Genomic DNA, 57,671 nt, shown 5'->3' on the forward strand with positions numbered 1-57,671 from the left:
GCTGGGAAAGGTGGGGCATGCAGGCTCCGGTCAATTTACTTGCATACATTATATATAAATATATATTATTTCAACACTAGCCAACCCGATGCACCGCCATGCTCTCACCCGCCCAGCTTGAACAGCTGCGTTTATCCGCCGGCCGTGCCAGCACCCTACTCAAGGTGCTCGCCAATCCCGATCGCCTGCTGCTGCTGTGCCAGATGGTGGATGGCGAACGCTGCGTGGCCGATTTTGCAGCGGCCACCGGCATACTGCAGCCTACGCTCTCCCAGCAACTGGGCGTGCTGCGCAACGAGCAACTGGTGGATACGCGGCGCGAAGGCAAGCGCATCTACTACCGGCTGGCCAGCCACGACGTACTGGCGGTACTGCGCGTGCTGTACGACCTTTACTGCACGGCGCCGGCTGCCCCCGCCGTCGTGCAGGGCCACCACAAGGAGCAATGACATGGTTATAGACTGGGCCAGCTTCACGCCATGGTCTGCGCTGGCAGGTGGTGCGCTGATCGGCGCCGCAGCCGGGCTGCTTGCACTGCTGGCCGGGCGTATCGCCGGCATCAGCGGCATCGTGGGCGGGCTGCTGGCGCGCAGCAGCGTGCAGGCCGGCGAGCGCTGGCGCTGGGCATTCATGCTGGGCGTGTTGCTTGCCGCGCCGCTTTACCTGCTGCGGGCGCCGCAACCGATATTCCAGCTGGCAGCCAGCCCGGCCTGGAGCGTCATTGCCGGGCTGCTGGTTGGCGTGGGCTCCCGCTACGCAGGCGGTTGCACCAGCGGCCACGGCGTATGCGGGCTGGCGCGCTGGTCGCCCCGCTCGCTGGTGGCAGTGCTCAGCTTCATGGCTGCGGGCTTCGTCACGGTTTATCTGCTACGCCATGTGCTGGCCACTGGATAAGGACATCACCATGCGCAATCTGATTGCTTTACTGGCAGGGTTGATTTTCGGGCTGGGCCTGATCATCTCCGGCATGGTCAACCCGGCCAAGGTGCAGGGCTTTCTGGACATCACCGGCCAATGGGATCCGAGCCTGGCGCTGGTGATGGCCGCAGCCATTGCGGTGGCTACGCCGCTGTTCTGGCTGGCGCGCCGCCGGCGCAGCACCCTGCTGACGGGGGAAGCCATGGCCTTGCCCAGCGCCACCATCATCGACCGCAAACTGATCCTGGGCAGCCTGGCATTCGGCGCGGGCTGGGGGCTGGCCGGCATCTGCCCCGGCCCGGCGGTGGTTGCCGCTGCGCTGGGGGAGCTGACCGTGTTGCCATTCCTGCTGGCCATGCTGGCCGGCATGGTCATCCATCGCATGCTGCAACGCTGATGGATGCGCCCGTGAACGCCCCGACGCCCTCACCGGATCACCGCATGTTGCTGCAACGCTGGCTGCCCATGCTGCGCTGGCTACCCCGCTACACGCTCAAAACGCTGCTGGCCGATCTGGGCGCCAGTGTGATCGTCGCCATCCTGCTGATCCCGCAAAGCATGGCGTACGCATTGATTGCCGGCCTGCCACCGCAGGCGGGCCTGTACGCCAGCACCCTGCCCCTGCTGGTGTACGCGGTACTGGGCAGCAGCATGACGCAATCGGTAGGGCCGATGGCGCTGACCTCATTGATGACCGCCAGCGCGCTGGCGCCACTGGTGGCGGGTGGCATACCGCCGTTGGCGGCCGCTGCGGCGCTGGCGTTGCTGTCCGGCATGCTGCTGCTGGGCTTCGGTGTGCTGCGGCTGGGTTTTCTCACTTATTTCCTGTCGCAACCGGTGGTATCGGGCTTTACCAGTGGCACTGCGCTGCTGATAGCCGCCGGGCAGCTGCAGCCACTGCTGGCCGATTCCACCGCGTTTGGCTTGTGCGCGCTGGCATTGCTGGCGCTGGCCGGCGAAGGCGTCAGCCGCTGGCTGCGCTCGCCCACGCAAGCACTGCTGGCCGGGCGGATACTGCCCTTGCTGGTGCTGATTGCACTGGCACTGTGGGCTGCGCAGCATGGGCATATCGCTACCCTGGGGCATCTGCCGGCAGACTTTGCCAACTGGCACTGGCCGGCGCTGGATGCTGGCCTGGCACGCACGCTGTTCGTGCCTGCGTTGCTGATCGGCCTGGTGGGCTTTCTGCAGAGCATCACCATTGCACAAACACTGGCACTGCAGCGGCGCGAAACCATCAACCCGGATCAGGAGCTGGTGGCGCTGGGCGCCAGTAACGTGGCGGCGGCCTGCGTGGGCGGGCTGCCGGTCAGCGGGGGGTTCTCCCGCACCGCGGTGAATGCGCAGGCCGGTGCACGAACACCGCTGGCAGGCGTGTTTACCGCCGGCTGGATCGTGCTGGCCACCTTGTGGCTGGGCGACTGGCTGGCGCTGCTGCCCAAGGCCGCGCTGGCGGCCACCATCATCATTGCCGCAGCGCGGTTGATCGACTGGCGCATGCTGCTCAGCACCTGGCGATTTGGCCGCCGCGATGGCATCGCGTTGCTGGCCACGCTGCTGGCCACCGTCACGCTGGGTGCGGTGGAAGGCGTGGCAGTGGGCGTGGTCCTGTCACTGGCGCTGTTCATCTATCGCACCAGCCGTCCGCAGGTGGTGGAAGTGGGCCGGCTACCGGGAACGGAGCACTTCCGCAATGTGGCGCGCTATGCGGTGGAAACGCAGACGGAAATCGTGCTGGTGCGCATCGACGAGCAACTGTACTTTGGCAACACGCGCCATGTGGAATGCGCGCTCAGCGACCTGCTGGCACGCCACGCCGGTGCGCACGAACTGGTACTGGTGCTGTCCGCGGTGAACGATGTCGACTACAGCGGTGCCGACTGGCTGATCCGCCTGCAGCAGACGCTGCGCGAGCGGCATATCCGCATCCATCTGGCGGAAGTGAAGGCACTGGTACGCGAACAACTGGAACGTGGCGGCGTGCTGGCCGCACTCGATGGCGAGCTCTTCCTCAGCGCCAACGATGCCTACAACGCACTTGGTCAGCCGCAGGCGCCCGATTACGTCATCTAGCCGGTTGGGCGGGAGCTGGCTGGTGCCCTGCCCGCCCCCGCAACCCGGTGCCCCTCAGTGCTGTCCATGGGCCTCGCGGGGCACGGCACGCCGCGAGCAGGCTTCCCACGCGGCCACCCCCACCAGCAGCACCGTGGTCAACCCGCCCACCATCAGCCGGTCAGTCAGGTAAGAGAGCGGCACCAGCACCGCCAGTGCAAGCAGCCCGGCCAGATGCGACAGCGGAAAACGGCCATAAACCACTTTCTTGTACAGTGCATTGCCCAGCAGGTAGACCGCCGGCCCGCCAATCAGCGCGGCCAGCTCCGGCGTGGCGATATGCCCGTCCGGGTGCGCGATCACCAGCTCGTTGGCCACTGCAGACACGATCACCCCGCCGATCAGGATCACGTGCACGTAATGGAATGCAGCACCGATGCGGCCGGCATCCTTCGCGTGCACGATGGCCTCGCTGCCGTCCTTGCTGCTGGTATCGAAATACACCCACCACATGGCCAGGCTGCCGATGAACGCCACCAGGAAGGCGATCAGCAGCGGTGCATCCCAATGCGCGTGATGCCCCAGCGTGCTGCCGGTGATCAGGATGGATTCGCCCAGCGCCACGATCACGAACAGCTGGCAACGCTCGGCCAGATGGCCGCCTTCGATGGTCCAGTCTTCGGTGCGCGAGCGCCCGAGGCCGGGCAGCCGGAAACCGGTCATCGGCGACAGGTATTCGCACGCCACGGCCAGTGCCCATAACGCCAGGCGCAACGACATATCGTGCACCAGCCCGCCGGCAATCCAGAACACTGCCGAGATCAGCAACCAGCACAGGATGCGCTGGAAATTTGCGCTGAGCGCATGACCACGTCCCAGGTGCCAAAGCACGAACAGGCTACGCCCCACCTGTATCGCCACGTAGCAGCAGGCAAAGATCAGCCCGCGTTCGGCAAATGCCTGCGGTAGCGCTGCGGCCAGCAGCAGGCCCAGCAACATGATGGCAAACAGCATCACGCGGATCGGCAAGGTATCCGGATCGAACCAGTTGGTTACCCAGCAGGTGTATTGCCAGCCCAGCCACACGGCAAACCACAGCACCAGCGTTTGCAGAGCGCCCGGCAAGGTCAGGTCTGCCAGCAGATGATGCGAGAGCTGGGTGACCGCAAACACGTAGATCAGGTCGAAAAACAGCTCGACAAAGGAAACGCGCGCTTCGTGACCATCACGTGCGCGCAGCAGGCTACCGTTGCGCGATTGCATTGCGCGCCACTCCATGCGGTTGGAATACGCCATTCTGCATGCAAGCGGGCTGCACCGCAGCAGAAGGTGCGTTACGTGCTGGCCGGAAAGGCGATCAGGTGATCCAGCTCCAGCCGGATACCGATGGCTTCGCCGATCTGGTGATCGTGATGGCTGGGCACCAGGGACAACACGCGCGCGCCGGAAGGCAGGCCCAGCGTGTACAAAAACTCCGCACCGCGGAACGCACGGTTGAGCACCGTGGCCTTGAAATCACTGGCATCGTCGTGCTGGATATCGTCCGGGCGGATCAGCACATCGACCTTGCCGCCGCCATTGCAGGCCAGCGGCACCGTGCGGCAGATCTGCCCCAGCTCGAAGTCGATGCACGCCGGGCCAGTCACCGTGCCGGGCAGCAACACGCCTTCGCCAATGAAATCCGCCACGTAGCGATCCGCCGGCTGGTGGTAAAGATCGTACGGCGTGGCCCACTGGCGGATGGCGCCGCTCAGCATCACGCCCACCTTGTCTGCCACCGCGAATGCTTCGCGCTGATCGTGCGTGACCAGCACCGCCGTGGTACCTGCCGCCTTGAGGATGGTGCGCACGTCCTGCGCCAGCCGCTCGCGCAGTTCCACATCCAGGTTGGAGAACGGTTCATCCAGCAACAGCAGGCGCGGTTGCGGCGCCAGCGCGCGTGCCAGCGCCACGCGCTGCTGCTGACCGCCGGACAACTGGTGCGGGTAGCGTTGGCCCTGGCCAGCAAGGCCGACCAGATCGAGCAGCTCGTCCACGCGTTGCGCGGCGTTGGCTGCCTTGCCGAGGCCAAAGCCGATATTGCCGGCCACGGTGAGGTGCGGAAACAGCGCGTAATCCTGGAACACCATACCGATGCGGCGTTGCTCCGGCGGCAGGTGAATGCCGTTGCCGGCAACCGGCGCACCGGCAATCTGCAGGCTGCCGCCTGTCAATGCCTCGAAGCCGGCAATGGCACGCAGCACCGTGGTCTTGCCGCAACCGGAATGGCCGAGCAGGCAGCCGATTTCGCCTTCGGCCAGTTGCAGCGACAGCGCTTCGACCACGGTGTGCGCGCCGTAGCGCAGCGAAATCTGGTCCAGCGCCAGCATGGGGATGGATTCAGGCATGGTTTTCACTCTGGCGGATCAGCAACAGCACCGGCAGCAGGCCGGCCAATACGATAATCAGGCTGGGCAATGCGGCGCGGTCCCACATGCCCTCGGAGGTCATTTCAAATACGCGGATCGCCAGCGTATCCCAGCCAAACGGCCGGGTGAGCAAGGTGATGGGCATTTCCTTCATCACATCGACGAACACCAGCAGCGCGGCCGACAGCAGGCTGCTTTTGAGCAGCGGCAGGTGCAGGCGCCAGATCACCGCCCGCGAGGTCAGCCCCAGCGAGCGCGCCGCTTCTTCCTGGCTGCGGCTGATGCGCTGCAGGCCACTGTCTATCGGCTGGAACGCCACCGCAAAGAAGCGTGCGGCCAGTGCCAGCAGCAGCACCGCCACCGTGCCTTTGAAGATGGCAATGTCGTGGTAACCCAATGGCGCCAGCCAGGCCAGCAACACGTTATCGAGCCAGGCAATCGGGATGAATACGCCTACCGACAGCACGGTACCCGGCACTGCGTAGCCCAGCGTAGCCACGCGTGCCAGCCACTGCGTGCCGGCATCCGGGTAGCGGCGGCGCGTCACGGCCAGCAGCAAACCCAGCGTGGTGACCAGCAGCGCAGCCATGGCGGCCAAGAGCAATGAGCGGCCGATGAAACCGATATAGCGTTCATCGAAATCTGCCGCCCATACGCGAGCGCTCCAGATCACCAGTTGCAGCACCGGCAGCGCGAAAGCCAGCACGAACACCAGCAGGCACAGGCCGCTGGCCAGCCAGCGGCTGCGGCCGCGCAGCACGATGCGCTCGGCATGGCTGCTCTTGACCTGGTACGCGCGCGCCCCGCGCGAGCGCTGCTCCACCGCCACCAGCACCAGCACCAGCAACACCAGCAATGCAGCCAACTGCGATGCAGCGGTCAGGTTGAACAATGAATACCACGCCTTGTAGATGGCGGTGGTGAAGGTATCGAAATTGAAGATGGACACCGCACCGAAGTCGGCCAGGACTTCCATCAGCGCCAGCGACAGCCCGCCGGCGATCCAGGGCCGCGCCATCGGCAGCGCCACTTTCCAGAACGCCTGCCAGCGCGTGTAGCCCAGCGTTTGCGCGGCCTCGATCGCGCGCATGCCCTGCGTGGCGAATGCGTTGCGCGCCAGCAGGTACACATAGGGATAGAAGGCCAGCGACAGCACCAGCACCACGCCCCAGGCGGAGCGGATTTCCGGCACCCAGCGGCTGTCGCCATAGCTGGCACGCAACCAGCTCTGCAACGGGCCGGTAAACTCGAAAATACCCACCTGCACGAACGCCAGCACATACGCGGGTATCGCCAGCGGCAGCATCAGCGCCCAGGCAAACACGCGCCGACCGGGGAAATCGCACACCGCAGTCAGCCAGGCCAGCGATACGCCCAGCAGCAGCACGCCCAGCCCCACGCCCAGCACCAGGATGGCAGTGTTTTTCAGCACGCCGGGCAACACGTATTCGCCCAGGTGCGCCCAGATTTCCGGCTGCGGCGAGAACAAGCCGGCCAGCACCACCATCAGCGGAATCACCGTCAGCAACACCACCGGCAGCGCATACAGCATGCCGCGGCTGAACCATTGCACTGGCCGGCTGCCAGCAGGCGCGCGTGGTGCCGGGTTACTGGCGGTGATACGGATGGGGGCTGGGGGCACTAGCGGTGCTTCATTCATTCAGGGGCGTGGACTGGATTGGGAATTGTTGGAGAAGGAGGTATCCGGGGTTACGCCAGCGGCGCGGGGCAGCGTACGGCCGCTTACTGGCGATCCGGTGGATCAATCGGCCTGCGCGCTGCATCCAGCAAGCCGGCCAGCAGCGCGGTGCCATCGTCCGCCACGCGGTAGTCGGCATAGCGTGCACTGGTAAAACGGCCACGGTCTTCATCCGGCAATGGATATGACCGGCTGGGCAACGCTGCTGTGTCGGACCACCATTTTACCCTGATCGGGATTTCCCCGGCACGCGGTAATACCCCCACCCTGCCCACGCGGCTAAGGTGCGCGACATCATGCTGATCCAGCACCACCATCGCATGCAGCACATCGCCCTCTACTGCCTGCAAGGCATTGCTGTGGCCATAGCCACGCTCGGCTTCAGGAATGCCCATGGCAGCACTGATCTGCGCCTGCAACGGGTAATCGAGCAGCATGACGCTGCCACGCTGCAATGAATCAGCCGCGACTGGCTGCAGCGCCAGCAGTACGCGCCGGCCGTGCGCCAGCGTCTGCTCGGCCCGCCAGACCGGCGCATTGAGCAGCAACAGGGTGGCAAGCGCGGCAACGATGAAAGTGGTTTTTCTGCCAGCCTTCATGCGGGCCGCCTGCGCAGCCATGCCCAGTTGCCCACCAGCAACAAGCCGATGGCCAGCAACAGCAGGCCTTTGTCTGGTAGCGGCACAGGGAAACGACCATAAAAATCGGCAAAGCCGAACACGCCGGCAGCCACGCCCAGCCAGAGCAGCACCTTGCGTCCTTCACCCAACCCCAGCCAGACCAGCAGGCCGGCCAGCGCCACGCCCGGCGCCAGCGCGCAGAAGGGCAGCAGGATGGCCAGCGGCGTCAGCCACCGGTGCAGGCCGGGGTTGCGCCGCACGTCATGCACCACCGCCACCAGCAGCGGCAACAGCCCCAGCAAACGCAATGCCCATATCACCACCGGCTGCTGCCAGCCCATGCCCCAATAGGGGTCTGCGCCGCCGGGCCTGCCGATGAACAAATCCGCCCACCCACCGATAGCCAGCAAGGCCACCACCAGCAGCGCATGCCGTACCGGTAGCCACGGCGAATCAGCACCGACCGGGCGTACCCACAGCCACCACAGTGCCAGGCCATACACCGTATCCCGCGCTGCACCGGCGGCAAAACGCCAGGCCATGCCGCTGGTTGGCGCTGGTACGTCAGTGCTGTATGGCGCAAAAAACGGGCCTGGCGTCAGCCAGTACCACAGCACGGCCAGCAGCGTAACGGCGGCAATGAAACGCAGCAGCACGTTGGGGAACACCGCGAACAGCAGCGCCGCAAAACCGAACATCCAGATCGTGGTGCTGGAACCGGGATCAACACCGGCGATCACCAGCGCAGCGCCGGCAATCACCGTGGGGATGGCAATCTGCGTGAGGAAATAGACCTTGCTGGTTCGCAGCAGCCCACCTGCGCCCAACAGCAGCACCACACCGCAAGCAATGTAGAGCACGTTGCTGCCGCTGATACCGGCGGCCACCACCACGGCAATGGTCAGCAGCGCGGCGGCCACCCATGCCGCCACCGCCTGCAGCACCAGTACCGGCCACGGCATGCTGTCTTCCTGCACTGGCAACACGGCATCGGCCGCGAGTTGCCCGGATGCGCGCAACGCGGCAACGACCTCATCAAAACGCGTCGGGGTTGTCATCGCTGCTCCTGTGTTTCCGGAGTCATCATGGCGGCACCTGCAGTGCTGACGGGATTGGCGGACCAGCGCCGGTTCAGGCGGTTGAGCCACCAGCTGATGGCAGACAGGCCAAACACGGCGAGCACGGCCAGCAGCGACAGGATCAGCTCAAGACGGCCAGCCTTGCACGCCAGCGTGATGCCGACCGCCCAGGCGGCAAACAGCGGTAGCGCCAGCAAGAACAGCTCTTGCCGCCGGTAATAAGCAAACAGGCTTGCCGCAGCCCAGATCAGCCACAGCACGCCAACTGCAACACCGCTGATGAAATGGTCTGTGCCGATTGACGGGGCTTCGAGTATGGCCATGCATAGGCCGAAGGTCAGCATCACCGCCAGCAGCGCACCCAGTAGCCTGGGCAGGATGCGCTGCGCCCATTGTTGTCTGCCGCGCAGCAACCATTCCACCACGCCCTGTGACAGCAGCAGGAAGGCCAGCATGGGCAGGTTGACCCATGCATACGGCTCCACCAGCACGCCACCCGGCATGCGCAGCTGTCCGGGCAGCTCTTTCAGCGCCCAAGCCATCAGCAGGCCCCAGAACACCCACAGCGGCATCCACCTTGCCAGCACGGCCCAAGGCAGCGCCAGCGCGGCCCACAGCAGCAGGAATTGCCAGCCATCCATGCCGGAGGGATAAGCGGTATCCACCACACCCAGCCAGAGGCCCGCCATCACGGCAATGGCAAACAGCCCCCAGCGCGCGGATCGGGATTCGGGCCTGCGCCCCCAGCTCAGCCACGCCACGGCCAGCAGCGCCAGCCAGATGGCTTGTACCAGCCCTAGCACGGCAAGGCGTGGCCAGGCATGCCAGTCGAACGCGGTCAGCAGCGAGATCGCGCCGACAGCCACGCACAGCATCCCGCATACCAGCAGCAACCGTTCGATCTGGCCCCGCCAGCGCGCAAGATCCGGCAAGATGCCCAGCTGCTGCAGCGCCCAACGATAGCCGGCATCGTCCAGGGCGCGCTGGCTACGCCAGGTTTCCAGCACAGCACGTGGGTCCACTGCATGGCCTCCGGTTCAGATCAACGGTGAACCACCTTAGGCGAAACACACCCGGCTGTCATGCTTTGCGCTTGCCAACAAAGCACAGCCGGCCGGCAATGCAACGGGCTTATTTATAGCCGGCGCGGTCCATCAACTGCACCGCCTTGCCCTGCAGCTCGCCCGCCTTGGAGACGTTGATCACGTTCGGGCGGAACGTACCCCAGCCCAGCACCACATCATTGGGCTTGATCTTGGGGTTGGCGGGGAACTCCATATCCTTGTCGGCGTACATCTTCTGCGCCTTGTCCGATGCCAGCCATTCGATCAGCTTGAGTGCGCCCTTCTCGTTCCTGGCATAGCGCGTTACGCCCGCACCGGATACGTTGACATGCGTGCCTTCGGCATTCTGGTTGGCCCAGAACAGCTTGACCGGGAAATCCGGCTTGGCGGCAACCAGGCGGCCAAAATAGTAGCTGTTGGCAACCGCTACGTCGCACTGGCCGGCAGCCAGTGCTTCCAGCATCTTGGTGTCGTCCGGGAACGGGTTGGTGGCGAGGTTGGCCACCCAGCCGCGCACCATTTTCTCGGTTTTGGCTTCGCCGTACTGCGCGATCATCATGCCCACCAGAGATTGGTTGTACACCGACTTGGACGTGCGCAGGCACAGCCGGCCCTTCCACCTGGGGTCTGCCAGATCTTCATAGGTAGAGAGATCAGCCGGCTTTACGCGGGCCGGGCTGTAGAAGATGGTACGGGCACGGACCGACAAGCCATACCAATGGCCCTCCGGATCTCGCAGGTGCACGGGGATATGCTCTTCAATCGCTTTCGATTGCGTGGCCTTGAGGATGCCCAGGCTGGTAGCGCGCCACAGATTGCCGGCGTCGACCGTGATCAGCATGTCGGCAGGGGTATTGGCGCCCTCGGCTTTCAGGCGCTCCAGCAGCGGGCCGTCCTGACCGGTGAGCACGCGGATTTCGACGCCGGTTTCCTTGGTATAGGCATCAAACAGCGGCTTGATCAGTTGTTCGTTGCGCGAGGAATACACGGTGACGGTTTCGGCCTGCGCGGCCAGCGCAGCACACGCAGTCAGAATCGCAGCCAGCACGGCGTTCTTTTTCACAGCAAAGCTCCAGATAGCGTTCATGAGTGTCTGGTCCCATTTTAGCAAAAATGGGAACCGTTCTCATTGGCAAATCTGCAGTTGCAAAGTTCCGTATCTGTAACCCATCCGTCATCAGGCCGGAGGCGTTACACGCGGAAGCGGGCGATTTCCGTATCCAGGCCAGCCACGATATCGCGCAGCTTGCCGGCAGAGCCGGCCGAGTTGAGCGCTTCCTGGCTGTTCTGCCCGGCAAAGTTGGACACCTTCTCCACGTGCAGGCCGATGTGCTGTGCGGCGGACGTCTGCTCGCCCAGCGCTTCGATCAGCACATTGAGCTCGTTGCGGGTATGGGCGGCGCCATCGTGCAGCTGGCGCACCGGCTCCACCAAGCCATGCACCAGCGCCACGCCGGATTTGACCAGCGTTTCACCGTTGAGCAGCTTGCTGGCCGCCAGCCGCGTTTGCTGCTGGATGGCCTCGATGGTGACGGTAATTTCGGCAGTGGAGCGGCCGGTATGCTCGGCCAGCTTGCGCACTTCATCGGCCACCACGGCAAAGCCGCGGCCCTGCTCGCCGGCACGCGCCGCTTCGATCGCGGCGTTCAGCGCCAGCAGGTTGGTCTGATCGGCAATCGCCTTGATCACGCCCACGATGCGGCCAATTTCTTCCGCCTGCCCGGCCAGCTTGGATACATCCGCCACGGATTCCTGGATGGTATCGACCATCTTGCCGATTTCATTGGCAGCCTGCCCCAGTTGGCGATCACTCTGCCCGGCCAGTTGCTCGGCGGTGCGCGCAGTTTCCAGCACCTGTTGCGAGCTGTTGGACAGGCTCTCGATGCTGGTGTACAGCTCTTCGACTGCGGCAGCCATGGCGGAAGTCGATTCGCTCTGCCGGTTGGTGCCATCGGCAATCTGCCGGCTGCTTTGCGCCACGGTGCCCGCCTCGGCCTGCACTTCGCGGCTGCGCTGCGCCACGGTGCGCAAGCTGCTTTGCAGCGTATCGAACAGGCCGTTGAGCAGCCGCGCGGCATTGGAGAGTTCATCACGCCCGGCCACCGGAGCCCGTGTGGACAGATCCAGACTGCGCTGCACGGTTTCGATCGCGCCCACCATGCCCTGGATCTGGCTCATCACCATGCGGATGATCAGCACCGCAGTGGCCGACAGTGCCACCAGCGCAATCAGCGTTGCCGTCGCCAGCCCCCCCTTGACCTTGGTATTGGCGCTGCGGGTATCGGCGGTGATGCGCTCGGCTTCCTTCTGGTTGAAGGCGATCAGCGAGCGCAAGGTGGTTGCGGCGGTTTCAAACAGGCTTTCCGATTGCTGGTACGCCACCTGATAGGTATCGAGCGTAACCATGCCATCGGCAATCTTGTTCTGGTTGTCCGACAGGCCGGCATCGGCATCCTTCCATGCCTTCCACTGGCCTTCGAAGGTTTTCCACAGCGCGGCCTCTTCGTCGGCCTTGTTCAGTTTCTGGTAACGCTGGAAGCTTTCCTCCGCGTGTGCCCATACCTGCTGCTTGATGGCCAGTTGCTTTTTGAGCGCCTCACCCGGGCTTTCCATCCGCGCGATGGCCAGCACGATCAGCTCTTGCGCGCGGATCGCCTGCTGGGCTTCGCCCAATGTTTGCAGGTTCAGTACCGATGGCAATGCTTCATCGGCAATCTGCTCGACTGCGGTCTCGCCGTTGCGCACGCCCAACCAGCCAAAGAAGGCGGTAATCAACAACAGGCCGAGTGCAATACCGGCAAAAAGATAAAGTTTGGTCTGGATACGCATGGGTGCGCCTTCCCTCATTACTGTGCATTACCGTTCTAGCGTAGCTGGCGCGAGCGGCATTGCTGGATAATCAACAAATGCTGATGTTCGTCTAGTACGCGATATCGCGCAAGCAATAACGTAAGTTTAAACCTTACAAACAACAACATAGGCAACCGCAGGGCACCCCGGTAGAATCCTTCGCCCTGCCGTACACTGCTCCAATCAGGAAATCCCCATGCTCTGGTTCCGCAATCTCCAGCTTTACCGCCTTTCCCCCGATCACGCCCTGAAGGCCGAAACCATTGCAGAAGCGCTGGCCAAGCGGCCGTGGCTGCCGTGCGGCACGCACGACCTGTTCAGCCAGGGCTGGGTACCCCCTGCGCGCTTCGCGCCGGACCTGATGGTGTTTGCCAGCCAGGATGCCGTGCTGGTCACGCTCAAGACCGAAGAAAAAATCCTGCCCGGCCCGGTGATCAAGGAAGAAGTGGACGAGCGCATCGCCAGGATCGAGGCCGAAGAAAACCGCCGCGTTGGCCGCAAGGAAGCGAAAGACATCAAGGAGCGCGTCACCGAGGAGCTGATTCCCAAGGCGTTCAGCCGCTCGCGCAGCCAGCGCGCGCTGATCGACCTGCAAGCCGGCCTGGTGCTGGTGGAGAGCGCCAGCTCCGCCAAGGCCGAGCAACTGTTGTCCATCCTGCGCGAAACGCTGGGCAGCCTGCCCACGCGCCTGATCAATACCCAGACCACACCGCAGACCGCCATGACGCTGTGGCTGGAAAACCCGGCCGAAGGCGTGTTCGACCTGGGCCAGGATGCCGAGCTGCGCGAGCCGGGTGATGGCGGCGCCATCGCCCGCCTGACCCGTCAGGCGCTGGATACTCCGGAAGTGCTGCATCATCTGGAGACTGGCAAACTGGTAGCCAAGCTGGCGCTGTCCTGGGAAGACAAACTGGCGTTCCAACTGACCGAAAAACTGGAAATCAAACGCCTGACCATGCTGGACGTGCTGCAGGACCAGCTGAAAGACGCCGATGGCCAGGATCAGCAGGCATTGTTCGAGGGCAGCTTTGCGCTGACCGTGGGCGAATTGCGCCTGTTCGTGCCGGTGCTGATCGAGGCGCTGGGCGGGGAAATGCCTACGGCATAAGTCAGGATTGCAGCGGCTGCCGCTGCAACCGTCAATAAACATCGGGGGCGCTTTTGCGCCCCCGATGTTTATTGATCCCGCTACCGGATAATGCCTGCAGGCAAGCAGTCATCACCTGATCGTACAAGCGCAGCAAACCATCACCCCGGCAAGCCAATCCCCCGCGCCATACAGGCAGCCAGCACCGGAATCAGCGCCAGCAGGTGTACTTCGATCATCACCAGGCGGCGTACCGTCTTCAGTTCCTTGTCTGCAGGAATGAATGCGGGATCAGCGGCAGCGGCTTTTTTCCAGGCCAGGAAACGCGTGGTGGGCCAAGCGGACAGCAGGCCGATCACCACGAACAGGGTCACCTTGGCGTGGAATACCGGGTTGTGCACATAGAATGCCGAGCCCTTGATGCCATAAAACACCCGCAGCAAACCGGTACCCAGCACCAGCACGGCCATCAATGCGTACAGCGCGTCGTAGCGGGCCAAACGGGTGGCGGCCAGTGGCATCCACTCGCGCTTGATCAGTACGGTTTCGATGGCAAGAAAGGTGACCAGCAGCAAAATGGCCAGGTAATGCGCAGCAGCTAGTGCAGCATCGAGCATGGGAACTCCCTGTGGGTGGATCAGCGCCTTGCCAGTGCAGCGGCAGGTGACGCCTGGAATTTGAGGTGGCCCACGTAAACGAGGGGCTGGTGAATCTTGATCGATGGCACGTCGTCTTCGCGCATGTGCAGGATATCGGCCGGGCTGACCCAGCGCGGGTTGACGTCGGTAATCGGCAGGCCGGCCACGCGGTAGGCTTCGATCACGAATTGCGAGCAGAAAAAGCGGTCGTTGTCCGGCGTGCCCAGTTGGATGGTGGCGATGCCACGCATGCAGGCATCGCGCGTGACGGCCGGCATCAGCGGCAAATCGCAGATGCGCCGTTCGATCGAGAATGGCGCGTGCAGCATCACGCCCACATAGTTGTATTGGCGGCCGACCTGCGCCTCGGCAAAGTGGCGGATTTCCGCTGCCTGTGCCACGGTCAGATCGCTGCGGCGGAACGCCACCACCACGGCTTCTTCTTCCAGTACCTGGCTGACAGCGCGCAGCCGCACGCCCTCGCCCACTGCCTCGGCGATCAGGTCATCGCCCACATACAGCGCGGCGTGGCTGACTGGCGCCAGCGTGAACAGGCGGATACCGGCCGAGGTGATGCCATCAGTGGCAGAAAGAATGATGTCGCCGGGCAGCAGCTCGCCCTGCCCGATCAGCTTGCCGCCGTTCTTGGGGCTGAGGCTGCTGTTCTGGAATGCCACGCTGGCGGCTTGCGCGGTTGCGGGGTCGGCTTGCTTCATCTCGGTGGCACAGGCGGCCAGCAGCAAACTGGCCAGCAACAGCAGGATGGAACGACAGGTCAAATCAGCAATTCCGGTAAAGGCGTGGTTGAGCGGTGGCTGGCTGGCGCTCAGGCAGGGTCATGGCAGACCGCTTCGATATTATGGCCATCCGGATCCAGCACGTAGGCGCCGTAGTAATCGGGGTGGTAGTGCGCGCGGATGCCCGGCTTGCCATTGTCGCGGCCGCCTGCAGCCAGCGCGGCCTGATGAAACGCATCCACTTGCGCACGGCTGCCAGCGCGGATTGCCACGTGGATGGGCGGGTTGTTGGGGGTGCCGCGGTGGATCCAGAAATCCGGCTTGGGCGGCTCGCCAAAACCGGCGACATCCACACTGCCGGTAACTGCAGCGGGAAACTCAGCCAGCAATGCGTAGCCCAGTGGTGCCAGCGCCTGGGTATAAAAGGCTTTGCTACGCGCGAAATCGCTGACTGCTACGCCGGTATGGTCGATCATCACTGCGCTCCTGGCTGGGTTTTGGCTGGATGTGCAGCAGAACATACATCAAGCACAGCTGCTCCGTCATCTTCTTGTCAGCCATGGGAGCATGAAAAACCCGGCAGTTGCCGGGCTGGTCGGGATTACAGCGGCTGGATATCCAGTTTGCGGAACAGCGCCTGATCGCGCGTAACATCCGGGTTGCCGGTGGTCAGCAGCTTGTCGCCATAGAAAATGGAATTGGCCCCCGCCATGAAGCACAGAGCCTGCATCGCCTCCGGCATTTGCTGGCGGCCGGCAGACAGGCGCACGAAGGACTTGGGCATGGTGATGCGGGCCACTGCGATGGTGCGCACGAACTCGGTCCAGTCCAGCGGGTCTGCACCGGCCAGCGGCGTGCCTTCTACCGCCACCAGATTGTTGATCGGCACGGATTCGGGCTGTGGGTCCAGGTTGGCCAGCTGGTTGAGCAGGCCAGCGCGCTGCTCGCGCGTTTCGCCCATGCCGACAATGCCACCGGTACACACGTGCAGGCCGGCCTTGCGTACCTTGCCCAGCGTGTCGAGGCGATCATCGTATTCACGGGTGGACACGATATCGCCGTACTTTTCCGGTGCGGTATCGAGGTTGTGGTTGTAGTAGTCGAGGCCGGAATCCTTGAGCTGTTCGGCCATGCCTTCCTTGAGCATGCCGAAGGTGCCACAGGTTTCCAGCCCCAATGCCTTCACGCCGGCAATCATCTTCTTGAGTTCATCCAGATCGCGCTGCTTGGGGCTGCGCCACGCGCCGCCCATGCAGAAGCGGCTGGCGCCGTTTTCCTTGGCGATGCGTGCAACTTCCAGTACGTCGTCCGCCTTCATCAACGGTTCAGCTTCCACGCCGGTATGGTAGCGTGCCGCTTGCGGGCAGTAGCCACAATCCTCGCTGCAGCCGCCGGTTTTCACACTCAGCAACGTGGACAGCTGCACCTTGTTGGCATCGAAGTGTTCACGGTGCGTTTGCTGCGCACGGAACAGCAGATCGTTGAACGGCAGCGCAAACAGCCCGGCTACCGCCTCGACAGTCCAGTTATGCGTTTCAGCATGGGGCTGGCGGCGTTTCAGTTCGATGGTGTGCGGTGCATTCATCCGGCGTGATCTGGTCTAAACAGTAATGAACCGATTGTCCCGACGAGCATGCACAGTTGTCAAATTCAAAAATGAATTTTCTGAACAAGTTACAACACTGGCGCAACGTCGCCACCCGCACGCTGGCATTGCCGGCCAGTTGCCTGCTGTGCGGCTGCCTGTGCAAACGCGGCCTGTGCGCGGGTTGTGATGCCGACCTGCCCAAATTGCCGGCGGCGCTGTGCCCGCGCTGCGCATTGCCTACGCGCGATGGCGGCTTGTGTGGTGGCTGTCTGGCGGCACCGCCGGCATTCGATGCAAGCTTTGCCGCGCTCAGCTATGCCGGCGTTGCCCGGCAACTGATCCCCGCCGCCAAATTTGGCGGGCGCTGGCATGTGTTGCCCTTGCTGGCGGATGTATTGCTGCACCGTTTGCCGGTATCGCCCGCCGTGGACGCCATCGTACCATTGCCATTGCATCCCAACCGGCTGAAAGAGCGCGGCTACAACCAGGCGACCGAGATCGCCGTGCCGCTGGCACGTGCGTTCCACCTGCCATTACGCCACGACTTGCTGCTACGCAACCGCGATACCGAACACCAAGCACGGCTGACGCTGGCGGCGCGGCAAAAGAACCTGCGCGGCGCGTTTACCGCCAGGCCCGATGCCGGCGGCCTGCGCATTGCGCTGGTGGATGATGTAATGACGAGTGGAGCCAGCCTGGATGCAGCGGCACGCGCACTGAAAAAAGCCGGTGCTGCACATGTGGAAGCTTGGGTGCTGGCACGCGCGCTCTAGCTGTACCGGCCAAGCGCCCAGCTGAACGCACGTACTACCGACCGGGCACGTCACGGGCTTGGCGCCCCTAACAAAACCTGGTGGAACGTAGCCGGCAAGTTACGGCCGTTGAGGCGCAAAACGCAAGCAGTACCAAACGCAGAACCAGTGAGGCGCTACCCCCAGCCAGGAGCCCGCAGGTCAGCCCACACACGCCTCCAACTGCAGCGGTAGCAGCGCTTGAGCGCCGCAGCTGTGCGGTATCGCAGGCCCGGTCAACACCCTGCGCATGCTATTGTTTATCACCCCATAGCGAATCGAAGCGCACGGTATAGGTGGCATCCAGCGTGCTTTCATCGGTGCCGAAACGGCTGACCAGTGACCAGCGCTTCGAAAACTGCCACGAGAGTTTGATCGCGTCCTTGAGGCCATTCAGGCTCTTTTCCAGCGACAGGCGCACGGTCTTGGTCAGCCGCTTGCTGACCGAGACCACCTGCGTGCTGGTGCCATCGGCCATCTTGTCGGTGGCCATGCCCACTTCATCAATGCCGAAGTTGCCGAGGATTTCGTCGGCAAAGCCCTGCCCGGGGTCTCCGCCGCTGAGCACGCCACTGAGCAACTGCGCCAGCACCGCAGAATCGCCCTTGTCCATGGTATCGGTACCGTGGCCGAATAGCAGCCACGCCAGCTTTTCGTTATCCGGCACGCTGGGTTCCGAATACAGCGTGACCCGTGGATTCGATGCCGTACCCTTCACCGCCACGCCAGCTTCCACCGACAAACCGCGCCGCATGGCCAGGATATCCAGGCCAGGATTTTCCAGCGGGCCGGAGAAATTGAGCACGCCACGTTCGATATCGAGCTTCTGACCATACGCCTTGTAGGTGCTTTCGCTGTTCTCGGCGATCTTTACCTGGCCAAATGCAGCCAGCGGCTGACTGGGCTTGGCGCGCAGGCTCAGCCTGCCAACCAGATCGGCTTCCAGCCCGTAACCGCGAAAATGGAAGTTGTCGCCCAGGTCCACATCAAACTGCAGCGCAGTCAATGGCAAGCCGCCACCCGTTTTGGGCTCGCGGCCAGCCACCACCACGTCATCCGACAATTTGGGCACATCCACATTGCGGTAATAGATATCGCCCTGATCGGCGCGCATCTGGCCGGTTACGCTCAGGCCGTCCTTGCCATAACCCACATCGCCCTTGCCGGAGACGATCAGCAGCATGTCCGGCTTGTTGATGAGCGTGAGCTTCTGCGCCACGATGGTGGCCTTGGCCACCGGGCTGTCGCTGCCGATTTCCAGCGTACCGCTGGCCGACAGGCTGCCTTGCCCGCCCTTGAACTTCACCGCATCCAGGATCACTTGCTGCGGCTGCAGCCGCACGCGCATGGTGCCATCGGTGAGGTTGATGCCGGTTTCGCTGTCCTTGATCAGCAAGCCGTCGCCTTCCAGCGCGCCAGACAGATTGGCAGCGCCATCGAACGGGCCGCTGCGCTGCACATTGAAATGCAGCTTGCCCGCCAGCTGGATGGTATCGCCGAACAGCGGCGCCAGCTTGGCAAGATCCGGCAGGCTGCCTTCCGCCTTCACGTTGAGCGCCGCGCCATTGGCCGGTTGCCAGCGCGCGGCATCTACCACGGTCTCGCCGGTGATGCTGACGTTGCCGAAGCGGGTGCTGGCAAGATCCCCCACCAGCGCCACACGTGACTGCACGGCGGTGAGCTTGAGGTCGAGCTTGTCCAGGTTGAATGCCTGGCGCTGCCCTTCGCTGTTGCGCCAGCCGGCATCGCCACTGCTGCGTCCCAGCTCAACGATGCCATCCAGCGTACTGCCCTGGGTGATCTGCCAGCGGCCGGATAGCGCCAGATCGGTATCCAGATCCTTGATACCGGCCAGCTTCACCCATTCGGCCACCACCAGCTTGCTCAACGTGCCCGCAGTTTCCAGCTTGCCGGGTTGCCAGTTGACCTTGTCGATATTCAGGCGGCTCTCGCCTGCGGCCAACTGGGCACCGCTCAGCCGCACCGCATTGGCGCCGAATTCCGCATCCAGCGGTGCCAGCAAGCGCAATGGCACCGGGCCTTCGGCTTCCAGCTTGTCCAGCCTGCCACGCCACTGCCAGTCAGCAGATAAACCACCCGCAGCGGCCAGATTGAGGGCAATGGCGGTGCCAGCGTATTTGCCATCGGCAATCATCGTGATGTGATGCACCGCCCGCGTGCCATCGATGCTGAGCTTGAGCGAACCCACCTCGGCGCCGAAGCCCTGTGCACGCTCCAGTGCCAGGTCTACCCTGAGCGGCTTGTTCAGATCCGGGTACAGCTGCGTTTGCAGCCGGCCATGCAGCACCGTCAGGCCAAACGGCGTATTGAGCGCATCGATGGCCAGGTCACCAACGATCAGCGGCGCGCTCAGCTGGCCGGACAATTGCGCATCGCCGCGCACGCGGCCAGCAAAACCATGGCCGATCTGCGCCAGGTTATCCAGCCCCAGCTTCAGCGCCAGCTTGTCACCATCGCGCCCGAGCGCGCCCTTGGCCTCGATGCGGTTGTCGCCCAGGCGCAACCACAGATCGGTATCGGACAAACGCTGGTCCGCCAGCCTGAGCGTGCCCTGCCCGGCCAGTGGCTGGCCGTTGTAGCGGCTGGGAGTGAACAGATAATCCACCTGCGCCTGCCATTGCGGTTTGAGTGCGCCGCTGGCCTTGAGATGACCATTCAGTTCACCGGCTGGCACCGCCAGGAAATCCGCCGGGTTGAAGCGGGCAAACTGCCCTTCTGCCTTGAAATCCTGCTTGTCGAAGCCGAATTCGCCGGCCAGCTTGGCGCTGCTGCCGGCGTGCGCGAGCTCCAGATTGCGTATCGCCAGCCGGCGCTCTTTCTCCGGGTTGATCCAGCCCAGATCGGTCTTCAGTTGTGCCTTGTAAAGCGCATCGGACAGATCGGCCTTCACATCCGGTGCCTGGTAAGGACCGGTGAGCCTGACGGTGCCTGCCAGGCGGGTTTTTGCATCGCTGGGCACCAGCGCGGCAAGATCGATGCCGGTAAGCGTGAACAACGCGTCAAGCTGATCGGCACGAAACTGCCCCTTGCCCTTGATGGCGCCATCGCCCAGCAGACGGGCATTCAGGCTGGTGAGATCAAGCTGCGCGGCCTTGAGATCGAAATCTGCTTCCAGCAACGTGAAGGGCAAGCCATTGCTGTTGGCCGCACGCGGTGTGGCGTTGGTCACTACCAGCGCGCCATGGGCGCTATCGGCACCGCTGGGCGCCAGATCCATGCGGATGCCCAACTCTGCCTGTGGTACGCCCGGCAACACCACAGCCGGGTTCAACCTGTCCATCCGCAACTTGGCCTGCTTGAGGATGTTGTAGGTGTAAGGGGCAAACGCATCGACCCGCAAATCCAGCTCGCCAGCCACGCGCTGGCCGCTGATGCGGCCCTTCAGCAGCAGATCGCGCAAGGTGCCATCCAGCGTGTAGCTGGCTGCCACGTTGTAGTCTTCGATCTTGCCGGAGAAATCGATGGCACCGGCCGTCTTGAATGGCGGCTTGCCTTCCAGTTGCAGCCTCGCGGACGTGCGCCCGTAGGCGGACAGCATCTGCTTGAGCGTCACCTGGTGGAAGTTGCCATTGCTCGATACCTTCAGGTGGATATCGTGCAGATCCACCGGCGTACCGGCCAGCTGCAGCCGGGCAATGCGCACGTCGTCGATATGGATGCCCAGCGGCAACCGGATGGCCGCAGGTGCAGTGGTCGGCTTGGCCGCCTTGGGCGGTTGCGGCTTGCTGTGGATCAGCACCGTGCCGATATCGAGCAAGCTGGCAGAGAAATCCCGCGCAAACAGCGAATAGGGTTCCCACTTCAGATGCACGCGGTCGATCTTGACCGCGACCGCGTCGCTATCCACCGCGATACCGCTGACTGTCACATCGCGCCAGATCGGGCCATCGATGCGCTCCAGCTTCACCACGCCGGAGGCATTGAGCTTGGCAATCAGCCAGCTGCGGCCCGTCGGGCTGTCCACCCAGCGCATGCCCGCGTACAGCGCCACCCCCAGCAACAGCAGCACGGCCAGCGTGCTGTAGATGATCCAGCGCAGCAGGCAGCGCCGTCGCCCGGCCGGCGCCGGCTGGGCACTATCTGCGGGGGTACCCACGGGCGGCGGCACGGTGCTGCTCATCAGAACGCCATCCCCAGACTGAAATAGAAACGCACCTGCTCGCGGTCGAAGCCGTAGGCCAGGTCAGCCCCCACCACGCCCACCGGGCTGGCCCAGCGCGCGCCCACGCCGGCACCGGCCACCGGCTTGAGGTCTGCGAACGTGGCGGCGGCATCCCCATAATCGACGAACACCGCGCCGCGCCAATCCTTGTAGACCGGGTATTGGGCTTCCAGCGTGGCGGTAACGACCGCCTGGCCGGGCAGCACGGTGCCGTCCTCACCGGCGATACCCAGGCTCTGGTAATCGTAGCCACGCACGCTGCCCGAGCCACCGGCACGGAACAGCCAGTCGGTCGGCACCTTGTTGGGATCGTTGGCGATGGTTTGCCCCAGCTCCATGCGGGCAACGAAAATACCCTTGCCGGCAAACGGCAGGTATTGCTGACCGCGCGCATACAACCGCACGAAGGTTTCGTCGGACAACATGCCCTTGGCGGCACCACCGGCCTCCAGCTGCAGCAGGTTGCCGCGATGCGGATCGCGCTGGTTGTCCAGATCACGGCGTATCCAGCGGTAATTGGCCGTCAGTGCGGTCAGTTCGTCGATATCGCCACCGCCCCGGTCGCGCTTCTCGGTCAGGTATTCCAGCGTGATCAGTCGGTCGATGCCGTTGCTGTTGTTGATGCGGGTGATGGAACGGCTCACCCCCAGCTTCTTGCTGCGGGTATCGAGGTTCTCGACGTTCTCGTGCTTGAGCGAGCCATAAATGCGATGCGAATACCCGGTGCTGCGCTGCGGGAAGCTCACGCCGGTTTCAAATTCCTGCGTGTCCCTATCCAGCGTGGATTGCGCATCGAACACCCAGCCGCGGTTGAACAGGTTGTTATAGGTATAGGCGACCGAACCACGCGCGCCGGACGTGGTGCTGTAGCCGGCGCCGACAGACAGGCGTTGCAGCGGCACTTCCTGCACGCGCACCGTCACCGGTGCTACCCATGGCGCACTATCGCTGGGTATGGCCTCGACCGCTGCACCGCCGAAGTACGGCAGGTTTTCGATTTCTGCCTGCAGATCGAGCAGGTCCCGCCGCCGGTAGGTCTGGCCCGGCTTGAAATCGATCAGGTCTTTCACGATGGATGCCGGGTACCGCGACAGCCCTTCCACGGTGATCTCGCCGTAGGTATACGAAGGCCCGCTGTTGGCAATCAGCGTAACATCGGCGCTGTGCGTGGCCGGATCGATCCTGACCTGGCTTTTTTCGATCCGTGCAGCCGGATAGCGCGCGTTCTGCAGCGCCAGCAGCGTGCGGCGCTTGGCGTCATCCCAGCCCGCCTGGGTGAACACATCGCCTTCCTTCAGTTGCCAGTTGTTGCTGATGCGCGTTTGCAGCCGGCCTTCGCGCGCATCGTCATCATCGATACCGCCATTGAGCTGGAAATCGATCTGGCGAAAGCGCGTGAGCTCGCCCGGCACCACGGTGATCAACACCTTGGTGGGTGTGACTGTCGCATCGATCCGCGCCGTGACCTGCGGCGAAAAATAACCGATGGTATTGAGCAGGCCGGCGGCATCTTCCGGTACACGCTCCACCAGCACCGCCAGGCCCTCGTTATCGAACTTGGCATCGTCGCGCCAGCGATAGATATCAAGGTGGCGCGACAGCAACTCTTCCACGTTGCCCGGTGCTTCCAGCGCAACCGTATAGCGCGCGGATGCCGTGGCGGCGCATAGCGCCATGCATACAGGAACAAGAAAATGACGCGGAATGAAAAGCATGCGGTGCGCGACTGGAGCCAAAGCCGACACTTTACCCAACTGGCGCCAGTTATGAAGCAGGAGAAACCCCTTTCTTTTGACACCGGACATGGTTGCGGCAGGCAGCAGGCAAAAAAAAGCCCATGGGATCAATCTTGCGATTGTTCAACCAGGGCCTTGAAGATGGAGGAGTCGATAACTGCCCGAGGGCAGGTGAAGCCAAACCGCTTGCGCGGGGTTTCCGGCGCTTAACGCACCAGAGTCAACTGCCAGCCGTACGACTTGACCAGCAGACGTTGTGCGAGCACAGCGTTCTTGAAAATTTTGCGAAGGGTAAACATTTGCCTTCTCCTTGAGTGGGGACCAAACCTTTTGGGTGGCTCCCGTGGTGTCGGGCGGGTTCGCCTTCGACAAGACAAACTGTACCTAAACTACAAAACACGTGCAAGCGAAAATGTAGAAAAACTACGATATTTTTCACAAAACATGCAAACCAATACTACATAAAAAAGTAACAAAGCCACGTAATCACTCTAAATTACACGTAGCAACATTTTTTAACGTTTTGTACTTCGCGTAACAATACTACTTAATAACCAGTGGTTTCCCCAATATGAAAAAAGGCCATGCGTATGCCGCATGGCCTGATCCCGGGATGTGCTGCGGGTGCCCCGCGTGGCTATTTTCCGCCCAGCATGGCCGCCTTCAGATTGCTTTGCACCGGGTCCTTGCCCAGCCAGATCGACAACATGGCGCTGGCGAAATCATCACCGGCGATCACCGGATAAGCCTTGCCGCGCACACTGACCCGCGTGCCCTGCCCCGGCACGAAATCCAGCGCGATCACATCGCCCTTAGCCACCGATGCGACATCCCTGAACAATTTATCCAGCGCCTCCAGCTGGTTGGCAAAGCGCTTTTCCGCCCCCGGCGTGTTGTCGGTCATGCCTTCAACGAAGGATTCGTGCATCTTGGCCGCTGAAACCTCGCGCAGCATGCGCAGCTCCACGCGGCGCGGCGTGGTGGCCGAGATCACCGCATTGGCATCGCCGGTTTTCGCCGCCGTGTACAGCACCGCCAGGTAGACCTCGAACATCAGCTTCTTGCGTACGCCACCGCCATTGAGCTGCAGCGACTGGCTGGCCAGCTCAGTTTTGTCAGGCACGTTCTGGCCGGCGATCTCCGCGGCCTGTACCGCAGGAACAGCCAGCACCGCAGCCATCAGGCCGGCACACAGGGTTTTGCTCCACATCGCATCTCTCCTTGAAAAAACCCACGGACCAGGCCGTGGGCAAACGCGTTGTCTGATTGACGCTACGGTGTTCCTACAGGCTCTGGATGATGCCTGCCGCGCCCATGCCGGTACCGATGCACATGGTGACCATGCCGTACTGGCCCGGCTTGCCGGCACGGCGCAGGCCATGCACCAGCGTGGCAGTGCGGATGGCGCCGGTGGCGCCCAGCGGGTGGCCCAGCGCAATGGCGCCACCCTGCGGGTTGACGCGGCTCATGTCCAGATTCAGGTCACGGCTGACCGCCAGCGCTTGCGCGGCAAACGCTTCGTTCAGTTCGATCCACGCCAGGTCATCCTGCTGCAAGCCGGCGAGCTTGAGCGCGGCCGGGATCGCCTCTTTCGGGCCGATGCCCATGATTTCCGGCGGTACGCCCTTCACCGCAAACGTGACGAAGCGCGCCAGCGGGGTGAGGTTGAATTGCTTGAGGATTTTTTCCGACACCAGGATCACCGCACCGGCACCATCCGACATCTGTGAGCTGTTGCCCGCGGTGACACTGCCCTTGGCCGCGAACACGGTCTTGAGCCTGGCCAGGCCTTCGGCACTGGTATCACGGCGCGGGCCTTCGTCATCGACCAGCGTTTTCCTGATGTGCTCGACTTCGCCGGTGGCCAGGTTGGGTACGCGGTAAGTCACTTCCAGCGGGGTGATTTCATCGCGGAACAGGCCGGCTTCGGTAGCGGCCAGCGCACGGCGGTGCGATTCCACCGCGAATGCATCCTGGTCTTCGCGGCTGACGTTCCACTGCGTGGCCACTTTTTCTGCGGTCAGGCCCATGCCGTAGGCAATGGCGATGTTTTCGTCCCGGGCGAAGATATCCGCATTCAGCGCCACCTTGTTGCCCATCATCGGCACCATGGACATGCTCTCGGTACCGCTACCGATCATGATGTCCGCTTCACCCAGCCGGATCTTGTCTGCCGCCATCGCCACCGCATTGATGCCGGACGAGCAGAACCGGTTGATCGTCACGCCCCCCACGGTATTGGGCAGGCCGGCCAGCAGCGCGCCGATACGCGCCACGTTCATGCCCTGCTCGCCTTCCGGCATCGCGCAACCCGTGATCACGTCCTCGATCAGTGCGGGGTCGAGATTGGGTACTTGCGCCAGCGCACCGCGCAATACGTGCGCCAGCATGTCGTCCGGCCGCACGTTCTTCATCATGCCGCGCGGCGCCTTGCCTACCGGCGTGCGGGTTGCAGCAACGATGTAGGCTTCCTGAATCTGTTTGCTCATGATGAGCTCCTGAAGTTGCATTTTGCGGCCTTGGCCGCCTTCAATTCCAAACTGCACAGGCGAATACCGCCAGAGCTGCGGGAAGGCCGTGGTGCAGGGCAAGGAATGGGGATGGTGAGGCCGCGGAATGGGCTGATGCCCATGAGCAGCCGAACCAGCCCCGATGACGCCGCCATGCGCCGCGGAGGCCCGCAGATCGGTTAGTTTCGGAGCGGTTTGTTGTTCTCGAGCATGTACATGATGCGTTCCTGCGTCTTGCCCTTCTTGAGCAAGCCCATGAAACGCTCACGCTCCAGCCGCAATATCCATTCCTCGTTCACCAGCGTGCCGGCATCCACATCGCCACCGGTGACCACCTCGGCAATCTGCACGCCGATGTGATAGTCGTACTTGGAGATGAAACCGCCTTCCAGCATGTTGATCAGCTGGCCCTTGATGGTGGCAGCACCGGTACGGCCGGCCACCGGGAATGTCTTGGGCTTGACGGGGGCTCGGTAGCCGGTGGCCGCCAGCGCACGCACCTGCGCCTGTGCCACGAACAGCAGCTCGTTGGTATTGAACAGCACCACGTCCGAATCCTTCAGGTAGCCGATCTGCTGGCCTTCCTCGGCGCTGGTGCCCACCTTGGCCATGGCCATCGCCATGTAGTAATCCTTCAGCACCGCCAGGATGTCGCCACCCTTGGCTTCGCGGCTGGCGCGCAATGCAAACTCCTTGCAGCCGCCACCTGCCGGCAGCAGGCCCACGCCCACTTCCACCAGGCCGATATAGGTTTCCACCGCCGCAACCACGCGCGCGCAGTGCATCAGGAACTCGCAACCGCCACCAAATGCATACCCCTGCGCAGCGCCCACCACCGGTACCTTGGCGTACTTGATCGCCATCGAGGTGTTCTGGAACTCGGCCACCATGGTTTCGATGGCGCCAAAATCGCCGGTCATGAAGGCCGGGCCCATGCTGGCCAGATCCGCGCCCACCGAGAACGGTGCTTCCGGGTGCCAGATCACCAGGCCCTGGTAGCGCTCTTCGGCAATCCTGATTGCCTGCTGCACGCCGGCCAGCACGTTGGCGCCGATCGCATGCGCCTTGGTGATGAAGGACAGCACCGGCACATCCGGCGCGGCCGGCGGCAGCCACAGGCGCACGCTGTCGTTCTCGAACACGGTTTCGCCATAATCGGGCTCGGCATCCCCTACCAGTTGTGGCGGGTAAAGCTGGCGCTGGTATACCGCCAGCGTGGAGCGCGCCACCAGCTTGTCCTGCGCGGCGCTGTATGAACCGGCCGGTGCATGCACGCCGTCCACGCCGGCTACCCACGCCGGCAACGGGGTGGATGCCATGCTCTTGCTGGCAGCGATATCGGCATCGATGGCTGCTGCCACCGCTTTCCAGCCGGCAGCCTGCCACAATTCGAACGGGCCTTGCTTCCAGCCGAAGCCCCAGCGGATGGCAAAATCGATATCGCGAGCGGATTCGGCAATGGTCGGCAGCAAGGTGGCCACGTAATGCCATACATCCCGCAGGCATGCCCACAGGAACTGGGCTTCGGGGTGCACGGATTCGCGCAACGCCTGCACGCGGGCAACCGGGTCTTCCAGCTTGAGGATGGCTTTGACTTCGTCACTGCCCTTCTGACCACTTTCCACGTATTCGCCGGTTTTCGGGTCGAGTACGGAAATCGCCTTGCCTTCCTTTTTGTAGATACCGGCGCGGGTTTTCTGGCCCAGTGCGCCTTTTTCGATCAGCGCGGCCAGCCAGGGCGGGCTCTGGTAAAACGCATGCCACGGGTCGTCCGCCAGGTTGTCGGTCATGGTCTTGACCACGTGGGCGAAAGTATCGAGACCCACCACGTCGGCAGTGCGGAACGTGGCCGACTTGGGGCGACCCATGCGCGGGCCGGTCAGGTCGTCGACCACATCGAAACGGATGCCGAATTGTTCGGCATGATGAATCGTTGCCAGCATCGAGAACACGCCGATACGGTTGGCAATGAAGTTGGGGGTATCTTTGGCGCGAACCACACCCTTGCCCAGGCGGGTAACAAGGAAGGATTCAAGCGCATCGAGCTCGGCCTGCTGGGTGCCTGCAGTCGGGATCAGTTCGACCAGGTACATGTAGCGCGGCGGATTGAAGAAATGGATACCGCAGAAGCGGGTTTTCAGCGCGTCCGGCACGCCATCGGCCAGCTTCTGGATCGACAGGCCCGAGGTATTGGTGGCAAGGATCGCATGCGGCGCAAGATGCGGCGCAATCTTCGCGTACAGGTCCAGCTTCCAGTCCAGCCGTTCGGCGATCGCTTCGATCACCAGATCGCATGAGCCCAGCAGCGCGAGGTCGCTGCCGTAGTTGGCCGGCTGGATCAGGTCGGCACGCATCGCGGACATCAGCGGTGCGGGCTTGAGTTTTTTCAGGTTATCCACCGCCTTGAGCACGATGCCGTTGGCATCGCCTTCCTTGGCGGGCAAGTCAAAAAGCACGGTATCGATACCGGCATTGACGAGGTGCGCTGCAATCTGCGCCCCCATCACACCGGCACCCAGCACCGCCACACGGCGGATTGGCGCGGAATGAGCCATTTGGATTGCCTCTCAGAACACTGTAAAAGACGGGCGGCTTGCGTCGCCCGCCGGTGGCTGCAACAGCCGTTTGGAACCAGCCATGACCCCAAGCGGTTGCTTTACAAAGACCCCGTTCGCGCCACCGGCAAGTGCAGCGAGGCTCCCTCGCGGTAGCAAGAGGGCGGGGGAAGTGGAATCAAAACCAGCAGAGCTGCCATTTCACCTTCAAAAACCGGAGAGAACCCGGCTATGCCGGGTTCTTGATGCCGGTAGCGAGAGAAAATGGCCAAGCACACAAGACAGGCTCTCAGAACTTGTAATTGACTTGCAGACCGAAGATGTTGGCGTAGCTGGAGAAATCAGCCCTGGTGGTGGTCTTGCTGGTTTCTTCAAAGGTATTCATGCTCGAATCCTTGATATCGACATAGGTGTAGGCTGCGTCGATCGAGGTATCCTTGTTGATGGCATAGTTGATGCCGAACGAGTACCAGATACGGTCGCTATCCGGCAGGCCGGCAATGCGCAGGTTGTCGCTGGGCACCGGCGATTCGTCGAACGCCAGGCCAAAGCGCAGCTTGAGCGGATCACTCACCTTGTACGACATACCCACCGAGTAGCGGTTCGTGTCATTCCACTTTTGCGGGATGGTCGCGCTATTGCCGTTGGCCAGCACCAGTTTGATTTCCTGCAGCTTGGAGTGATACGTGCGGGTGTAGTCCGCGGTCAGTGCGATCTGCTCGTTCACCTGTTTGAACACGTTCAACGAGAACGATTCCGGCGTATCGAGCTCGATCGTGCCGTGCGAAGTCAGCGCGGCAATCGGCGCACCACTGGCCACCACATTGCCCTTGGCTTCGCCGCTCAGGCTGTTACTGATGCTGGAGCGATAAGCCACGCCAAAGCGCAGGCTCGGGTCCACGGTGAACGTGGCGCCCAGGTTGAAGCCGTAGCCCCAGTCGTCGCCGTCGTAGTTGAGCTGGCCATCCACCAGGCGTGGCGGCACGGCGGGCAGTACGCCAGCAATGATGGCCTTGCTGAACTTGGCCTTCATGTACTGTGCAGTCACACCGGCGCCGATCGAGAACTGGTCGTTGATCTTGTAGGCGATTTCCGGGTTGAACGCGAAGGTTTCCAGCTCCAGGTTGATGCCGTTATAGCGGCCTGCCCAGTTGCTGTCCCACTTGGTCTTGTCGCCGAACGGCACGAACAGGCCCAGGCCCAGGAACAACTGATCGTTGACCTGATGGGTGAGGTACATCTGCGGCACCACCACCGGAGAGGTCGGTTCGCCACCGTTGCCACCGGTAAACGATGCAGCAGGCACGCCGGTACGGCTGGCCTTCACATTGGACGCAGTGATGTGCGGATCAACCACGATCAGGGCGCCGGTGAAATTGGTGCCTTCCAGGTGCGTGATGCCGGCCGGGTTGTAAAACACCACCGAGGCATCGGCTGCTTCTGCAGCGTTGGAATTGGCCATACCCTGCGCGCTGACACTCTGCACACCAAAGTGGTAACCGGATGCATGCGCCTGGGCGGCGACAAGCAGCACACTGCCTGCACCGATCAGTTGCACTGCCTGGGCGATTTTCTTCATCTTAGCGCTCTCCATGAAGCAGCCTGTGCCGGCTGCAAATTCAACTCGTTAGATCCAGGTGTTTCAGTCAAACGACTGATTAACCTTGGCAAGCGCATCGTGTAGTGTCAAATACAGCACTACAAGATGCGGTTTCTACTGATGCACCTGTTCGGCTCACGCAACACTCAGAACACTACGCGGCGCACCGCTTCCGGGTCTGCGTGTTTCAGCTCGATATCGAAATCATCCACCATGATCACCTCGCGCTTCAGACGACGAGCCCGCTCTACCGAAGCAAACTCGGCTTCGGTGATGAAGCCCTTGGCGCGCGCCTCTTCCAGCCTGCCGCGCGCAGTGATGGCCTTGAGCTGTCCGTCGCGCTGCGCGCGGCGCAGCTTGCTTTCCAGCCCTTCTGTCTCGATCACCGCGATCATTGCCGGCTCCAGCACGCCGACTGCATCGTTTTCATCCTTGGGCACGTACATGAACTCGGTCAGACGGGCACGGCTGGCCGATGGCTCCATCAGCGAGCGGGCAATCCGGGTACCCACGCGGTCTGCCGGTCCTTTCAGGCTCATGCCGAACGGGAACACCACGCGGCGCATGCCCCATGCCAGGAAACGGTTCGGGTGGTTGTTCAGGAAGCCGTTCATGGCCTCTTGCACGTCATACAGTGCCGATTCGACTGCCCAGCGCACCAGCGGGCGGTCTTCCTTCGGTTCACCGTCGTCATGGAATTTCTTGAGTGCGGCGGTGGCAATGTAAAGGCCGGACAGCATGTCGCCCAGACGAGCGGACAATTTCTCGCGGAATTTCAGGCTGCCGCCCAAAGTGGCCATGCCCATGTCGGACAGGAAAGCGAACGCGGCGGACAGGCGCACGATGTCGCGGTAGTTCTGCGCGGTAGGGCCGGACTTGGGCGAACGTACGAAGCGCGCACCGGTGGCGCCCATCACGAAGGCACGGGCCTTGTTGGAGATGGTGAAGCCGATATGGCCGATCACCGCTTCATCGAATGCCACCGCATCGTTACTCATTGCCGAGCGCATTTCCTTGAGCACGAACGGATGGCAACGGATGGCGCCCTGGCCGTAGATGATCATGCTGCGGGTAAGGATATTGGCGCCCTCGACGGTGATCGCCACCGGAATCGCCCCGTAGCCCGATGCCAGGTAGTTGCGCGGGCCCACGCACACCGCCTTGCCGGCGTGCACGTCCATGGCATCGTTCAGGACTTTGCGCATGCGCTCGGTGTTGTGGTACTTGAGGATGCCCGACAGCACCGATGGTTTTTCGCCCATGTCGAGGGCAGTCAGCGCCAGCCGCTGTGCGGCATCCATCTGGTAGGCATGGCCGCCGATGCGCGCCAGTGCTTCATCCACGCCCTCGAAGCGGCCGATTGCCAGGCCAAACTGGTTACGGATACGCGCATACGCACCGGTGGTATAAGCAGCCACCTTGCCGGACGCCACCGACATGGCCGGCAGCGAGATGCAACGCCCCACCGACAGGCACTCCACCAGCATGCGCCAGCCCTGGCCGACGTAGCTTGCGCCGCCGATCACCCAGTCCAGCGGAATGAATACATCCTTGCCCCAGTTCGGGCCATTCATGAATACCGCGCTGCCCGGATAGTGGCGACGCCCGATATTCACGCCCTGGTGATTGGTGGGAATCAGCGCGCAAGTGATGCCGATATCGTCTTTCTGGCCGATCAGGTGTTCCGGGTCATACAGCTTGAACGCCATGCCCAGCACCGTGGCCACCGGGCCCAGCGTGATATAGCGTTTTTCCCAGGACAGGCGGATACCCAGCACGTCATCGTGCTGCTCGCCGGTCAGCGGATCGGTATAGCTGCCACGCGTCACCACGCCGAAGTCGGGGATGCCGCCGGCGTCCGAGCCGGCTTCCGGGCTGGTCAGCGCAAAGCACGGGATATCCACGCCCTTGGCCAGGCGCGGCAGGTAGTAATTCTTCTGTGCTTCGGTACCGTAGTGTTGCAGCAGCTCACCCGGGCCGAGCGAATTGGGCACCATCACCGTCACTGCGGCAGAGCCGGAACGCGTGGCGATCTTGGTGACCACGCGGGCATGCGCGTAGTTGGAAAACGCCTTGCCGCCGTATTCACGCTTGATGATCATGCCGAGGAAGCCCTGATCCTTGATGAACTGCCACACTTCCGGCGGCAAGTCCTTGGTCTCGGTGGTGATCTTCCAGTCGTCCAGCATCGCGCACAGCTGTTCGGTCGGGCCGTTCAGGAACGCTTCTTCCTCGGCAGACAGCTTGGGGGCCGGATAGTTGTGCAGCTTGCTGAAATCCGGCTTGCCGGAGAACAGGTCACGATCCCACCACACGGTGCCGGCATCGACCGCTTCCTGCTCGGTCTGCGACATTGGCGGAGTGATTTTCTTGAAGATGCCGAACAGCGGGCCGGTGATCAGCGCGCGGCGCAGCGGCTTGATATTGAGCGCGGCCAGCACCAGCACCACGGCAACCAGCCAGCCGATGTGCGCGCCGCGGCAGTACACGCCGAAGCCGACCGCCGCCAGGGCTGCCAGCGACGACAGCCACAACGGCGCACGCACGTACGCCAGCAACAGGATGGCAGCGATGATCGCCACCAGACAAATCAGCACAGTCATAGCTTTCTCCCCGAAAAGGAATCAGTTCGCTGCCGGCGCAGTCAGGCCGGCGACGAGGAATGGCATCAGCATGCGCGACACCTGCATGGGGTCGCGCGCATTGGTCTTGGGTTGTTCCATGAACAGGCGCAGCACGTTGTTGCCGGCAAAGGCGCTGAACATGGCGCTGGTCAGGAAGTGGAAGCGCCAGTGCACTTCCGTTTCCGACAGATGCGGCAATGCCTTCTGCAACGCGGCGGCGTAGCGGCGCACCACTTCGCCATAGCGGCGCGGCATGCTTTCCTTCAGGATGGGGTGTGGCTCCACGTAGGCGCGTGCCAGCAGCTTCACGAAGGTCAACCCGCCCAGCGCCGGGTCTGACCCAAGCTGCAGCGCAGACTTGATGAAGGCATCGACGATATCCTCTGCGCCGGGGGCGGTTTTCTCCCGCTCCAGCGCATCGATATTGGCAATGGTGAGCTTGGCAAACGGCTCGGTACGGCGCTCGAATACCGCGCGGTACAGGCCGTCCTTGGAGCCGAAGTAATAATTGACGGCAGCAATGTTCACGGCAGCCGACTGCGTGATCAAACGCATCGACGTGCCATCGAAACCGTGTTCCACAAACAGGATTTCCGCCGCATCAAGGATGCGTACGGATGTCTCCTGGGCCTTGGCTGATTCCGCCATCGCTTTCTCCAGCGTGCTGCACGGGATGTGCTGCACTATTCACATTCAAACGTATGTTTGAAACTATAGCAGCGCGATTACATGCGTCAAGTAGGTGTTGACCCGGATTCGTGCAATTAACCTGCAATACGCCCCAAAACAGGGCTGAACGGCAGTTGTTGCGGTCTGGCGCGATGCCGCAGCGGCCGGTTTCGCCTCATGCGATGACCAGCCTGCCGAGCACCCCATCAGCGATCTGCGACAGCCCGGCACGCCGCCGACAGCGCGCATGCCGTACTCATATCGCCTACATGCGCCGACTAGGCAGCCCGCGCGCAACGCGGCAGGATGCGCTAGAAAGATCACAGCCCCGACGATCACAACCGACTGCGCACAGGAAACCCCCATGACCCTGCCCCGCCCCCTCGCCTGCATCGCCTTGCTGGCCAGCCTGGCCGTTAGCGCCCCCGCCTGGGCCACCGAGGCTCCCTGGTGCAAGGCCGGCAAGCCAGTGAAACTGGGCGGGCTCAACTGGGAAAGCGGCGCGCTGCTCACCGAGCTGATCAGGACGGTGCTGGAACAGGGTTATGGCTGTCAGACCGAAACCGTGCCGGGCAATACCGTCACGCTGGAAAACGCGCTCGCCAGCAACGATATCCAGATCATTGCCGAAGAATGGGTAGGCCGCAGCGAGGCCTGGAACAAGGCAGCATCCGCCGGCAAGGTCAAGGCGGTGGGCAAGGTGATCGTGGGCGCAACCGAAGGCTGGTACGTGCCCGACTACGTGATCAACGGCGATGCCAAACGCGGCATCAAGGCAGCAGCCCCCAAGCTGAAGGCCGTCAGCGACCTGCCCGGCCATATCGCACTATTCAGGGATGCGGAGGAACCTGCCAAGGGCCGCTTCCTCAACTGCCCCACCGGCTGGACTTGCGAAGGCGTCAATAGCCAGAAGCTCAAGGCGTACAAGCTGGAAGGCAGCTACGTGAACTTCCGCCCGGGCACCGGGGCCGCGCTGGATGCGGAAATCAGCTCTGCCTACCAGCGTGGCAAGCCCATCCTGTTCTATTACTGGGCGCCTACCGCGCTGATGGGCAAGTACAAGTTCATCAAGCTGCAGGAGCCGGCGTACAACGAAGCGTGCTTCAAGACGCTGGCCAACAAGGATCATCCAAGCCCATGCGGTTCCGCCGCGCCGGAAGCGTTGATCCAGACCGCACTATCGAAGCCGCTGGCCGATGGCGACCCGGCACTGACGGCATTCCTGACCCGCTTCAACGTGCCGATTGAACGCTTGAACCAGTCATTGGCCCACATGGCAGACAACAAGCTCGATGCCGCGGCCGAGGCCAAGCTGTTCTTTGCCGCGCAGCCCAAGGTCTGGCAGGCCTGGGTACCGGCGGATGTAGCGGCCAAACTCAAGGCGGCACCGAAATAACGCATGTCGATTTTCCTGCCGGTCTCGATCAAGGACAGCACCAACCGCGCCATCGAGTTCATCGTGATCCGCTTTGGCGATGCGCTGCATGCGTTCAACGATGCAGTGCTGCAATGGGCGCTGCTGCCGCTGGAAAAACTGCTGCGCGGCGCGCCGCCGTGGCTGGTGCTGCTGCTGATTGCGCTACTGGCATTGCATGCCACCCGCCGCATCACGCACGCGCTGTGGATGACTGCCGCGTGCTACCTGATCGGCTGCTTCGGCCTGTGGGACATGCTGATGCAGACACTGGCGCTGGTGCTGGTGGCCACGCTGCTGACGGTGCTGATCGGCCTGCCGGCCGGCGTGCTGGTATCGCAATCGGCCCGTGCCCGCAAAGTGCTGCTGCCGGTGCTGGACGTGATGCAGACGCTGCCGCCCTTCGTGTACCTGATTCCGGCGGTGATGCTGTTCGGCCTCGGCAAGGTGCCTGCCATCCTGGCAACCGTTATCTATGCCGTGTGCCCGCTGATCCGGCTGACCGATCTGGGCATACGCCAGGTGGATCACGATGTGACCGAGGCTGCCTGGTCGTTCGGCACCACGCGCTGGCAGCTGTTGCTGGGTGTGCAGTTACCACTGGCTTTGCCCTCCATCATGGCCGGCCTCAACCAGACGGTGATGATGGCGCTGGCCATGGTGGTGATTGCCTCGATGATCGGTGCACGCGGGCTGGGCGAAGAGGTACTGGCCGGCATCCAGACGCTGGACGTGGGCAAGGGCTTGCAGGCAGGCCTGGCCATCGTGCTGCTGGCCATCGTCATCGACCGCATCACCCAGGCCTATGGCAAACCACGCCGGCTGCGCAGCATAAATGGTGAAAACCGGGATAGTGAAAAGCGTGAATCCGATGCAGCCGGCCAGCATTGAAGCGCGCCACCTGTACAAGCTGTATGGCGGTGATGCCGCTGCCGCGTTGCGCCTGCTGCAACAGGGGGCGGACAAAGCCACCGTGCAGCAGCAGACCGGCAGCCAGGTGGGGCTGAACGATGTATCGCTCAGCATTCCGGCAGGCGGCACTTATGTGATCATGGGTTTATCCGGCTCGGGCAAATCCACGCTGGTGCGCCATTTCAACCGGCTGATCGACCCCAGCGCCGGGCAGATCCTGCTCGACGGGGCAGACATCCTGCAACTGGGCGCCGCCGGGCTGCGTGAGCTGCGCCGCCGCAAGATCAGCATGGTGTTCCAGGGCTTCGGCCTGCTGCCGCACCAGAGCGTGGAAGCCAATGTGGCGTATGGCCTGCTCACACGCGGCGAGCGCAAGGCCGATGCAATGGCCAAGGCCCAGCACTGGCTGGCGCGCGTGGGGCTGGATGGCTACGGCGCGCGCTACCCGGATGAATTATCCGGCGGCATGCGCCAGCGCGTGGGGCTGGCGCGCGCGCTGGCGATGGATACCGATATCCTGCTGATGGATGAACCGTTCTCCGCGCTTGACCCGCTCACCCGCCACGACATGCAGGCGCTGTTGCTGTCGTTGCAGCAGGAATTGCACAAAACCATCGTCTTCATCACCCATGATGTGGACGAGGCATTCCGGCTGGGCCACCGCATTGCCATGCTGCGCGATGGCCGGCTGGTGCAGGAAGCCACACCCGAAGCATTGCGTAGTGCACCAGCCGATGATTACGTGGCGCGCTTCATCACCGCGCAGGCATGAATGCAACCGAATGTGCCGCAGCCACCGCAAGCGCTTCATTTCCTTTAGAATTAGCGGTTTCGTATTCAATACGCGCGCGTGCCCAACACCATGAAAACCGCCGAGATTCGCCAGAAATTCCTCGACTTCTTTGCCTCCAAGCAGCACCAGATCGTTGCCTCCAGCCCGCTGGTTCCCAACAACGACCCCACCATCATGTTTACCGTGGCCGGCATGGTGCAGTTCAAGGACTGTTTCCTGGGCTTCGACAAGCGCAGCTATACCCGTGCCACCACCAGCCAGAAATGCCTGCGCGCTGGCGGCAAGCACAACGACCTGGAAAACGTCGGCTACACCGCGCGCCACCACACCTTCTTTGAAATGCTGGGCAACTTCAGCTTTGGCGATTACTTCAAGCGCGATGCCATCACCTTTGCGTGGGAGTTCCTCACCAGCCCGCAATGGCTGAACCTGCCCAAAGAAAAGCTGATGGTGACCGTCTACGCATCGGACGACGAAGCGTACGACATCTGGCACAAGGAAGTGGGCGTTGACGCGGACAAGATCGTGCGCATTGGCGACAACAAGGGCGCACCGTACGCATCCGACAACTTCTGGACCATGGGCGATACCGGCCCGTGTGGCCCGTGCACCGAAATCTTCTATGACCACGGCCCTTCCGTTGCCGGCGGCCCCCCGGGCAGCCCGGATGAAGACGGCGACCGCTTCATGGAAATCTGGAACAACGTGTTCATGCAGTTCAACCGGGATGAAACCGGCACGCTGCACCCGTTGCCCAAACCATCGGTCGATACCGGCATGGGGCTGGAACGCCTGTCCACCGTACTGCAGGGCGTGAAATCCAACTACGAAACCGACCTGCTCTCCGGCCTTGTCAAAGCCGCCGCGCGTGAAACCGGCGTGCCGTACAGCCAGGACGTGCCGTCGCTGAAGGTGATTGCCGACCATATCCGTGCCTGTGCCTTCCTGGTGGCCGATGGCGTGCTGCCATCGAACGAAGGCCGCGGCTACGTGCTGCGCCGCATCGTGCGCCGCGCGGTACGCCATGGCTACAAGCTGGGCCAGAAAGGCGTGTTCTTCCACAAGCTGGTGGCTGACCTTGCAGCACTGATGGGCGACGCCTACCCGCAGCTGATCGACAGCCAGGACCGCATTACCGAGGCATTGCGCGCGGAAGAAGAACAGTTTGCCCGCACGCTGGATATCGGCATGGCACTGCTGGAAAAATCGCTGGAAGGCGGCAAGAAAGTACTAGATGGCAAGACTGCGTTCACGCTGCACAGCACCTACGGCTTCCCGATCGACCTGACCGCGGACATCTGCCGCGAGCGCGATCTGGAGCTGGACATGGCCGGCTACGAGCGCGAACTGAAGGAAGAACAGGAACGCGGCCGCGCCGCCGGCACCTTCAAGATGACAGCGGGTTTGGCGTACGACGGCGATGCCAGCTGCTTCCACGGCTACACCGAAACCACGCGTGCCGGCACCGTGATTGCGCTGTACAAGGGCAACGAGCAGGTACAGCAGCTGAACGCCGGCGATGAAGGCGTGGTGGTGCTCGATCACACGCCGTTCTATGCCGAATCCGGCGGCCAGGCGGGCGATACCGGCAGCATCAGTGCCGCAGCCGGCAACTTCGCGGTCAGCGATACGCAAAAGGTGAAGGCAGACGTGTTCGGCCACCAGGGCCGCGTTGCCAGCGGCACGCTGAAAGTGGGCGACGCGGTGACCGCCAGCATCGACCTCGACAAGCGCCAAGCCACGCAGCGCAACCACTCGGCCACGCACTTGCTGCACGCCGCATTGCGCGAAGTACTGGGCACGCACGTGGAGCAGAAAGGCTCGCTGGTTACCTTCGAGCGTACGCGTTTCGACTTCAGCCACCCCAAGGCGCTGAGCAGCGAGGAAATCCGCCAGATCGAAGCGCTGGTCAACCATGTGGTGATGCAGAACTACCCGGTGGACGTGGGCCTGATGAGCTACGACGACGCCATCAAGGCCGGCGCCATGGCGCTGTTCGGCGAGAAATACGGCGATGAAGTGCGTGTGCTGAAAATGGGCGATTTCTCCACCGAACTGTGCGGTGGCACGCACGTCAGCCGCACCGGCGACATCGGCCTGTTCAAGATCATTACCGAAGGCGGTGTTGCCGCCGGCATCCGCCGCGTGGAAGCCACCACCGGCGAGGGCGCACTGGCACTGGTGCAGGCGCAGGAAGCCGAGCTCAAAGCCGCCACCGAGCTGGCACAGGCCCAGCCGGGTGACCTGCTGGGCAAGCTGGAAAAGCTGCAGGCCGACCTGAAAGCAGCGCAGAAGGAAGCACAGGCGCTCAAGGGCCAGCTGGCGCTGGGCCGCGTCGATGAGTTCCTGGTCAAGCAAACCAGCATCAACGGCGTGAACGTGGTGGTTGCGTTGCTGGAAGGCCTGGATGGCGCCACCGTGCGCGACATGAGCGACAAGCTGATGGACCGCCTGGGCAACGGCATTGCCGTGCTGGCCAGCAATGGCGACGGCAAGGCCAGCATCATCGCCCGCGTGGCCAAGGACCTGACCGGCAAGGTCAAGGCGGGTGATCTGGTCAACTTTGTGGCCCAGCAAGTGGGTGGCAAGGGCGGCGGCCGCCCGGACATGGCCCAAGCCGGCGGTACCCAGCCGGAAAACCTGCAGTCCGCGCTGCAAAGCGTGGCGGGCTGGCTGGGCGAGAAGCTTTGATCCGCCGGACCTGCATCACCGGAAACACCCGCGCAAGCGGGTGTTTTTCTTTGTGGCAACGCCCGTCAGGGTAAGCGTGCATAAACCCGGGCCCGCAACGCGGCTTATACTGCGTCGGGCAGCGCCTGCCGCAAGTACAACCGCCCTGCCCCGGCCTGACTTGGTCCCGCCAACTGCACCGCACGGAGACATACCGCATGGAGAGCACGCCGCCCCCGCAACCCGCCGCCAACAACATGCTGATCTGGCTGGTTGCCATCGGTTTCTTCATGCAGACGCTGGACAGCACCATCGTCAACACCGCGCTGCCCAGCATGGCGGCGGCGCTGGGGGAAAGCCCGCTGCGCATGCAGTCGGTGGTGATTTCGTATGCGCTGACCGTGGCGCTGCTGATTCCTGCATCCGGCTGGCTGGCAGACAAGTTCGGCACCCGCAAGATCTTCTTTGGCGCCATCCTGCTGTTCACGCTGGGCTCGCTGCTGTGTGCATTGTCCGGCACGCTCACCCAACTGGTAGCCTCTCGCGTGCTACAAGGCATCGGCGGTGCAATGCTGTTGCCGGTGGGCCGGCTGGCGGTGTTGCGCGCGGTACCGCGTGATCGCTTCCTGGACGCGATGAGCATGATCGCTATTCCCGGCATGCTCGGGCCACTGGTGGGGCCGACGCTGGGCGGCTGGCTGGTGGAGGCAGCGTCGTGGCACTGGATTTTCCTGATCAATATCCCGGTGGGCGTTGTCGGCTGCATTGCCACCTTCCGCCTGATGCCCGATTTCCGTGCGGCCGAGCACACGCGCTTCGATGCCACCGGCTTCATCCTGCTGGCGGCCGGCATGCTGATGCTCACCTTGTCGCTGGAAGGCCTGGCGGAGCTGGGCATGCAGCAGGCCACGGTGGCAGTGCTGCTGGTATTTGGCCTGGTGGCGATCGCCGCGTACTGGCTGCACGCCACGCGGGTGCCCGCCCCCCTTTTTCCACCCAGCCTGTTCCGCACGCACAGCTACGCGGTGGGCTTGCTGGGCAATCTCTTTGCACGGCTGGGCATTGGTGCCATGCCCTTGCTGCTGCCGCTGTTGCTGCAGGTGTCTTTCGGCTTTTCGCCATTCCAGGCCGGCATGTCGATGATCCCGATGGTGCTGGCGGGCATGGTGACGCGTCAGTTGGTGTCGCCATCGGTCAAGCACTGGGGCTACCGCAATGTACTGGTGGCCAACACCATCTTGCTGGGCGTGCTGATCGCCAGCTTTGCGCTGCTCACCCCTACCACGCCCGCGTGGTTGCGCGTGGCGATGTTCGCAGCATTCGGCGCAGCCAACGCGGTGCAGTTCACCGCGATGAACACGCTGGCACTCAAGGACCTTGATCCGGCGCAGGCCAGCAGCGGCAACGGGCTGCTATCGGTGATCATGCAACTGGCGATGGCGCTGGGCGTGGCCGCTGGCGCGGCGGTGCTGGGGCTGTTTTCCCACCACTACAACATACCGCATGGCTCCGGCAGCACGCTGCAGGCATTCCATGCCACCTTCATCTGCGTCGGGGTGATGACGGCGGCGGCTTCCGGCATTTTCTTCCAGTTGGCGAGTGATACGTCCCGGCAGTGCCCGCGTACGCAGAGTGATGTGGAATAGGTGTCTGCGGCGGCAGCATATGGCGGCGCAACAGCAGATTGGAGAAATCAAGAAGCATCAAACCTTGCACGGCGGCATCCGGTCCTGCTCAAGCCAGTTTCTGGTCGTCAGCACGCAGACCGGCGGTTGTTGCCCGATGCCCCGCCTGCACTGCCCACAACCGGTAGCACGCACTTGTTATATCACCACCGCAAGTGCATGACAGGCAGCGCAAGGCTGTTTACGATCTGCTGGCGAGGGCTGGTGCGGCGCTGATGAGCGCCCCGCCGGGCCCGCTACACCATCCAGCAGGAACGCCACACCATGCACCTGGGCTTGCAAGGCAAGAATGTATTGATTACCGGCGGCAGCAAAGGGATCGGCCTTGCCTGCGCGCGGCTGTTTGTTGCCGAGGGCGCCCGCGTTGCGCTGGTGGGCAGGTCTGCGGCCAGCCTTGATGCCGCCAGCTCAGCGCTTGGCGCTGCCTATACCGTGGCCGCAGACCTGCGTGATGCCGATGCGGCAGCCAGTATGGTTATCCAAATGGAAGCGCAATTTGGCCCCATCGACATCCTGGTGAACAGCGCCGGCGCGGCGCAGCGCACCAACGCGGAAGCGCTCTCCCCGCAGGCCTGGCGGGAGGCGATGGACGCCAAGTATTTCAGCTACATCAATGTGATCGATCCGGTGATCAAGCTGATGGCGGAGCGCGGGCGGGGTTGCATCGTCAACATCATCGGCAAAGGCGGAAAAATCCCGACGCCAACCCATATTGCCGGCGGCGCCGCCAATGCGGCGCTGATGCTGGCCACCGCTGGCCTTGGCCATGCCTATGCGGTACACGGGGTACGGGTGCTGGGCGTCAGCCCCGGTACCACCCACACCGAGCGCGTTACCGCCAATGTGCGCGCACAAGCCGACCGGGCCGGCATCAGCGTGGAAGAGGCCTACGCGCGCATGGTGGAAGATCTGCCGCTTGGCCGCCCAGCCGAGCCGGAAGAAATTGCCGACATCGTGGTGTTTGCCGCATCGGAGCGCAGCCGTTATCTGACCGGTACGACGATCACGGTGGATGGTGCGGCCTCGCCCACCGTGGTTTGAGAACCTGTTTACGCTAGCGCCGGGGTGAAAAGCAGCGCGTGGACAGACTTTGAATGATCGATAGCTGATCACCGGCATGCGCATCCGGCGGCCATCCGGGAAGGACGGGCCAGCAAAATCGCGCCAACCCCGGTAAAGTGGGCAGCTACCCGTTCCCGCCAGCATGCACTGCCGTGCTGACCCGCCGTGATGAAAAAGCCCGATAAATCGAGCCCCTTTTACCAGCAGTTGAAGCCACTGCACAAAGTGCTGAAGGCGGCCGCCAAGCCGGTCGTGGTGGTGGCACCGCCACCTGCCCCGCCCCCCCTGAGCGATCACGAACTGTTCGTGCTGGCCACCGAAGGCGTGCGGCGCTTCGTGGATGATCACTTCCACCATGTGCCGCAAAAGCCCAGCCCGTGGCCGCTGCAGCGCTGGCATGACGAAGCGCAGGTGATGAGCGATGCCATGAGCGATTTCTGGCCGTGGGACGAGCTGGAAAGCGGTGAGGAACTGCTCTACCTGCGCCCGGGCATGAAGCTCGATACGCTGCGGCGCTTGCGCCGTGGCGAATGGGTGGTGCAGGCGCAGCTCGATCTGCACGGCCACACGGTGGAAACCGCCCGGCTGGCGGTCGCCGAGTTCCTGCATGCATGCCGGCTGCAGAACCGCCGCTGCGTGCGCATCATCCACGGCAAGGGGCTGGGCTCGAAGCACAAGCAGCCGGTACTCAAGCTCAAGCTGAAAAACTGGCTGGCGCAGCGCGATGAAGTGCTGGCGTTCGCGCAGGCCAGAAGCGTGGATGGCGGTGCGGGGGCGGTGCTGGCACTGCTGAAGGGCTGGCGGGAAAAATAGCGCCAGATGGCGACAACTTCACAGTTTCTCGCGCCTACTCCATTACAATCCCGTACTGCCAAAAACAACAGACTGCCGCATGCAATCGATTGCTTCTTCCCGCTGGGCCAAATGGCTGGCCCTGCTTCTGTTCGCCACGCTGTGGTTCGGTACCCTGGGCTACCGCAAGCTGATCTCCCCCGATGAAGGCCGCTACGCGGAAATCGGCCGCGAGATGGCCGTCAGCGGCGATTGGGTTACCCCGCGCCTGAATGGCATCAAATATTTCGAGAAGCCCGCACTGCAATACTGGATGACCGCCAGCAGCTACAAGGTATTTGGCGAATCAGAATTTGCAGCCCGGCTGTGGCCTGCGCTGACCGGCTTTGCCGCGGTGCTGGTGGTGTTTGCCACACTGCGCCGGCTGTACCGGCGTGAGCCGGATGGCGAAGCCATTGCCTGGAGCGGTGCGGCATTGCTGGGCAGCAGTGCGTGGTGGATAGGCAACGGGCATTTTCTCAGCCTGGATATGGGTGTTTCCGCCTTCCTGACCATGGTGCTGTGCGGCTTCCTGTGGGCGCAGCACGACGATGCCAGCAAGGAAGCGCAGCGCAACGGCATGCTGGCAGCGTGGGCGGCCATGGCGCTGGCAACGCTCTCCAAGGGGCTGATCGGCATCGTCATCCCGGGTGCGGCACTGGTGTGCTATACGCTGTGGACACAAGACTGGAAAGTATGGGCGCGCATGCATTTCGGCAAAGGGCTGGCGCTGTTCCTGCTGCTGGCCGCGCCGTGGTTCCTGCTGGTATCGCACCGCAACCCCGAGTTTGCCCATTTCTTCTTCATCCACGAACATTTCCAGCGCTATGCCACTGAAGAAGCGCGCCGGGTAGAGCCCTGGCATTTCTTCATCCCCATCCTGCTGGCCGGGCTGTTGCCATGGACTGCATTGCTGCCTGCCATCGCGCAAAGCGGCTGGCGCAAACAGGGCGGGCAGCGCTTCCAGCCGCAACGCTTCCTGCTGGCTTGGGCTGCGTTCGTACTGCTGTTTTTCTCGGCATCCGGTTCCAAGCTGCCGTCGTATATCCTGCCGATGTTCCCGCCGCTGGCCATGCTGGCGGCCCCCTCGCTGCCACGGCTGGGCCGGAAAAATGCCTGGGCGCTGGTGATCACGCTGTTGCTGGCCGGCATCGCATTGCTGATCGTCGCGCCGATACTGGCCGCGCGGGCCGCGCAGGCCGCTGTTGCCACCGGCGATGCCGGCTATGCCAACTGGCTGTATGCCACCGGCGGCGCCATGCTGTTGTTCGCCGCCATTGCAGCCGTAATGCAATGGAAGAAATCCACCGCCGGGCTGGTCGCCACGCTGGCTGTTGCCGGGCTTGTGGCCGGGCAGATCCCGATGATCGGCCACAATGAATATGCGATGCGCAAATCAAGCTACGCGCTGGCCGAGGCGGTACGCCCGCAGCTGGCCGCCAACAGCACGCTGTACAGCGTGCGCTCTTACGACCAGACGCTGCCGTTCTACCTGAAGCGCACGCTGCAGTTTGTCGAGTACGTGGATGAATTCCGCCTGGGCCAGGGGATCGAGCCGGACAAGCTGATCGACATGGAAACCTTCATCCAGCGCTGGCGCGAGGATGCCGCACCGGTTGCCGTGGTGGAGCAGGATAGCTACGACAAACTGAAGGCACAGGGGCTGATCATGCATATCCTGTATAGCGACACCAAGCGCCTGGTGGTGGCCAAGCCCTGATGGGCAAACAGCTTCGCTGAGTGGCACTCATAAGAGATAGTGAACAGGCCACCGGCTTTGGAGCCGATACAAAACCCGGTGAAACGGTGCTGGCAAGGCGTGGCCGGCGAGGCGCGCGAAACGCAGGCAGTCCAAGACGTACAGCAAGTGAGGCTCGGCGCCCCCGCACAACGCCGCCAGCAGGGTTTTGTTGGCGGCTTTTAGAGAATCAAAGGAACACGCATGGATTTCCTGCCCTTTACCCGCCCCAGCATCGATGAAGACACGATAGCCGATGTAGCCGATGTGCTGCGCAGCGGCTGGATCACCTCCGGCCCCAGGGTGGCGGCATTCGAAGCTGCGCTATCCGGCTACTTTGGCGGCCGCCCGGTACGCGTGGTCAATTCGGGCACCGGCGCACTGGAAATCGCCTTGCGGCTGATCAACCTGCAGCCGGGCGATGAAGTGATCACCACGCCGCTGACCTGGGTGGCTACCGTCAACGTGATCCTGCACGCAGGCGGCAAGCCGGTGCTGGTGGATATCGACCCGGTCACGCGCAATATCGATCTGGATGCGGTCGAGGCTGCCATCACGCCGCGCACCCGCGCCATCCTGCCGGTTGATCTGGCCGGCCTGCCGGTAGACCGTGATCGCCTGTACACCATCGCGGAAAAACATGGCCTGCGCGTGCTGGAAGATGCCGCCCAATCGCAAGGCAGCACCTGGCAAGGCCGCAAGATCGGCAGCTTTGGCGATCTGTGCTCGATCTCTTTCCACGCCAACAAGAACATGACCACCACCGAGGGCGGTGCGCTGGTGCTGAACAATGCCGAAGAAGCACGTCTGTTCGAAAAATGGCGGCTGCAAGGCGTAACCCGCTTTGCCGACGGCACCATGGACGTGGAACTGCCCGGCGGCAAATACAATCTCACCGATGTGGCCGCGGCCATCGGCTTGGGCCAGCTCAAGCATATCGATGCGTTCAACGCGCGCCGCAAGGTGCTGGCGCAACGCTACTTCGGGCAGATCGACCCCGCTTGGGGGCTGGCGCTGCCGGTTTGGTCGGACGATAGCAACTGGCACATGTTCCAGCCGCTGCTGCCGCTGGATCGCCTGAGCATCGGCCGGCCGGAATTCCTGGCCCGCATGAAGGAACACGGCATCGGCATCGGCGTGCACTACCCTGCGTTGCACCTGTTCAGCTACTTCCGTGGGCTGGGCTACCGGGAAAGCATGTACCCGCATGCCGAAGCCGTGGGGGCATCGACCATTTCGCTGCCGCTGTTCCCGGCCATGCACGATACCGATATCGACCGCGTATGCACGGCGCTTGCCAGCGTTTTGCAAGGCGCGCTGCGTTAACCTGGCAACACCGGCATGGCCGTGCCTGCACGCTGTGCAAACGTGGCCTTGCCCCAACCGTGACCGAGTTTATGACACTGCCCACCGTTTCCGTCGTCATCCCCGTCTACAACGAGGAAGAAGGCCTGCATGCCTTGTTCGACCGGCTTTATCCGGCGCTCGATGCGCTTGGCAAGCCGTATGAAATCATCTTCGTCAACGACGGCAGCCGCGACAGATCACCCGCCATGCTGGCAGACCAGTTCCACAAGCGGCCGGACGTGACACGGGTGATCCTGTTCAATGGCAACTTCGGCCAGCACCGTGCCATCCTGGCCGGCTTCGAGCATGCGCGCGGCCAGCAGATCGTCACGCTGGATGCCGATCTGCAAAACCCGCCCGAAGACATCAAAACGCTGCTGGATGAAATGGACAAGGGCCATGATTACGTGGGCTCCATCCGCCGCAAGCGCAACGATTCGGCATGGCGCCATCTGGCCAGCCGCGCGATGAACCGCCTGCGCGAGAAGCTCACCAAGATCAAGATGACCGATCAGGGCTGCATGCTGCGCGCGTACAGCCGCCGCATCATCGATACCATCAATCAATGCAACGAGATGCATACCTTCATCCCCGCGCTGGCGTATTCGTTCTCGCAAAACCCCACCGAAGTGGTGGTCGGCCACGAAGAACGCTTTGCCGGTGAATCCAAGTATTCGCTGTACAGCCTGATCCGCCTCAATTTCGATTTGATGACGGGGTTTTCCATCGTGCCGCTGCAGGCGTTCTCGATGCTGGGCATGCTGGTATCGCTGGGATCGGGTTGCCTGTTCCTGCTGCTGCTGGGGCGCCGCCTGATCATCGGGCCGGAAGAAGGCGGGCTGTTCACGCTGTTTGCACTGGTGTTCTTCCTGGTCGGCCTTGCACTGTTCGGCATCGGCCTGCTGGGCGAGTACATCGGCCGCATCTATCACGAAGTGCGCCAGCGCCCCCGCTACCTGATTGCTGCGGTACTCGAAAGCAGACAGGACGACGCGGCATGAGCAGCGCCGTGGTCTTTGCCTACCACAACGTGGGTGTGCGCTGCCTGAAGGTGCTGCTGGCACAGGGTGTGGATGTGCAACTGGTGGTCACGCACGAAGACAACCCCGGCGAGAACATCTGGTTTGCATCAGTGGCGCAAACCTGCCGCGATTACGGCATCCCCTTCATCACTCCGACAAACCCGAACACACCGGAAATCGAACAGCGCATTGCCGCGCTCAAGCCCGATTTCCTGTTCTCGTTCTATTACCGCAACATGCTGGGGGCCGCATTGCTGGCGGCGCCATTGCATGGCGCGTTCAATATGCACGGTTCGCTGCTGCCCCGGTATCGCGGCCGCGTGCCGATCAACTGGGCGGTGATCCACGGCGAGACCGAAACCGGCGCCACGCTGCACGTGATGAACATCAAGCCGGACAACGGCCCCATCGTCGATCAGCATGCGGTGCCCATCCTGCCGGACGATACCGCGCAGGAAGTATTCGACAAGGTGCTGGTGGCCGCGGAAATCTGCCTGCAGCGCAGCCTGCCCGCGCTGCTTGCCGGCACCGCCCGCTTCACGCCACAAGACCTGAGCCAGGGTGCCTACTTCGGCGGCAGGAAGGCCGAGGATGGCCGGCTGGACTGGCAACAGTCCGCCGCGCAAATCCACAACCTGGTGCGCGCGGTCACCATCCCCTACCCCGGTGCATTCTGCGATCTGGCCGGCACAAGGCTGACCATCTGGCGCACGCTGCATGCAGATGCGCCACCCGGCCTGCCAACAGGCACTACACCGGTGTTATGGGCAGCGGCAGGCAGCCTGTGGCTGCGTGCCGGCGATGGGGGCTGCCTGAAAGTACTGGCGGCAAGCTGGAACGATGCACCACTCGATACCGGCCGCTTCGACGAGCTGCTGGGCCGCCACCCGCTGGCGCTGCAACAGTCGTAACAGGATAGCGTGGCCGCATCGCGTAAACTGCGGCCCAACGATTTACAAAGGAACCCGTCATGAAGAAAGTGCTGATCCTCGGCGTCAACGGCTTTATCGGCCACCACCTGACCAAGCGCATCCTGGAGACCACCGATTGGGAGGTTTTCGGCATGGACATGCACACAGGCAAGATTGCCGAGTTTCTGGCGCACCCGCGCTTTCATTTCTTCGAGGGTGACATCACCATCAACCAGGAATGGATCGAATACCACGTGAAGAAGTGCGACGTGGTGCTGCCGCTGGTGGCCATCGCCACGCCGGCCACCTATGTGCAGGCACCGCTGCGCGTGTTCGAACTCGATTTCGAAGCCAACCTGCCCATCATCAAATGGTGCGTGAAGTACAAGAAGCGCGTGGTGTTCCCGTCCACATCCGAAGTGTATGGCATGTGTGAAGACGGCGAGTTCGATCCGGACAACTCCAACATGGTGTACGGCCCGATCAACAAGCCGCGCTGGATCTACGCGTGCTCCAAGCAGTTGATGGACCGCGTGATTGCCGCCTACGGCCAGCAGGAAGGGCTCGATTACACGCTGTTCCGCCCGTTCAACTGGATTGGCGCCGGGCTCGACAGCATCCACACCCCGAAGGAAGGCTCTTCGCGGGTGATCACGCAGTTCCTCGGCCATATCGTGCGCGGTGAAACCATCAAGCTGGTGGATGGCGGCAACCAGAAGCGTGCATTCACCTATATCGATGACGGCATCGATGCGCTGGTCAAGATCATTGCCAATACCGATGGCAAAGCCACCCGCCAGATCTACAACATCGGCAACCCCAGCAACAATTACTCGGTGCGCGAGCTGGCCACCATGATGCTGGAACTGGCGCGCCAGTACCCGGAATACGCGGAAGGCGTGGCCAAGGTGGACGTGGTGGAAACCACCTCCGGCGAGTACTACGGCAAAGGCTACCAGGACGTGCAGAACCGCGTTCCCAAGATCGACAACACCAAGGCCGATCTGGATTGGGCGCCTACGGTGAACATGGCGGATGCGCTCAAGGGCATCTTCGATGCGTACAAGGATCAGGTAGCGGAAGCGCGCAGCCTGGTGGATTGACCAGCTGCATGCGCCCCCAAAAACACGGCCCTACAGGCCGTGTTTTTTTATGCGCCTCGCTCCCGTCCAGCATAGGCAAACCTTGCCCCCGGCCAGGAATGGAGCGCCACGGGGTTCGCCGCCTAGCGTGCCAAAGCACCGTTCGGCAAGCGCCGCATAGGCAGCGGTCTGCTTTCATGGCTGAATGACGCCAAAATTTCACATGCCAAACCACATTCCGTTCGTTAACCCGACAATTTGTAAGGATTTCGATGCAGCACGCACCGAACAAACGATTCGCCGCCTCGATGGCCACCCTCATGCTGGCAGCATCCCTGGGGGTGCATGCCGCAACGACACCGGCGCCGACACCAAGACCGCGCCTCGTCATCACCGCGACTTCGGTACCCGCCACGCCCAAACCAACGGTGACCCCAAAGCCTGCTGCGACGCCAAAACCGACCATTACGCCCAAGCCAACCACCACGCCGAAACCGACTGCAGTACCGACTGCCATACCGACGGTGAAGCCGACCGTGCCGCCGCAGCCCACTCCGACACTCGCACCCGTATCGTACCGGCATGGCGAGATGATCAATCTGGATGGGCACTTCGGCAGCAATAACGCCACCCAGACCTTCCTTGGGGGGGCTGGCGGCATGATCGAAGCCACGGCCACCGGCAGCAGCATGGCCAATGGCAACGGCTGGACCTTCAACAATCTGGGCGGCCCCACCACAGTACAAAACGATCCGCAGCGCGGCAAAGTACTGTTCACGCCGGAAGACAGCACACACTACAACGCCGTACGCCGTTTCGACCCCGGCTTTGCCATTCCGGAACAGCGTTATATCTACAAAGCGCATTGGGTGCGCAATGTGCTGCTGCTTGATGGCAAGCCCTACACCAAGAGCTACCAATGGAAGCATGAGCGCATCGTGTGGCGTGATTCGGTGGTGGACGGCAATTGCGAATTCAAGATCTACAACTGGGCCAATACCGGCGTCATCACCATCGTCAACCGTTCTGCCACCGACCAGAGCACCTACTGGGGCGGCATCGCACCGGACCATAACGGTGACTGGGCATTGATGGAAACGCTGATCTATACCGGCACACAGGGCCTGCAGGACGGCAAGGTGATTACCCGCGTGCACAAGAATGGCCACACCTATATCAGCCAGAACCGGCAAGCGGAGAAAATCTATGCCGATCCGGATTTGCGGCTGCGCTACTTCATCGAGCAGAACTACTTCGGCAACTTTGGTCAGCGTGAAGATGGTGTGGACAATCCACTGCCCAAACCGGATGTGCGTCAGGTGTATTCAGACGACAGCAGGATCCTCATCAGCAACGATAACCAGCCGGCCTGGAAACGCGTGGAGCTGCGCGACAGCGTTGACCTGCACGATGCCACTGTCCGTGAACTGCAAGACTGGACGGTGTGGAGCGGCGGTATACAGGTCAAGCTCAATACAGGCGGCCTGCCCAAAGGCCGCCACCGCCTTTACCTGGTGGTGATCGAAGGGGTCGATGCCAACGGCTGGGACAATGTCGTTGGCGCCACGCCGATCAATGTCTCGGTAGACTGAAAGGCAGCAGGCGCTTGATCGGGCTGGCCGGTACCTGCCAGCCCGTGCCTAAGGGATTTCCAGTGCTGCACTCCAAACTGCCGGCCAGCGATGTGGAAGCGCTGCATTTACACGCATACAGCGCATCGAGCAGTCCGGTATGCAAATCCGCAGCCGTGCGCCTGGCCGATACCGCGGGGCAGCTAGCAGTCAGCGTGCACCACGCTGAAAGCGCTGTACCGCAGCGTTGTGCGCATCCAGCGTTTCGGAAAATGCCGAGCTGCCATCGCCACGTGCCACGAAATACAGTGCCTTCGATTGCGCCGGCTGCGTGGCTGCCAGCAAGGCAGCGTTGCCCGGCATGGCAATCGGTGTGGGCGGCAGGCCGGCACGCGTGTAGCTGTTGTACGGTGTATCGGTCTGCAGGTGCGTGCGGGTGAGGTTGCCATCGAAATCCGCACCCAGCCCGTAGATCACGCTGGGATCGGTCTGCAGCCGCATGCCGATTTTCAGGCGGTTGGTGAACACGCTGCCCACCATCGCGCGGTCGCTATCGAGGCCGGTTTCCTTCTCGATGATGGAAGCCAGGATCAGTGCCTCGTACGGTGTTTTCACCGGGATGCCCGGGCTGCGCTGCGCCCACGCGGCATCGAGCTTTTCCTGCAGCCGCGCATGTGCGCGCGCCAGCAGTTTCAGATCGCTGCTGCCCAGATCGATGAAATAGGTATCCGGGAAGAACTGCCCTTCCGGGTGGCCGGCGGCGATGCCCAATTTTTGCGCGATCTGCGCATCGCTCAGGCCGGCAATGTCGTGCTTGAGCTCCGGCTGCAGCGCCAGCGCCTGCTTGAGGTCGCGCCAGTTCCAGCCCTCGATCAACGTAAACGCCAGCTGTACCGCATCACCACGCGCCAGCTTGGCGATCAGTTCCAGCGGCGTCAGTGGTTTGTCGAGCTGGTAAACGCCAGCCTTGATCTGGCGCTCGTTGCCGGTGGCCTTGGTCAGCAACAGGAACAGCGCGGGCGAATCGATCACGCCTTGGCGGTACAACTGCTCGGCGGAGCGCTTCACGCTACCCGGCCCCAAGGTAAAGCGCAACGGCGTGGCGCCATCCTGCAACGCGATGGGCTGGTATGCATACCAGCCCACATAGCCTGCTGCAGCCCCGGCCAGCAGCACTGCCAATACCAGCAGCCTGCCAAACCAGCCGAGGCCGGACTTCTTATTCTTCGGGGTCGGTTTGCGTCGTGGGGCGGCCATTAGCGCGCTTAGCCTCAAAAAAGCGTTGAACGGTATCGAGCTCGCGGGTGCGGAACATTGGCGGCAAGCTCTTCCACAGCACCTTGCCGTAGGGTTTGTCGACCAGGCGGTTGTCGGCAATCATCAGGATGCCGGTATCGAACTCGTCGCGGATCAGCCGGCCAGCGCCCTGCTTGAGCGTGATCGCCGCATGCGGCAACTGGTAATCGATGAAGGCATTGCGGCCGTTTTTCTCGATCTGCTCCATGCGCGCGGACAGCACCGGATCATCCGGCGGGCTGAAGGGCAGTTTGTCGATCACCACCAGCGACAGTTGCTCGCCCTTCACATCGATGCCTTCCCAGAAGGTCTGGCTGGCCACCAGAATGGCATTCGGGGATGAGCGGAATTTCTCCAGCAGCTCGGTACGGCTGCCCTGCCCCTGCAGCAGTACCGGCCAATCGAGCTTGGCATCCTGCAACTGGGCAACGATCAGCTCATGCGCCTCGCGCATCGCACGCAGCGAGGTAAACAGCAAGAACGCATGCCCTTGTGTGATCTGCAGCAGCGGCCACGCGCGCTCGACCACTTTGCGGGTGAAGTCGGGCGTATTGGGGTTGGGCATGTCACGCGGCACATACAGCGCTGCCTGCTGCTTGTAATCGAACGGGCTTTCCCAGGTTTCGGTGCGCGCGTCCCACAGGCCCAGCTCATGCTGGTAATGCTTGAAGCTGTTGTTCACCGCCAGCGTGGCGCTGGCAAACACCCATGCCTTCTGGCCGGCGTTCAGCTGCTTCTGGAACAGTTTGGCGATATTGAGCGGCGTGGCATGCAACAGAAAGCCGTGGTTGGTGAGGTCGATCCAGTGGATGGATTCTTCCGCAGCCGGCTTGCCACGCGGCGTGGCAGCTGCTGCGCCCTCACCCTCTGCCGCTTCCCCATCCGGGGCCGGCGGCAGCGCTTTTTTTTGTTTGGCGGTTTGCGCTACCGGTGCATTGGGCGCGCCTTCCTGCCAGCTTTCCAGCCCTTCGTGCATGATCTTGGCACGCTCATGGCATTTGGCCAGGGCCTCGGCACGTTCGGCCTGAGCGGCCAGCAGCGTTTCCAGCGCGGCCAGCTTGTCTATCATCAGCGCCAGCGCATCGGTATAGGCGGGAAACTTCACACCCATCTCGTGCTGCGGCATGCGTGTGGGTTCCGGCCGGAACACCAGCCGGAAATCGCGCACCGCCTTTTCCAGTGCTTCTGCCGCTTGCGGCAGGTGCACGTAATCCTTGGCCACCACCAGTGCCTCGGCGCGTGCATCGCGCGCCAGCTCCACAATCTGGCCGGAGGTAATGGTTTCGCCAAAAAACAGGCTGGCCACATCCGGCAACTGGTGGGCTTCGTCGAAGATCACCGCGTTACAGGCAGGCAGCAGCTCACCGGCGCCTTCGTCACGCAGCCACACATCGGCGAAGAACAGATGGTGATTCACCACCACCACGTCAGCCTCCTGTGCGTCCTTGCGTGCCTTCAGCACGAAGCATTCCTTGTGGTTGGGGCAATCGGACCCCAGGCAGTTATCGCGCGTGCTGGTGACGTGCGCCCAGATGGGCGCATCTTCCGGCACGCCGGGACAGGCGGCCTTGTCGCCGGACATGGTTACCTTCGCGTAGCGCTCCACCTTCTGCAGGTCGAGGATGTCTTCCTTGCGCATGAAGCGGCCTTCATGCCGCGCGCGCTCCAGGTGGTAATGGCAAACATAGTTAGCACGGCCCTTGAGCAACGCCACGGTGACCGGCACCTTGAGCACATCGCGCACGGTGGGGATATCACGCTGGAACAGCTGATCCTGCAACGTCTTGGTACCGGTAGAGACGATCACCTTGCCACCGTACAGCAGCGCAGGCACCAGGTAAGCAAAGGTCTTGCCCGTGCCGGTGCCGGCCTCGGCAATCAGCTGGCCGCGCTCGTTCAGCGTATCGGCAACGGCATGCGCCATTTCCAGCTGCTGTGTACGCAGCTTGTAGCCAGGAAATGCTTCGCCAAACGGGCCATCTTCGGCAAAGGCTTCATCCAGTGTCATTGCGGCGGGTTGAAAACCAGGGTCTGGCCGGTCTGGCCGGTGCTGGCACTACCCAGCCAGTAATGAATGGCCGGCAGGATGGCTTCGAGCGGCGGGTTTTCGTCCTTGACCTCACCGGGATGGGTGGTGGTACGGAACGGGCTCTGGATCGGGCCGGGAATCAGCCAGTTGATGCGCAGGTTGGCTTGTTTCTCCCACTCGTCGGCAGCGATCTTCACCCAGGCACCCTGTGCCGCTTTCGATACCGCATAGCCGCCCCAATAAGCCTTTGGATCCAGCGCGTGGTGCTCGCCCAGCACCAGCACCGCGGCATCCGGCGAAGCGGAAAGCAGCGGGGTCAATGCGCGGGTCAGCGCAAACGGCGCGGCCACGTTCACGCGGAATTCATCCAGCCACTCATCCAGCTTCTGGTTGGCCAGCGGCGACAGGAATGCAAAGCCATTGGCGGCATGCAGGATACCGTCCAGCCGGCCAAATTCGCGCTGCAGCAACATGCCCAACTGGGCAAATTCGGTTTCACCGGCCTTGGCCAGATCCATGGGCACCGCAGCGGGTTGCGGGCCGCCAGCAGCCTCGATGGCATCGTAGGTGCGGGCAAGCTTCCTTTCGTTGCGGCCAGACAGGATGACGGTTGCACCCGCCCCGGCCAGCGCCAGCGCGGCAGCGGCGCCGATGCCCTGCCCGGCACCTGTTACCAGGATCACGCGGTCCTTGAATGCACCTTCGGGCGCAGCGTAGTTTTTCCAGTCACTCATACTTGCCATTTCCTGATCAGATTGCCGCGATTATCCCACGAGCAGCGGCCAGGCCGCTGCGTACTGCACCTTCCAGTGTGGCCGGGTAATCGCCAGCGGTGTAATCGCCCGCCAGCCACAGCGTGGGATCGGCGGTTGCGTTGGCCGGGCGCTGCAGATCGGGGATGCATGCAAACGTGGCGCGCTTTTCAGCAATCACGCGTGTCCATACCGGTGCTACCCAGCCAAAATGCTGCCGCAGCTCCGCCACGATAGCCTCGGTCAGCTCGGCCTGCCCCAGCGCGGAATGCGCACCACGTGCAGACAGCACCACTGCCATCAAGCCCGGCGTGGCATGGGTGTAATTGCGGTCGAATACCCATTGCGACAAGCCCCCTGCCACGCCCACCATGGGCTGTGGCAACGCCACATCGGCTGCGTATTGCAGATAAAGCGTCACAATAGGCTGGTAATCCCAGTCGGCCAGCATGGAGAGCACCGGCTGTGCTGCGGCCACATCCGCGAGCGCCATATCCAGCCGGTGTGGCGGCAGCGCGCAAACCACCGCGTCGAACTCATCCTCTTCCACCCGCCAGCCCTGCGGCGTTCTGGTGATACCCCGCACCGTGCTGCCCAGCCTGACCTCGCCACCCTGTGCAATCACATAACTCGCCGCAGCCTCCGGCAGCAATGCAGAGAAATCCAGCCGTGGAAACAGCAAGTCGGAGGCACTGCGCGCGCCGCCCAGGCTATCGCGCAGCACGTTGAACAGCACCTGGGTGGAGGCGGTTTCCAATGGGGTGTTGAGCGCCGCCACGGTCATCGGCCGCCAGAATGATTCCACCAGCGGCGCGGGCTGTGCCTGCAGTGCCAGCCAATCCGCCACCGGCAGATCTGCCGCCAGTTGCCAGTTGGCTGATTGCGCCCCACGTACCGCGCGGATCAATGCCCAGCGCTCGCGCCAGCTCAGCCCTCGTACACCCAGCAACGCAGCAACCAGGTGCAGCGGTGCAGGCAGTCGGGCGCAGCGCATATGGAAATCCGGCAGTACACGCAGATCCAGTGGCGTACGCAGGAACGCTGTATCGGGGTCGACACCCACTTCGTGCATCAGCGCCAGCAGGCCGGTATAACCACCGATCAGCAGGTGCTGGCCGTTATCGATATCGCGCCCGTCGATGCTGATGCGGCGCGCGCGCCCCCCCAGCACCGGGCCGGCTTCGTGCACGCAAATGGCCAGGCCGGCGCGGGCCAGCGCGGCAGCGGCGGCCATGCCGGCATAACCGCCACCCAGCACGGCAACACGCTTGCGGGCCGGCATCATGCCCGGATCAGGCAAACCAGTAGGTTTTCCACGCCAGCCACAGCTTGCGGATCGGCGTGATGGACAGGCGCTGGTTCAGCACTTTTTGCGGGCCATCCTGCTTGATCTCGGCCAGGGTGGCGCGGTAGATGGCGGCCATCATCAGGCCGGTACGCTGCTGCTTCTTGTCCACCTTGGGCAATCCGGCAATGGCCTTGGTGTACCAGCTTTCCGCACGTTCGATCTGGAAGTTCATCAATTCGCGGAACGCATCGGTTTCGCGGTAATTCTGGATATCCGCTGCAGGCACGTTGAAGCGCTGCAGGTCTTCCACCGGCAGGTAGATGCGGCCACGGCGCGCATCTTCACCTACATCGCGAATGATGTTGGTCAGCTGGAAGGCAATGCCAAGGTCATGCGCGTACTGTTCGGTGCGCGGATCGGTATAGCCGAAAATGCGCGCCGCCAGCAGCCCCACCACCGAGGCCACGCGATAGCAATACTTCTGCAGATCGGCAAAGGTGGTGTAGCGCGCCTGCTCCAGATCCATCTGCATGCCGTCGATGATTTCGGCAAAATGCGCCTGCGGCAGATCGTATGCCTTGATCTGCGGTTGCAGCGCCTGGGTGACAGGATGCTGCGGCTTGCCGGCGTACAGATTGGTCAGCTCGGCGCGCCACCAGTTGAGCTTGGTCAGCGCCACGTTCTCGTCGTGGCACTCGTCCACCACGTCGTCCACTTCGCGACAGAACGCATACAGCGCGGTGATCGCACGGCGCTTTTCCAGCGGCAGGAAGCGGAAGCTGTAATAGAAGCTGGAGCCGCTCGCAGCGGCTTTCTCTTCGCAGTATTGATCAGGCGTCACGCAATCTTCCCGGGAATACGCGGGGTATCGACGTGCACATCGCCGCACTGCGCGCGGTGGCGCAATGCATGGTCGATCAGGGTCAGTGCCAGCATGGCTTCCGCAATCGGCGTGGCACGGATGCCCACGCACGGATCATGTCGGCCTGTAGTGGCCATCAGCACCGGGTTGCCGGCCTTGTCGATGGAGCGGCGCTCCTGCGCAATGCTGGACGTGGGCTTCACCGCGATATTGACGACAATATCCTGCCCCGTGGAAATACCACCCAGCACGCCACCCGCTTCATTACTGGCAAAGCCTTCCGGCGTGAGCTCATCGCAATGCACGGAGCCCTTCTGCGCCACGGATTTGAAACCCGCGCCGATCTCCACGCCCTTTACCGCATTGATGTTCATCATGTTGAAGGCGATATCCGCATCCAGTCGGTCGTACACCGGTTCACCCCAGCCCACCGGCACGTTCTCTGCCACCACGGTGATTTTGGCGCCCACCGAATCACGCTCCTTGCGGATACCGTCCAGGTAGTCTTCCAGCTGCGGCACGATTTCGGCATTCGGGGAAAAGAACGGGTTGTTGCCCACTTCATCCCAAGTCTGGAACGGGATATCGACTTCACCCAGCTGGCTCATGTAACCGCGGATCAGCACGCCGTAGCACTCGCTCAACCACTTCTTGGCAATGGCGCCTGCCGCCACGCGCACCGCTGTTTCGCGCGCGGAAGAACGGCCACCACCGCGGTAATCGCGGATACCGTACTTGTGCCAGTAGGTGTAGTCGGCGTGGCCGGGGCGGAAGGTCTCGACGATCTTGCCGTAATCCTGGCTGCGCTGGTCAGTATTGCGGATCAGCAGTGCAATCGGCGTGCCGGTGGTCTTGCCTTCGAATACGCCGGAGAGGATTTCAACCTCGTCCGCTTCCTTGCGCTGGGTCACATGGCGGCTGGTGCCCGGCTTGCGGCGATCCAGCTCGAGCTGGATATCTTCCACCGAAATGGCGAGGCCAGGAGGGCAACCATCGAC

The 57,671-nt window shown here is 62.7% G+C and carries 45 protein-coding genes and 1 pseudogene (2 of these 46 cut by a window edge); 19 read left to right on the forward strand and 27 right to left on the reverse strand.

Features of this window, described 5'->3' with window-relative positions; all coding sequences use genetic code 11:
- Positions 1-19: the start of an MBL fold metallo-hydrolase gene (locus IGB42_RS02570; protein WP_159666193.1), read on the reverse strand. 872 nt of this gene lie to the left of the window's left edge; the window shows 19 of its 891 coding nt (coding positions 1-19); the start codon lies at positions 17-19; the stop codon falls past the left edge of the window.
- A gap of 79 nt (positions 20-98) precedes the next feature.
- Between IGB42_RS02570 and IGB42_RS02575 the strand changes: the two genes are divergently transcribed.
- The 4 genes and pseudogenes from IGB42_RS02575 to IGB42_RS02590 all read left to right on the forward strand — a co-directional run bounded on the left by IGB42_RS02575 (position 99) and on the right by IGB42_RS02590 (position 2,991).
- Complete coding sequence (locus IGB42_RS02575; RefSeq protein ID WP_159666196.1) at positions 99-449, forward strand: metalloregulator ArsR/SmtB family transcription factor; 351 nt, start codon at positions 99-101, stop codon at positions 447-449.
- Positions 388-894, forward strand: a pseudogene (locus IGB42_RS02580) (YeeE/YedE family protein); the annotation flags it as partial. The gene IGB42_RS02575 and the pseudogene IGB42_RS02580, both read left to right, overlap by 62 nt.
- Positions 895-904: 10 nt before the next feature.
- Positions 905-1,315 (forward strand): DUF6691 family protein, encoded by a 411-nt coding sequence (locus tag IGB42_RS02585; protein ID WP_159666202.1) that lies wholly within the window; start codon positions 905-907, stop codon positions 1,313-1,315.
- Positions 1,316-1,326: 11 nt separating this feature from the next.
- The gene (locus IGB42_RS02590; protein ID WP_201799792.1) at positions 1,327-2,991 is read left to right on the forward strand and encodes a SulP family inorganic anion transporter; all 1,665 of its coding nucleotides are present in this window, start codon (positions 1,327-1,329) and stop codon (positions 2,989-2,991) included.
- A 54-nt stretch (positions 2,992-3,045) separates the two neighbouring features.
- On the opposite strand, the gene IGB42_RS02595 is transcribed toward IGB42_RS02590, so the two are convergent.
- The 8 genes from IGB42_RS02595 to IGB42_RS02630 all read right to left on the reverse strand — a co-directional run bounded on the left by IGB42_RS02595 (position 3,046) and on the right by IGB42_RS02630 (position 12,669).
- Positions 3,046-4,233, reverse strand: coding sequence for a low temperature requirement protein A (locus tag IGB42_RS02595; protein WP_159666204.1), 1,188 nt, complete (start codon positions 4,231-4,233; stop codon positions 3,046-3,048).
- 71 nt (positions 4,234-4,304) lie between these two features.
- Complete coding sequence (locus tag IGB42_RS02600; protein WP_236822469.1) at positions 4,305-5,357, reverse strand: ABC transporter ATP-binding protein; 1,053 nt, start codon at positions 5,355-5,357, stop codon at positions 4,305-4,307.
- Positions 5,350-7,020: an iron ABC transporter permease gene (locus IGB42_RS02605; RefSeq protein WP_236822470.1), complete on the reverse strand. Its 1,671-nt coding sequence runs from the start codon at positions 7,018-7,020 to the stop codon at positions 5,350-5,352. Before IGB42_RS02605 ends, IGB42_RS02600 begins: the two co-directional genes overlap by 8 nt.
- A 101-nt stretch (positions 7,021-7,121) precedes the next feature.
- Positions 7,122-7,676, reverse strand: coding sequence for a GDYXXLXY domain-containing protein (locus IGB42_RS02610; protein ID WP_159666207.1), 555 nt, complete (start codon positions 7,674-7,676; stop codon positions 7,122-7,124).
- On the reverse strand, positions 7,673-8,755 hold the full coding sequence (locus IGB42_RS02615) for a DUF4401 domain-containing protein (RefSeq protein ID WP_159666210.1): 1,083 nt from the start codon (positions 8,753-8,755) through the stop codon (positions 7,673-7,675). Before IGB42_RS02615 ends, IGB42_RS02610 begins: the two co-directional genes overlap by 4 nt.
- The gene (locus IGB42_RS02620) at positions 8,752-9,798 is read right to left on the reverse strand and encodes a DUF2157 domain-containing protein (RefSeq protein WP_159666213.1); all 1,047 of its coding nucleotides are present in this window, start codon (positions 9,796-9,798) and stop codon (positions 8,752-8,754) included. The genes IGB42_RS02615 and IGB42_RS02620 overlap by 4 nt, the downstream gene beginning before the upstream one ends.
- Before the next feature lie 109 nt (positions 9,799-9,907).
- Positions 9,908-10,903 carry an extracellular solute-binding protein gene (locus IGB42_RS02625; protein WP_159666216.1) on the reverse strand — a complete coding sequence of 332 codons (996 nt, stop codon included), beginning with the start codon at positions 10,901-10,903 and terminating at the stop codon, positions 9,908-9,910.
- 128 nt (positions 10,904-11,031) lie between these two features.
- A complete protein-coding gene (locus tag IGB42_RS02630; RefSeq protein ID WP_159666219.1) occupies positions 11,032-12,669 on the reverse strand; it encodes a methyl-accepting chemotaxis protein in 1,638 nt (545 codons plus the stop codon).
- 217 nt (positions 12,670-12,886) lie between these two features.
- On the opposite strand from IGB42_RS02630, the gene IGB42_RS02635 reads away from it, so the two are divergent.
- The gene (locus IGB42_RS02635) at positions 12,887-13,798 is read left to right on the forward strand and encodes a recombination-associated protein RdgC (protein ID WP_159666222.1); all 912 of its coding nucleotides are present in this window, start codon (positions 12,887-12,889) and stop codon (positions 13,796-13,798) included.
- 140 nt (positions 13,799-13,938) lie between these two features.
- Here IGB42_RS02635 and IGB42_RS02640 read toward each other — a convergent pair whose 3' ends face one another.
- The 4 genes from IGB42_RS02640 to bioB form a co-directional block, all read right to left on the reverse strand.
- The gene (locus IGB42_RS02640; protein WP_159666226.1) at positions 13,939-14,394 is read right to left on the reverse strand and encodes a DUF2214 family protein; all 456 of its coding nucleotides are present in this window, start codon (positions 14,392-14,394) and stop codon (positions 13,939-13,941) included.
- A 20-nt stretch (positions 14,395-14,414) separates the two neighbouring features.
- Positions 14,415-15,194 (reverse strand): YaeF family permuted papain-like enzyme, encoded by a 780-nt coding sequence (locus tag IGB42_RS02645; protein ID WP_159666229.1) that lies wholly within the window; start codon positions 15,192-15,194, stop codon positions 14,415-14,417.
- 47 nt (positions 15,195-15,241) lie between these two features.
- Entirely contained in the window at positions 15,242-15,628 is a 387-nt protein-coding gene (locus IGB42_RS02650; protein WP_159666232.1) for a VOC family protein, read from the reverse strand.
- Between the two features lie 125 nt (positions 15,629-15,753).
- Positions 15,754-16,737, reverse strand: coding sequence for a biotin synthase BioB (gene bioB, locus IGB42_RS02655; RefSeq protein WP_159666235.1), 984 nt, complete (start codon positions 16,735-16,737; stop codon positions 15,754-15,756).
- Positions 16,738-16,808: 71 nt separating this feature from the next.
- On the opposite strand from bioB, the gene IGB42_RS02660 reads away from it, so the two are divergent.
- Positions 16,809-17,513, forward strand: coding sequence for a ComF family protein (locus IGB42_RS02660; protein ID WP_159666238.1), 705 nt, complete (start codon positions 16,809-16,811; stop codon positions 17,511-17,513).
- 271 nt (positions 17,514-17,784) lie between these two features.
- On the opposite strand, the gene IGB42_RS02665 is transcribed toward IGB42_RS02660, so the two are convergent.
- The 8 genes from IGB42_RS02665 to IGB42_RS02700 form a co-directional block, all read right to left on the reverse strand.
- Positions 17,785-21,672 carry a translocation/assembly module TamB domain-containing protein gene (locus IGB42_RS02665; RefSeq protein ID WP_159666241.1) on the reverse strand — a complete coding sequence of 1,296 codons (3,888 nt, stop codon included), beginning with the start codon at positions 21,670-21,672 and terminating at the stop codon, positions 17,785-17,787.
- On the reverse strand, positions 21,672-23,390 hold the full coding sequence (locus IGB42_RS02670; protein WP_159666244.1) for an autotransporter assembly complex family protein: 1,719 nt from the start codon (positions 23,388-23,390) through the stop codon (positions 21,672-21,674). The genes IGB42_RS02665 and IGB42_RS02670 overlap by 1 nt, the downstream gene beginning before the upstream one ends.
- 697 nt (positions 23,391-24,087) lie before the next feature.
- Entirely contained in the window at positions 24,088-24,660 is a 573-nt protein-coding gene (locus tag IGB42_RS02675) for a chalcone isomerase family protein (protein ID WP_159666247.1), read from the reverse strand.
- 73 nt (positions 24,661-24,733) lie between these two features.
- A complete protein-coding gene (locus IGB42_RS02680; protein WP_159666250.1) occupies positions 24,734-25,939 on the reverse strand; it encodes an acetyl-CoA C-acyltransferase in 1,206 nt (401 codons plus the stop codon).
- A 200-nt stretch (positions 25,940-26,139) separates the two neighbouring features.
- The gene (locus tag IGB42_RS02685) at positions 26,140-28,515 is read right to left on the reverse strand and encodes a 3-hydroxyacyl-CoA dehydrogenase/enoyl-CoA hydratase family protein (protein ID WP_159666253.1); all 2,376 of its coding nucleotides are present in this window, start codon (positions 28,513-28,515) and stop codon (positions 26,140-26,142) included.
- A gap of 289 nt (positions 28,516-28,804) precedes the next feature.
- Entirely contained in the window at positions 28,805-30,094 is a 1,290-nt protein-coding gene (locus tag IGB42_RS02690) for an OmpP1/FadL family transporter (RefSeq protein WP_159666256.1), read from the reverse strand.
- Between the two features lie 167 nt (positions 30,095-30,261).
- Positions 30,262-32,718, reverse strand: a complete 2,457-nt coding sequence (locus IGB42_RS02695; protein WP_174764153.1) for an acyl-CoA dehydrogenase — start codon at positions 32,716-32,718, stop codon at positions 30,262-30,264.
- 21 nt (positions 32,719-32,739) lie between these two features.
- The gene (locus tag IGB42_RS02700) at positions 32,740-33,387 is read right to left on the reverse strand and encodes a TetR/AcrR family transcriptional regulator (protein ID WP_159666259.1); all 648 of its coding nucleotides are present in this window, start codon (positions 33,385-33,387) and stop codon (positions 32,740-32,742) included.
- A 385-nt stretch (positions 33,388-33,772) separates the two neighbouring features.
- Between IGB42_RS02700 and IGB42_RS02705 the strand changes: the two genes are divergently transcribed.
- From IGB42_RS02705 to IGB42_RS02765, 13 genes are all read left to right on the forward strand, one after another.
- Positions 33,773-34,804 carry an ABC transporter substrate-binding protein gene (locus IGB42_RS02705; protein WP_159666262.1) on the forward strand — a complete coding sequence of 344 codons (1,032 nt, stop codon included), beginning with the start codon at positions 33,773-33,775 and terminating at the stop codon, positions 34,802-34,804.
- Positions 34,805-34,807: 3 nt separating this feature from the next.
- The gene (locus IGB42_RS02710) at positions 34,808-35,713 is read left to right on the forward strand and encodes a proline/glycine betaine ABC transporter permease (RefSeq protein WP_159666265.1); all 906 of its coding nucleotides are present in this window, start codon (positions 34,808-34,810) and stop codon (positions 35,711-35,713) included.
- Complete coding sequence (locus tag IGB42_RS02715; protein ID WP_159666428.1) at positions 35,694-36,506, forward strand: ATP-binding cassette domain-containing protein; 813 nt, start codon at positions 35,694-35,696, stop codon at positions 36,504-36,506. The genes IGB42_RS02710 and IGB42_RS02715 overlap by 20 nt, the downstream gene beginning before the upstream one ends.
- A 90-nt stretch (positions 36,507-36,596) precedes the next feature.
- Complete coding sequence (alaS, locus tag IGB42_RS02720) at positions 36,597-39,218, forward strand: alanine--tRNA ligase (protein ID WP_159666268.1); 2,622 nt, start codon at positions 36,597-36,599, stop codon at positions 39,216-39,218.
- 197 nt (positions 39,219-39,415) lie between these two features.
- The gene (mdtD, locus tag IGB42_RS02725) at positions 39,416-40,843 is read left to right on the forward strand and encodes a multidrug transporter subunit MdtD (protein ID WP_159666273.1); all 1,428 of its coding nucleotides are present in this window, start codon (positions 39,416-39,418) and stop codon (positions 40,841-40,843) included.
- 303 nt (positions 40,844-41,146) lie between these two features.
- Positions 41,147-41,923 carry an SDR family oxidoreductase gene (locus IGB42_RS02730; protein WP_159666280.1) on the forward strand — a complete coding sequence of 259 codons (777 nt, stop codon included), beginning with the start codon at positions 41,147-41,149 and terminating at the stop codon, positions 41,921-41,923.
- A 189-nt stretch (positions 41,924-42,112) separates the two neighbouring features.
- Entirely contained in the window at positions 42,113-42,757 is a 645-nt protein-coding gene (locus IGB42_RS02735; protein ID WP_159666285.1) for a Smr/MutS family protein, read from the forward strand.
- 79 nt (positions 42,758-42,836) lie between these two features.
- The gene (locus IGB42_RS02740; protein WP_159666309.1) at positions 42,837-44,495 is read left to right on the forward strand and encodes a phospholipid carrier-dependent glycosyltransferase; all 1,659 of its coding nucleotides are present in this window, start codon (positions 42,837-42,839) and stop codon (positions 44,493-44,495) included.
- Between the two features lie 222 nt (positions 44,496-44,717).
- The gene (locus IGB42_RS02745; protein ID WP_159666330.1) at positions 44,718-45,839 is read left to right on the forward strand and encodes a DegT/DnrJ/EryC1/StrS aminotransferase family protein; all 1,122 of its coding nucleotides are present in this window, start codon (positions 44,718-44,720) and stop codon (positions 45,837-45,839) included.
- A 71-nt stretch (positions 45,840-45,910) separates the two neighbouring features.
- The gene (locus IGB42_RS02750; RefSeq protein ID WP_159666333.1) at positions 45,911-46,861 is read left to right on the forward strand and encodes a glycosyltransferase; all 951 of its coding nucleotides are present in this window, start codon (positions 45,911-45,913) and stop codon (positions 46,859-46,861) included.
- Positions 46,858-47,793, forward strand: coding sequence for a formyltransferase (locus tag IGB42_RS02755; RefSeq protein ID WP_159666336.1), 936 nt, complete (start codon positions 46,858-46,860; stop codon positions 47,791-47,793). The genes IGB42_RS02750 and IGB42_RS02755 overlap by 4 nt, the downstream gene beginning before the upstream one ends.
- 59 nt (positions 47,794-47,852) lie before the next feature.
- Positions 47,853-48,896, forward strand: coding sequence for a bifunctional UDP-4-keto-pentose/UDP-xylose synthase (locus IGB42_RS02760; protein WP_159666339.1), 1,044 nt, complete (start codon positions 47,853-47,855; stop codon positions 48,894-48,896).
- Positions 48,897-49,195: 299 nt separating this feature from the next.
- On the forward strand, positions 49,196-50,467 hold the full coding sequence (locus tag IGB42_RS02765) for a hypothetical protein (RefSeq protein ID WP_159666342.1): 1,272 nt from the start codon (positions 49,196-49,198) through the stop codon (positions 50,465-50,467).
- Positions 50,468-50,656: 189 nt separating this feature from the next.
- On the opposite strand, the gene mltG is transcribed toward IGB42_RS02765, so the two are convergent.
- The 6 genes in view from mltG to aroC are tightly spaced (at most 16 nt apart) and all read right to left on the reverse strand, a layout consistent with a single transcriptional unit that may run on beyond the window.
- Positions 50,657-51,703 (reverse strand): endolytic transglycosylase MltG, encoded by a 1,047-nt coding sequence (mltG, locus tag IGB42_RS02770; protein WP_159666345.1) that lies wholly within the window; start codon positions 51,701-51,703, stop codon positions 50,657-50,659.
- Positions 51,666-53,750, reverse strand: coding sequence for an ATP-dependent DNA helicase (locus tag IGB42_RS22120; protein WP_159666348.1), 2,085 nt, complete (start codon positions 53,748-53,750; stop codon positions 51,666-51,668). Before IGB42_RS22120 ends, mltG begins: the two co-directional genes overlap by 38 nt.
- Complete coding sequence (locus IGB42_RS02780) at positions 53,747-54,505, reverse strand: SDR family NAD(P)-dependent oxidoreductase (protein ID WP_159666351.1); 759 nt, start codon at positions 54,503-54,505, stop codon at positions 53,747-53,749. The genes IGB42_RS22120 and IGB42_RS02780 overlap by 4 nt, the downstream gene beginning before the upstream one ends.
- Before the next feature lie 16 nt (positions 54,506-54,521).
- Positions 54,522-55,808, reverse strand: coding sequence for a hydroxysqualene dehydroxylase HpnE (gene hpnE, locus IGB42_RS02785; protein WP_159666354.1), 1,287 nt, complete (start codon positions 55,806-55,808; stop codon positions 54,522-54,524).
- Positions 55,809-55,815: 7 nt separating this feature from the next.
- The gene (hpnD, locus tag IGB42_RS02790; protein ID WP_159666357.1) at positions 55,816-56,652 is read right to left on the reverse strand and encodes a presqualene diphosphate synthase HpnD; all 837 of its coding nucleotides are present in this window, start codon (positions 56,650-56,652) and stop codon (positions 55,816-55,818) included.
- Positions 56,649-57,671 carry the 3' portion of a chorismate synthase gene (gene aroC, locus IGB42_RS02795; RefSeq protein WP_159666360.1) on the reverse strand. It continues 78 nt past the right edge of the window, so 1,023 of the gene's 1,101 nt are visible here — the last part of the coding sequence; the start codon falls outside the window, past its right edge — the gene reads right to left on this strand; its stop codon occupies positions 56,649-56,651. The genes hpnD and aroC overlap by 4 nt, the downstream gene beginning before the upstream one ends.

Origin of the sequence: Andreprevotia sp. IGB-42, assembly GCF_009848685.1 — a bacterium.
Lineage (GTDB): Bacteria > Pseudomonadota > Gammaproteobacteria > Burkholderiales > Chitinibacteraceae > Andreprevotia.

Excerpts from the sequence above, each read along its gene's own strand:
- IGB42_RS02575 (WP_159666196.1), top strand. The coding sequence starts at position 99 with ATGCTCTCACCCGCCCAGCTTGAACAGCTGCGTTTATCCGCCGGCCGT.
- IGB42_RS02585 (WP_159666202.1), top strand. The coding sequence starts at position 905 with ATGCGCAATCTGATTGCTTTACTGGCAGGGTTGATTTTCGGGCTGGGC.
- IGB42_RS02595 (WP_159666204.1), bottom strand. The coding sequence starts at position 4,233 with ATGCAATCGCGCAACGGTAGCCTGCTGCGCGCACGTGATGGTCACGAA.
- IGB42_RS02600 (WP_236822469.1), bottom strand. The coding sequence starts at position 5,357 with ATGCCTGAATCCATCCCCATGCTGGCGCTGGACCAGATTTCGCTGCGC.
- IGB42_RS02610 (WP_159666207.1), bottom strand. The coding sequence starts at position 7,676 with ATGAAGGCTGGCAGAAAAACCACTTTCATCGTTGCCGCGCTTGCCACC.
- IGB42_RS02615 (WP_159666210.1), bottom strand. The coding sequence starts at position 8,755 with ATGACAACCCCGACGCGTTTTGATGAGGTCGTTGCCGCGTTGCGCGCA.
- IGB42_RS02630 (WP_159666219.1), bottom strand. The coding sequence starts at position 12,669 with ATGCGTATCCAGACCAAACTTTATCTTTTTGCCGGTATTGCACTCGGC.
- IGB42_RS02635 (WP_159666222.1), top strand. The coding sequence starts at position 12,887 with ATGCTCTGGTTCCGCAATCTCCAGCTTTACCGCCTTTCCCCCGATCAC.
- IGB42_RS02640 (WP_159666226.1), bottom strand. The coding sequence starts at position 14,394 with ATGCTCGATGCTGCACTAGCTGCTGCGCATTACCTGGCCATTTTGCTG.
- IGB42_RS02650 (WP_159666232.1), bottom strand. The coding sequence starts at position 15,628 with ATGATCGACCATACCGGCGTAGCAGTCAGCGATTTCGCGCGTAGCAAA.
- bioB (WP_159666235.1), bottom strand. The coding sequence starts at position 16,737 with ATGAATGCACCGCACACCATCGAACTGAAACGCCGCCAGCCCCATGCT.
- IGB42_RS02660 (WP_159666238.1), top strand. The coding sequence starts at position 16,809 with ATGAATTTTCTGAACAAGTTACAACACTGGCGCAACGTCGCCACCCGC.
- IGB42_RS02665 (WP_159666241.1), bottom strand. The coding sequence starts at position 21,672 with ATGAGCAGCACCGTGCCGCCGCCCGTGGGTACCCCCGCAGATAGTGCC.
- IGB42_RS02670 (WP_159666244.1), bottom strand. The coding sequence starts at position 23,390 with ATGGCGCTATGCGCCGCCACGGCATCCGCGCGCTATACGGTTGCGCTG.
- IGB42_RS02675 (WP_159666247.1), bottom strand. The coding sequence starts at position 24,660 with ATGTGGAGCAAAACCCTGTGTGCCGGCCTGATGGCTGCGGTGCTGGCT.
- IGB42_RS02680 (WP_159666250.1), bottom strand. The coding sequence starts at position 25,939 with ATGAGCAAACAGATTCAGGAAGCCTACATCGTTGCTGCAACCCGCACG.
- IGB42_RS02685 (WP_159666253.1), bottom strand. The coding sequence starts at position 28,515 with ATGGCTCATTCCGCGCCAATCCGCCGTGTGGCGGTGCTGGGTGCCGGT.
- IGB42_RS02690 (WP_159666256.1), bottom strand. The coding sequence starts at position 30,094 with ATGAAGAAAATCGCCCAGGCAGTGCAACTGATCGGTGCAGGCAGTGTG.
- IGB42_RS02695 (WP_174764153.1), bottom strand. The coding sequence starts at position 32,718 with ATGACTGTGCTGATTTGTCTGGTGGCGATCATCGCTGCCATCCTGTTG.
- IGB42_RS02700 (WP_159666259.1), bottom strand. The coding sequence starts at position 33,387 with ATGGCGGAATCAGCCAAGGCCCAGGAGACATCCGTACGCATCCTTGAT.
- IGB42_RS02705 (WP_159666262.1), top strand. The coding sequence starts at position 33,773 with ATGACCCTGCCCCGCCCCCTCGCCTGCATCGCCTTGCTGGCCAGCCTG.
- IGB42_RS02710 (WP_159666265.1), top strand. The coding sequence starts at position 34,808 with ATGTCGATTTTCCTGCCGGTCTCGATCAAGGACAGCACCAACCGCGCC.
- IGB42_RS02715 (WP_159666428.1), top strand. The coding sequence starts at position 35,694 with ATGCAGCCGGCCAGCATTGAAGCGCGCCACCTGTACAAGCTGTATGGC.
- alaS (WP_159666268.1), top strand. The coding sequence starts at position 36,597 with ATGAAAACCGCCGAGATTCGCCAGAAATTCCTCGACTTCTTTGCCTCC.
- mdtD (WP_159666273.1), top strand. The coding sequence starts at position 39,416 with ATGGAGAGCACGCCGCCCCCGCAACCCGCCGCCAACAACATGCTGATC.
- IGB42_RS02730 (WP_159666280.1), top strand. The coding sequence starts at position 41,147 with ATGCACCTGGGCTTGCAAGGCAAGAATGTATTGATTACCGGCGGCAGC.
- IGB42_RS02735 (WP_159666285.1), top strand. The coding sequence starts at position 42,113 with ATGAAAAAGCCCGATAAATCGAGCCCCTTTTACCAGCAGTTGAAGCCA.
- IGB42_RS02740 (WP_159666309.1), top strand. The coding sequence starts at position 42,837 with ATGCAATCGATTGCTTCTTCCCGCTGGGCCAAATGGCTGGCCCTGCTT.
- IGB42_RS02745 (WP_159666330.1), top strand. The coding sequence starts at position 44,718 with ATGGATTTCCTGCCCTTTACCCGCCCCAGCATCGATGAAGACACGATA.
- IGB42_RS02750 (WP_159666333.1), top strand. The coding sequence starts at position 45,911 with ATGACACTGCCCACCGTTTCCGTCGTCATCCCCGTCTACAACGAGGAA.
- IGB42_RS02755 (WP_159666336.1), top strand. The coding sequence starts at position 46,858 with ATGAGCAGCGCCGTGGTCTTTGCCTACCACAACGTGGGTGTGCGCTGC.
- IGB42_RS02760 (WP_159666339.1), top strand. The coding sequence starts at position 47,853 with ATGAAGAAAGTGCTGATCCTCGGCGTCAACGGCTTTATCGGCCACCAC.
- IGB42_RS02765 (WP_159666342.1), top strand. The coding sequence starts at position 49,196 with ATGCTGGCAGCATCCCTGGGGGTGCATGCCGCAACGACACCGGCGCCG.
- mltG (WP_159666345.1), bottom strand. The coding sequence starts at position 51,703 with ATGGCCGCCCCACGACGCAAACCGACCCCGAAGAATAAGAAGTCCGGC.
- IGB42_RS22120 (WP_159666348.1), bottom strand. The coding sequence starts at position 53,750 with ATGACACTGGATGAAGCCTTTGCCGAAGATGGCCCGTTTGGCGAAGCA.
- IGB42_RS02780 (WP_159666351.1), bottom strand. The coding sequence starts at position 54,505 with ATGAGTGACTGGAAAAACTACGCTGCGCCCGAAGGTGCATTCAAGGAC.
- hpnE (WP_159666354.1), bottom strand. The coding sequence starts at position 55,808 with ATGATGCCGGCCCGCAAGCGTGTTGCCGTGCTGGGTGGCGGTTATGCC.